The organism is Nitrospira sp. Nam80 (assembly GCF_965152575.1).
Genome location: NZ_OZ224216.1, coordinates 1374709 through 1432379 on the forward strand (window position 1 = coordinate 1374709; position 57671 = coordinate 1432379).

Consider the following 57671-nt stretch of genomic DNA (forward strand, 5'->3'; position numbering starts at 1 on the left):
CTTGCCGTCTTTCCTGTACAGTTCGATCGCTTCCTCAACGATTCTGCACAGCTCATCGAAGACTTCCCTTTCTTCACTTCCGTGGCAACCTCCGTATATCAGGCCTGGTGCACTACCGACATAACTCTGATCTTCTTCCGACCACTCGACAATCTTCACGTACTTAGCACTGTCTTTCATTTCTTCGCCTCCTCGATAGCGAGCTGCACAGCACGCAGCTGGTAGTGTTTGGCATCGTCACCTGGCCTACCAGAGATTGTCACAGGTTTAGCTACTTTCGGGTGAATGAAGTTTCTATTGCTGCCCTTGCCTCCACGGTTCACGAATCCAGCCCGTTCGAGCTCGGCAATGAGTTCTTTCACCTTGGGCGGCATTGAGCCGTCATCCTGTTACCTCTTCTCGCACAACGACTACGTTTGGGCGGCCTATCCATGCACCAAAGTACGGAGACGCAATGGGGTTACTGGCAGATAAGTCTACTTGCAAATTCGACATTCCTCAAGATTGTCTCCGCACGCCCGCTCAGCGTCCCTGGCTCATGCTTCAACCTTTTGTCTCTCGGCTGGAACGGATGTGTGGTGAGGTATGTGCCATAACGCCATCACGAACTGATTACCCTGAACTGCTCCACGTGCGACGGCATTGTGCCGCCTGCGAGGCAGCATCAGCGAGGCATTAGGTTGAATGCATTTGGCCGGGGTGATTGCTTGGGGTGTGCATCGTGGGGTATTGATCACTTTCCCTAGGATCTGGTGGGAGTTTTGCCGCCGATCGCCGGAGGGAGTGGGACCCACCTTGCCGACGCGCGCGGCTCTTGTTCTCTTGTGGCAAGTGCGAAGCCTGTACTGTTTGAGATCGCTGCGATCGAGTTTACAGGCTTCGAGCGCCCAAGGCTTAGTTGGGTGCTCACGAAGGTGTCTTCGCGGCAAACACTCCCGGCGACCCTCACCTCCATTTCTGGCGAAAGCGAAGCAATCAGCCCGTTCAATTTCTAAGCGGAAGGATAGGGAATAAGAAAAAAGACCGGGGGCAAGCGAGTTGGGACGCCGACATTGCTGAAGGAGCGGGGCACCCGCTGAGGTTTTGTCGTGCAGGAAAACCGGAACTGACCACGGAACTGTGGTCGTTCGCGACCACAGCCACGGGAATTCCGGAAGCTTCCGCACGGCAAGACCCAGAATGGTCGCTCCGAGAAGTGCGGAGGCGTCCGGCTCGACTTGCCCCCAGGTGCTGAGGGGCAAGATTTATTCATTGGACTCAAGGGACAGGATACTAACCGGTGGCAGTGCCGGTAGCGTTTCAGACGTTCGCTTCAATGCTGGACGGCGTCTTGTTCAGCACGGTGGCGGCGGCTTGGGACAGGGCGGCGTCATGCTCATGATCGTGCGAGTAGATCCTGAACTGCACGAGGCGGGTGGGCAGCAAATCAAGAAATTCTTCCAGCGGCTCGGCGGAGATGCCTTTGGTGCCGGGATCGTACACATAAAGCGGAATACCCCGCGTATCCTTCGGGTCCGGCCGTGGATCGAGCGGCGCCATATCGACGCGGAACGGAACTTTCTGCAGGCGCGCCGGGAGCTCCTTCAAAATCAACTTCTGAAACTGCTCGTGGCTGGGAAAATCGAGGCCGCGCTCTTTTCCTTTTTCCTTCAAGACCGTACTGTAGGCCATCTTCCATTTGACATCCCGGCAGAGTATCCGTTTCCACTCTCCGTAAAGCCGCCGCTTGGCTGCCTGAGCGGCTTTCTTCCAACCGCGAACCTCCTCCAGTAACGACCAATCGGTAAGCCCCAGATAATCCTCCATCTTCTTTCGCGGATCACCGGGAAAAATCAGCTTCATCGTTTCGCCGAAAATATCTCGAAGATGAATATCGATGGCCCGGGTCGTCCGGTGATAGTAGACGTTCGAGTAGAGATACATGCGGGTGTTGAGGAACATGTGGAGCGCCGGCAGCCCGGTCTTATGAATGGTGAATCCCTTCTCGGTGATGATGCTGTAATGGATCAGCCGCGTCAGATCCACAGGACCGACCGCGACGCCGCACATATAGGAGTCACGCAGGACATAATCCAAATTATCCGCGGTATAGCTTCCGGACAGGACCGGTTGCAGAGCATTCACCCAGAAGGGGACCCGCGAGTTGTCCTTGCTTTTCTCTTTGAGAATCACGTGCGCGATGAGATTCGGACTGAGCTCTTCCCCGCTGTCGAAAGGGCCGGAAGGGCTGCGCCGAATTTTCTTAATGGCGGGTCCCAAGAAATCCCGGATGATCACTTGACCCAATCGCTCATGCGTCAGGCCGAACGAGTGCAGAAAATTATCGTCAAAGAAATGACAAAACGGGCCGTGGCCGATGTCATGCACCAATGCGGTCACGCGTAAAAATTCTTCGACGAAATTCGCCGACGGCACCTCGGGGAGAGCTTGCTTCAAAAACGGATAGAGGTGGCGTGCGAACCGCCCGGCGACGTGCATGGTCCCGAGCGAATGGACGAATCTGGTGTGTTCCGCAGAAGGATACACCCATCGGGCGCTTTGCAATTGATAAATGTAACGCAGTCGCTGAACCCACGGAGAATCGATGAGGTCCTTTTCAGTCTGCTCGGTACCGTCTGAAGTCGTATAGGGAACCGTGAAAGAGAGATATTGGTGAATCGGATCGGCGATTAAGGCCGAGCCATCGTACGGTGATGGAGCTTGCGAACGGTTCGACTTCATGGTGAGAGCAACTAAAACATATCTTAGCCCACTTGGTCCGAGGGCGGCAACGGGAGGGTCGAGTCTGCTGCATGAGGCCGTCGATATTTCGTGATCAAATAATAGGCCAGTGGATAGGCGACGAGGGCGCCGAGAATACTGAGAACCGTGCCTCCGACAAAGAAAGGCAGCGCATACGGCATGACCTGATGGTAGATTCCGGCAAAACTTAGATCCTCCCAGTTAAAGGTGGGGAGGTCCGTGTCGCCGACGATCAGCGCGCCGGTCCAGAAGGTTGCGCCGAGGATCGGCACAAGCGTCCAGGGATTGTTGATGAAGGCGCCGGCGAAGAGCGCGATGAAATTCAGACCGAAGGCCCAGGTGCAAAAGGCGACCATGACCGTGTGGAGACCGTAGGTAGGGGAAAAAGCGATGAAGATGCCGACCGCGAACGCCAATGCGGTTCGATGCGGCGATTCCCGCAGGTGGAGAATTTGGCGAAACAGAGACTGGACATCGGACAAGGACGTCACAAGGCCCTCGCGACGCTACGATGTGGGGCGGAAATGCTCGTAGCTGACGGGGGCCAGCGGTTCGAGCGATCCGTTTACCGTTCTCATGCGGAGACCGAATGATGCCGGCTTCATCTGTCCGATGCAGGTGCAGCGATATCCCAGTCGTGCCGCTTCACGTTCCATCCGCGACCTATTCCGCGAATTCACTGTAAACAGCAATTCATAATCCTCGCCTCCGGCCAGGGCGAGATCGGCAGGGGCAAGTCCCCGCACATGGGCGAACCTCAAACAGGGAGAGGAAATCGGCAGCGCCGCGCAGTCCACCTCCGCCCCGACGCGGCTTTCGTCACAGAGGTGCCGTAAATCTCCCGCCAGGCCGTCGGACAAGTCGATGGCGGCCGTAGCGAGCCGTTTCGTCGCCAACCATCGCCCTTCCTCGATGCGCGCCGACGGCTTGTGATGGCGGCGAAGCAAAAAGCGGTCGCCGGCGGACTGGGCAGGGTCGGCCTTCTTGACGTGCGATTTCCTTTCTTGCAGGAGCATCAGACCGGCGCGGGAGTCGCCGACTGTTCCGGTCACGTATAAGAAATCGCCCGGATGAGCCCCGTTCCGCTGTAGCGCGCGTGCCGCCTCAACAGCGCCGGTGAGGGTAATGCTGATAAAGAGATCATGGCGGGATGCCGAGGTGTCGCCGCCGATCAAGTGCACGTTGAAGGGCCGGCAGGCTTGCATGAGACCACGATAGAGCCGTCGGATCGCGGCAAAGTTTATATGCTGGGGAACGGCGATGGCTACGAGCAGGTAGCGCGGCCGTCCACCCATGGAGGCGATATCGCTTAAGTTGGCGATCGCCGACCGGTATCCGATATCTTCAAGCGAGGTTGTGGCTAGGTCGAAATGAATTCCTTCGGTAAGCAAATCGGTGGTCAGCAACAACCGATCTCGGCTCGATGTCTTGACGATCGCCGCGTCTTCTCCGATGCCTCTGATCAGCCCGGCGTCCTTGGAAGCGAATCGAACCCGAAGCGATTCGATCAGGGCAAATTCTCCCTGCCGCTCCCTCCGTCGGGACACCCCGCCTCCCGGCATGCTAGTGGGATAAATGCGATAATTGAGGTGAAACTGTCGGAAGAGATGCGCCTCGCCGAGGCGGACTTGCGGCGCGTTTGGACCTGTTGGGCCGCGACGCCTTATCCCGAACATGCCGCGACGGGGACTTTTTGGAATTTGCGGGAGATTTGCGACGGAGCGCGGTTCGGATGACATCGTCCATCGTATCCACGAAGGCCAATTCGATCCCCTTCAGGATATGTTTCGGAATTTCTTCGAGGTCTTTCTTATTCCGCTTCGGCAGCACGACCATGGATAATTTGGCCCGCTTGGCCGCGAGGATTTTCTCCTTCAGCCCTCCGATGGGAAGGACGCGGCCACGCAGAGTAATTTCACCGGTCATGGCAAGATCGCGGCGCGTGGGAATCTGCGACAACGCCGAGGCGATCGCAGTGGCCATGGTAATGCCCGCGGACGGGCCGTCTTTGGGAATGGCCCCGGCCGGCACGTGAATGTGGATATCGTTCTTGGCAAAAATATCCGGGTTGATGCCCAAGGTTTTTTCACGCGATCGGACGTAGCTCAGCGCCGCCTGCGCCGATTCTTTCATGACATCGCCCAGGTGGCCCGTCAGGGTCAACTGTCCTTTGCCCTTCATGGCCGTGGCCTCGATGTACAACACGTCCCCGCCGGTTTCCGTCCAGGCGAGCCCGGTGGCGACGCCGACCTCGTCATGCTCCAACTCCGCTTCGGGAAGGAATTTGGGAACTCCCAGATACTTGGGCAAGTTTTCCGTGTCGATCACGTGGCACTGAGTCTTGCCCTCCGCGACTTTTTTCGCCACCTTCCGCATGATATTGGCGATTTCGCGCTCCAGATTCCGGACGCCTGCTTCTCTGGTGTAGTGCGCGATCACTTGCCGAAGCGCGCCTTCGACGACCCGCACGTGCTTGTCCGAAATGCCGTGCTCGGTCATCTGCCGCGGAATGAGATAGGTCTGCGCGATGCCCAGTTTTTCCTCTTCGGTATACCCGGGTATCTCGATGACCTCCATGCGATCGCGCAACGCGGGCAAAATCGGATCGATGAGGTTGGCCGTGGTGATGAACATCACTTCGGTGAGATCGAAGGGCACGCCAAGGTAATGGTCGGTGAAGGCGTTGTTCTGCTCCGGGTCGAGCACCTCCAGAAGAGCTGCGGATGGATCCCCGCGAAAATCCATGCCGACCTTATCGACTTCGTCCAGCATGAAGACCGGATTGTTAGTTCCCGCTTGCTTCATGCCTTGAATGATGCGTCCGGGCAGGGCGCCGACATAGGTCCGTCGATGGCCTCTGATTTCGGCCTCGTCCCGTACGCCGCCCAAACTGATTCGTACAAATTCGCGGCCGAGCGCCCGGGCGATCGACTTGCCGAGGGAGGTCTTGCCGACGCCGGGAGGACCCACAAAGCAGAGGATCGGCCCCTTCATCTTCTCTTTCAACTTGCGGACGGCGAGATATTCGATGATGCGTTCCTTGACCTTTTCCAAGTCATAGTGGTCCTCGTTCAGGACCTTCATCGCGGCCTTCAAATCGAGATTGTCCTTGGATTTTTTACTCCAGGGCAGCTCGACCATCCACTCCAGATAGGTACGGACTGTGGCGGATTCGGCGGTGTCCGGATGCATTTTTTCGAGACGCTTGAGCTGCTTCTCTGTTTCCTTGAGCACCTTCTCCGGCATTTTTGAATCTTTGATGCGCTTGCGAAATTCCGCGACCTCTTCCGCTCGCTCGTCCAATTCGCCGAGTTCCTTCTGAATCGCCTTCAATTGCTCGCGGAGAAAATATTCGCGCTGGGTCTTGTCCATCTCGCCCTTCGCCTGGGCTTGGATTTTCTGCTGCATGGACAAGACTTCGATTTCCTTAGCGAGGATTTCGCTGACATGCTTCAATCGCTGGATCGGATCGACGACTTCGAGCACCGCTTGCGTAACATCGACTTTCAAGCCCAGGTTGGACGCGACCATGTCCGCGAGGCGGCCGGGATCTTCCAGATTTTCAATGACGACCATGACATCGGGAATCAGCACTTTTCCCAAACTCACGATCTTCTCAATCTGTTCTTTGACCGTACGCATGACGGCTTCCGTTTCGAGGGACGCGCCGGTGGGTTTGGATTCGGTCAGCTTTTCGATCCGGACGGAATAGTAGGGATCGCTTTGAATGTAGTCCTTGATCTTCCCTTTCGTCAGCCCTTGAACCAGGATCTTGATCCGCTCGTCGGGCAGTTTCAGCATCCGCATGATGATGCCGACCGTGCCCACGGCATGGATGTCTTCCGGTTTGGGATTTTCCACGTCCAATGACTTTTGCGTCGCCAGGAAGATCATGCGGTTGCCGGCCAATGCCGCTTCGATCGCTTTGATGGACATGTCTCGCCCGACAAACAAGGGCAGAACCATGTATGGAAAGACCACGATGTCCCGGACCGGCAACATGGGAAGCTGGTCGGGGGGGTCAATGTTCTGCGTGGCTTGGAAATCCTGCTCGGATGATTCTGCCATGAGCTTCCTATTGATCGTGAGGGTGGAGCGGCTTACCCACCGGCGTCAAAAGCGGTGGGTCCCTTGCCCGTATGCGGGCACATCATGCTTTGCTCGCGGCACGTTCTCGAAGGGGAGACGGGCGGCCGTTCGGATTGCGCCGCGCCGACGCCGAACCGGGACGAAGGCGTTGTTGAAGGAAATCTCCGAACGAAGGTCCGAGCGACGGATTCTTCAAGGCGAATTCCACCGTGGCGATAAGGAATCCCAGTTTGTCGCCGGCATCATGTCGCTGGCCCTGAACTTCGTGGGCGAACATCGGAGCATGTTTGACGAGTTGGCGCAACGCGTCGGTCAATTGAATTTCACCGTTTTTGCCGGGCTGCGTTTTTCGTAGAATGGGAAAAATCTCAGGCGGCAGCACATAGCGACCGATCACGGCCAGGTTGGACGGAGCATCCGCAGGCGCAGGTTTCTCGACAAGGTCGTTTACCCGGTGGAGGCCCCCTCCCATGCGCCGCGCGGAGATAATGCCGTATCGGCTCACTTCCTGATGCGGGACTTCCTGGATACCGAGGACCGCGCCTCGCCGCTTCTTGTAAATGTGAATGAGTTGGGCGAGTCCGGGCACCGGCGCATCGATAATCTCATCGCCGAGAATGACCGCGAACGGTTCATTGCCGATGAGATGCTGCGCGCAGAGAACGGCATGCCCCAGGCCCAGCGCCTCCGATTGCCGCACATAGCAAAAGTTGGCGAGGTTGGAAATGTGCCGGATTTGATTCAGGACCTGCGCCTTCCCACTGCCTTTGAGATTCTCCTCGAGTTCCAGCGAACGGTCGAAATGATCTTCGATGGCGCGTTTGCCGCGACCAGTGATGACGATGATGTCTTCGATGCCGGAGGCGACCGCTTCTTCGACCACATATTGGATCAGCGGTTTGTCCACGAGGGGCAGCATCTCCTTGGGGGACGCTTTGGTGGCGGGCAGAAAACGAGTGCCGAGTCCGGCCGCCGGAATGATGGCCTTGCGCACGTCGAGCCGAGTCATACCGGCGATACTATGTGATGAGATATATGAAGTCAAGATTGACCGGCGCTTTCGCCGCGGCCCACGAGGATGAGGGCGCGCCTCAAAAATTCTTTACATTGATCCATGTGCTCAATATAATCCGAGAGTTTTAGAATCCCTGCTGGCCGTCAGTAAATCTCTTGATGATGTTGCATTCGACATGGCACTTCGGTGATTTCAGTCCCGAAAGTCGGTGACCTGCCCTGTTCCGCCAGACACGTCGTGCGACCGAAGACGCACTGTTCTTCACTGTTCCGATTGAGCGGGCCATTGAAAACCACGTTGTCGGCGCTTGAAGACCGTTCAATGGACTCTTTGGGGACCAACATCTCCAGGAGATGTGGATGGACGGCGTTCCGAGAGGCCGCGGCGGCTTAATTAGACGTCTCTGGAAGGGTAAGCCGCAACCTGGCCTGGGATGCCGCCGTAACTTTGGAGGACAACATCGCGCCGGTGATGCGGCCATGTCTTGCGCGTGGAGGCGCTGATTGATCTCGCGCCGGGGTAGAGACTGTAGTGATCGGGCTCGTACGACTTGACCGCTCAAGTCCGCGATGAGGGCAGCCAAACGTTCATGAATAATGCGGGCTAGAGTGATCGATGGGAGAGGCAGGCACTGGGTTCGGGCCCTGGCTCTTGGGCTAGCCGTCGTGTCCGCGATGCTGGTTCCGTTTAGTGCCGCCGCGCAGGTGTCCGGACCGCGCGTCAAAGCGGTTGAAATCAGAGGAAACAAACATATCGAATTGGATGCCATCCAAGGGCGCGTGACGCTGAAGGCCGGCGACCCCTATACGGCGGAGGCGCTGCGGACCCAAATCAAGGTTCTGTATGATACGGGCTTTTTCGAGGACGTGCAGGTGGAAACGGAGCCGACGGCGGGCGGCGTCGCGGTGGTGTTCATCGTGCGAGAAAAGCCCTTTATCACCGAGATTGTCTTTGACGGCAATGAAAGCCTGAGCGACGACAAACTCAAGGAAAAGATCACCATTAAAAGCCAGTCTTTCTTGGATCAACAGCAAGCCAAGGAAAGCGCCGATAAGATTCGGCTCGCGTACCAGGAAGACGGTTATTACAACTGCGAGGTCATTCCCGTCATTCAGACCGTCGAAGAAGACCGCAAACGGCTGACGTTTTTCATCAAGGAGGGCGACAAGGCGCGCATCCAATCGGTGACCTATGAAGGGATGCGGGCGCTCACGAAAGACGAAGCCTTCAAAGTGACGGCGACACGCGAATGGATCCCCTGGTACGGCCTGATCACTCAATTCAAGCTGCCGTCCCTGCTGTCGGACGCCGGTATTCTCAAGCGCGAAGAGGTGGTGAACGATATCGAGCGTATCCGGGAGCTCTATCTTAATAAAGGTTACATGAATGTCCAGATCAGCCAGCCGGAGATCGAGCTGAGCGAGGATAAGAAATGGTTTATGGTCCACTACTCGGTGGTAGAGGGCGAGCCGTTCACGGTCGCCGAAGTCGGTTTCCGTGGCAACACGGTCTTCGAGGATAGCGAGTTACGGGAAGGCCTGGGTATCAGGCCGGGGGAAATCTTCCAGCGGGCGAAGATCCGAAGCGAAATCACGAGGATCACCGATCTCTATGGCGCGCGCGGCTATGCGTTCGCGGACGTCGTTCCGAATGTCAACTCCGACAATGACCGCAAGACGGCCACGATCATTCTCAACGTCAAGGAAGGCGAGATGATGCGGATCCGGGAGATCCACATCAATGGCAACGACAAGACCCGCGACAACGTCATCCGGCGGGAACTCCGGGTCGACGAGCAGGATGTGATCGATACGACCGCACTGAAACGAAGCTTCCAGCGGCTGAATAATTTGAACTTTTTCGAGACGGTCGAAATTTTGCCGCAGCAGGTGGAGCCGGACAAAGTGGATCTCAACGTCAAGGTTAAGGAAAAGCCGACCGGGCAGTTCAGCATCGGCGGCGGATTCAGCACACTCGACAAGTTGGTTGCGATCGCCGACATCACGGAAGGCAATCTCGGCGGTCGAGGGTGGCTGGGTCGCGTCCGGGGACAACTGGGGCAGCAGCGCACGCTGGGTCTGATTACATTCCGCAATCCCTACGTCAACGATTCCTATAACTCTCTGCAGTTGGACGTCTACCGGACGATGACGAACTTCATCTCCTATTTTGAGTCCAAATCCGGCGCGAGCGTGGCATGGAGCCGCTGGTTGTCGGAATATGTCAATGCCAGCGTAAGTTTGTTCGGAGAACAGCTCAATTATAAGAATCCCACATCCGATGCGCCCGAAATCATTCTCACGCAGTTGGGCAACCAGTCCTCCACCGGTTTCAGGACCTCGGTGTTCCGGGACACGCGGGACTACTATCTTGATCCGCGAACGGGATGGCGGGTGAGTGCCGGGTTCGATTACGGAACACCGACGTTGGGGGGCACGAATCATTTCTACAAATACTATCTCGACGTGATCAAGTATACGCCGCTGATTTACGATACCCGATTTTCGATCCACGCGCGCTACGGGGTCGCGGAAGGCATCGGCGACAAACCGATCCCGCTCACCGAGCGGTTTTTCGTCGGCGGCATCAATACGATGCGCGGATTTGTCTTCGGCCGCGCGGGGCCGGTCACGCCCAGCGGATCGCTCCTCGGCGCCGCGAAGCAGCTGATCATCAACAATGATTTTATTTTCACGATCTCGTCGGAAGCGAAGCTGAACGGCGTGATCTTTTTCGACTATGGAAAAGGATTCAACGATAATGAGTCGGTGGATTTCAATCTGCGGGCGACCGCTGGCCTTGAAGCGCGGTGGATTTCTCCGTTCGGGCCGTTGCGTGCCGCCTATGGCATCAATCTGGACCCCAATCCGAACGAACGCAAAGGGGTATTCGAGTTCACGATCGGCTCATTGTTCTAGCCGAATAGCGCCGGTGCAACAGTCGAAACCGATGAACCATGGCGGCTCTGCAGCCGGCATGGCCGCTTGTGGAGGGATATGAAAGCATTGCTGGTGTGGGGGGCCGCGATGGTCCTGCTGGTCGTCACAGCGGGCGGATGTAAATCGGGTGATCCGGCGGGGCCGCCGGTAACCCGTGTCGGGGTGGTGGATCCCCAGCGGATCCTCAATGAAACTAATGCCGGGAAAAAGGCGCGCGAGACCTTGGCGTCCTTTACGAAGAACCGCCAGGCGCTCATTGAGCTGGAGGAAAAAGAGTTGCGCCGGTTGGAAGAGGATTTCGTGAAGCAAGGCAGTGTATTGAGCCCGACCGCGAAGCGCGAGCGGGAGGAGCAATTCCGGCGCCGCATGGCCGAGTATCAGCAGAAAGTCAACGAGTTGAACCGCGAGGTGCAGGACAAGCAGAAGGATGTGCTCGACGGATTTCGGGACAAGATCGAGGCGGTTTCGTCGAAGGTCGCCAAGCGGCTGGGCCTGCATCTGATCATGGACCGCGGCCGCGGCGGTCCGACCATCTACTTCGAGGACTCCATCGATTTGTCCGCGCAGGTCATCGAAGAATTCAACAAGGACTATCCATGATCGCCTGCCGACGATCCGAAGGGCCGGGCGGGCGTGAGGCAAGGGAGGACCTATGAGACGCGTCATTCTAGCAGCGGTCGCCATGGCCGCGACGCTGGTTCAAGAGGCTGCTGCGGCGGAGCCGTTCAAGGTGGCGATCATCGACCAGCAAGCGGTGATCGAGCGCAGCGCTTCGGGCAAGCGGGCGCTGGAGGAGATGAAGAGCTATTCGACCACGCGCCAGCGGATCGTCGAGGCCGACGATGCGGAGCTCAAAGAATTGGAGAAAAGCGGTCAGGACACCAACCTGTCCGAAGAGGCCAGGAAAGACAAACAAGAACAGTTTCGCACGAAGCTCGAAGCCTACCAGCGTCGAATCCAAGAGTTCAATCGCGAGGTGCAGGAAAAGCAGCGCGGCATGATTGGCGAATATTCGAAGAAAATTCGGGACGCGGCGTTGGTCGTCGCGCAAAGAGAAGGGTATACAGCGGTCATCGACAAAGGAAGCGAGGGCGCCGTGAAGATCGTGCTGTATTACCATCCGTCGGTCGATCTGACGGACAAGGTCATCAAGGAATTGGACCGGCAGAACAAGTGATCGGATCATACGTTTAACCAGGAGGCAGGGTTGATGTCGGGGATGGATGTGGAACAGATTCAGGCCTTATTGCCCCATCGGTATCCGTTTCTGCTCGTGGATCAAATCCGTGAGCTGGAACCGGATCGCCGGATCGTGGGGATTAAGAATGTCACGATCAATGAGCCGTTTTTTCAGGGACATTTCCCGGGGCGTCCCGTCATGCCGGGCGTGCTGATTATTGAGGCCATGGCTCAGGTGGGCGGGGTCCTGGCGTTCAAGTCGCTGGGGCATGTCGCCCGTCCGGTCGTCTATCTCACCGGTGTCGATCAGGCCAAGTTTCGAAAACCGGTCGTGCCGGGGAACCAACTGCGTTTCGAGGTCGATGTCGTTAAGAAGCGGCCGCCGTTCTGGAAAATGAAGGCACAGGCGTTCGTCGCCGACGACCTTGTCTGCGAAGCGGAAGTGACGGCGATGGTCACGGAAGAAAAAACGGCGGACGGTAAATGATCGGAGGTCCTGAGTGAAGATTCATCCGACAGCGGTGGTACATCCCAAGGCCGAATTGGCGGACGACGTCGAGGTTGGTCCCTATGCAGTGATAGGCGAACATGTCCGTGTGGGCAAGCACACGAGGCTGCTGTCTCACGTCTGTGTGGAGGGATGGACGGAAATCGGCGATGACTGTGAGCTGCATCCCTTTGTTTCGGTTGGGGGGCCGCCTCAGCATTTGCAGTATCAAGGAGAGCCGACGAAGGTGATCATCGGCCACCACAATATCCTGCGGGAATATGTGACCGTCAATCGCGCCACGATGCAGGGCGGCGGGAAGACGACGATCGGCGACCACAACTTTCTCATGGCCTACGTCCATGTGGCGCATGATTGCCATCTGGGGAATCATTTGATCTTGGCGAATGCCGCCAGTCTCGCGGGACACATCACAATCGGCGATCATGCGATCATCGGCGGCCTGTCGGGGATTCATCAATACGTCCGGATCGGTCCCTATTCGATGGTCGGCGGCTGTTGCGCCCTTGGGCAGGACCTGCCGCCGTTCATGCGGGCGGCGGGCGGCTATCGCGCGCGCATGTACGGTCTGAATTCCATCGGTCTGCGGCGCCACGGCTTTTCGGCCGAGCGGATTACGGTGCTCAAGCACGCGTACGACCTGCTCTTTCGATCCGGTCATCGCGTGGCCGAGGCCGTTAAGCTCGCCAAGGAATCATTCAAGGATAATCCCGACGTCTTGCAAGTGACGACGTTTATGGAAGGGACGAAGCGCGGTATTTGCCACTCGGTCGGAAAGGACCAGGAGCATGAGGATGAGTAGGAGGCCTGGCCGGCATGGACAATAACGGCTCGCGCCCTCCCGCCGGATCACGGATCGGTCTCATTGCCGGAAACGGCCGCTTTCCGATCATCTTCGCCGACAATGCGCGACGGCTTGGCTATTCCGTCAGCGCCGTGGCTCACGAAGGAGAGACAGAACGAGAGTTGGGCGATCATGTGGAACGCATCCATTGGATCAAAATCGGCCAGTTCAACAAGCTGATTAGAGCGTTAAAGGATGACGGGGTGCGGGAAGCGGTCATGCTGGGCGGCATCAAGAAAACGCACGTGTTCACCACGGTGCGACCGGATTTTCGCGCGCTGGCGTTGGCGGCGCGCCTCATTCGTTACAAGGACGACCAGATCCTGCGCGAGATCGCCGCCGAATTGGAAGGTGAGGGAATCGTCATCAGGGAATCAACGTTCGGCTTGCAAGGGGTCCTGGTGGAAGAGGGAACGCTGACCAAACGGGAGCCGACCAAGAAGGAATGGGACGACATCCGGTACGGGTGGGAGGTGGCCCAGCACATCGGCTCTCTCGATATCGGGCAATGCGTCGTGGTGAAGGATACCGTGGTGGTGGCGGTCGAAGCCGTCGAGGGAACGGACGGCGCGATCAAGCGCGGCGGTGAACTTGCGCAGCAGGGAGCGGTCGTCGTCAAACGATGCAAGCCGCAGCAGGATTTGCGGTTCGATTTGCCGGCTGTGGGACCGAGAACCATCGAGGTCATGAATTCCGTCAAAGCCTGCGCGCTCGCCCTAGAAGCCGGCCGCAGCGTCTTATTGGACCGGGAAGAGACCATTCAGAAGGCCGATCGGGCCGGAATCGCCATTGTGGGAATGACGCGGGTATGAGCGCCAAGCCTGCGCGAACGAATTGCCATAGCAGCCGACGGGTCGGCGCATGAAACGGATCCGAGCAGGAGTGATCGGAGTCGGCCATTTGGGCCAGCATCATGCGCGTCACTACGCCACCCTCCCGGGGTCCCTGTTGATCGGCGTCGTGGATAGCGATCTCAGCCGCGCCAAATTAATCGCGGATCGGCACGGTGTCCGAGCCCATCCGCAAGTCAGCACTCTCCTGGAAGAGGTCGAGGCGGTCAGCATTGCCGCTCCCACGTCGGCCCATTTTCCGCTGGCGAAGAGCTGTCTTCAGGCGGGCAAGCATGTGCTGGTAGAAAAGCCCGTGACGGTCACCCCGGATGAGGCGCGGGAGTTGATCGACGTGGCGAAGAAGCAAGGCTGTCTATTGCAGGTCGGGCACAGCGAGCGGTTCAATCCGATCATGCAACTCATGCGGCAGTATATCGATCGACCGGCCTTTATCGAATGTCACCGGTTGAGTTCGTTCGGCGAGCGGGGAACGGATGTCGATGTGGTGCTGGACCTCATGATTCACGATCTGGACCTCGTCTTATCTTTTGCGCCGGGTCCGTTGGAAGAAGTGCGGGCAGCCGGTGTGCCCGTACTCTCCCGGAATATCGATATCGCGAACGCGCGCCTCGTCTTCGGTGGCGGCTGTGTGGCCAACCTCACGTCGAGCCGGGTCTCGATGACCAAGATGCGGCGCCTGCGGGTCTTTCAGCGCGATCGCTACGTGTCCATGGATTTCCAGACGCGGCAGGGGATGATCAGCCGGCGCTTGCAGCAGACGGGAGAGCGACCGACCATCGAGGTGGAGCACTTTCGAGGGACTGAAGAGGAGCCGCTCAAGCTGGAGGTGGAGTCGTTCCTTCAGGCTATCGCGACCGGATCGCAGCCGGTCGTGGGAGGCGAAGCAGGGCTCGCCGTGCTTGAATTGGCCTACCAGGTTCTTGAGGCGATCGGGCAATTTCTGGAACGCCATACGGCGGGGGGCGACGAGGGAGATCCGGTTGGTTCGACCATTCTTCCCCATTGAACCGGTCCGGCCGGATCGGCTGTCTTTCTTGTAAGCTGGCGCGCATGCCGCGAATTCTCATCATCACCGGGGAGGCATCGGGCGATCTGCATGGGGCCAATCTCGCGCGTGCCTTGAAGCAAGTGGATCCGTCGTTATCGATTGTCGGCATCGGGGGCGCCCGTATGAAGGCTGCGGGGATCGATATGATCCCGGACGTGGCCCAGCTCGACATCATCGGCCTTATCGGCCCGGCTGCCGTTAAAACGATGATCCGGCGCATCAGAAGCATTCGCCGGGTCATCCGCGCCGAGCCCTGGGATTTGGTGGTCTTGATCGATAATCCCGGCCTGAATTTTCACTTCGCGCGTGTCGCGAAAGCCGCGGGCCGGCGCGTGCTCTACTATATCGCGCCTCAGATCTGGGCCTGGCGACCGCGCCGTATCCGCTGGGTCCAACGCCGGGTGGACCATGTCGTCGTGATCCTCCCGTTCGAAGCGGACCTCTATCATCACGCCGGAGTGCGTTGCACCTTCGTCGGTCATCCATTGCTTGACGAGGTGGCTCCTTCGTATGATCGGACGGAGCTTCGCAAGCGCTTCGGTCTTGAGGAGAGCCGGCCTGTCATCGGGTTATTGCCCGGAAGCCGGCAAGGAGAGATCCGATCGCTGTTGCCCGTCATGTTGGATACGGCGGCGCGTTTGTCGGCCCGTGAGCCCATGCAGTTCATCCTGGCCCAGGCGCCTTCGGTTTCCGACGCGCTGCTTAAGGAATGTCTGGCGCAGAGCCGGGTGCCGGTCCAAGTGATCCATGGCGAGGCCAGCGAGGTGATGGCCGCCTCGGATCTGTTGTTCGTGGCATCCGGGACCGCAACGTTGCAAGCGGCGGTCGTCGGCACGCCGATGATTTTGCTCTACGCGACGACGTGGCTGACCTATCGCATCGCCAAATTCTTGATTCGGGTCGACTGCATCGGCCTGGTGAACTTGGTGGCGGGCCGGAAGATCGTCCCCGAACTGATCCAACAGGAGGCGACCGCCGACCGGCTGTACCGGGAAGCCGAACGCTTGTTGCAGGATCACGAGGCCTATGATCAGATGAGAACGGCCTTGCGGGCGGTCCGTGAGAAGCTCGGTCAGCCGGAAGCGTCCCGGCGGGCCGCTGAAGTGGTCGCAGCGGAGTGTCGTCGATGAATCACTATATGCGGCTCATTCGCTATTTGAAGCCGTACCGGATTCGCCTGGTCGCAGCGTTCGTCTGCGCGCTCCTGGTGGCCGGATTGTCCGGCGCCTATGCCTGGCTGGTGCGGCCGGTGCTCGACGGCCTCTTCATCAGCAAGGACGAGCGGCTCCTTGTCGTTCTGCCCCTTGCCATCTTGGCGGTGGCCGTTCTCAAGGGCGTCTTCAATTACGGCCAGAATTACCTGATGAACTATATCGGCAACCAGGTCATCGCCGACATCAGGGAACAGCTGTTTCTGAAGCTCGTGCATTTGCCGATCCGCTACCACGATACCAATAGTTCCGGCCGTCTGGTATCCCGCGTGATCAACGATGTTTCGTTGATGGCAAATGCCGTCGCGGGCGTACTGAAGGATCTGTTCCAACAGGGCCTGACGTTTCTCGCCATGATGGGAGTGATTTTCTATCAAAATTGGAAATTGGCGATCGTCTCCGTCATCGTCGTGCCGATTTCCGTGACGGTCATGGTGCGCATGGGCCGAAAGTTGCGTGGATTGGCGACGCGCGGCCAGGAGCGCATGGGGGATATGGCGTCCACCTTGCAGGAAGCCTTGGCCGGCATTCGGATGGTCAAGTCCTTCGGCCGGGAAGAAGAGGAAGCGCGCCGCTTCACGACCAGCAACAAAGCCTTCGTGCACACGACCATGAAAGCCATCCAAGTGTCTTCGCTGGGTTCGTCTCACATGGAAGTGATCGGCGTCCTGGGCGTGGCGGGGATCATCTGGTACGGCGGATATTTGGTTATCCATGATGAGATGACGCCCGGCGCGTTTTTCTCCTTCCTGGCCGCCATGTTTATGGCCTATTCTCCGATCCGCCGTCTGTCCGGCGCGAATAACACCGTCCAACAAGCTTTGGCTGCGGCCGAACGGGTATTCGGCGTGCTCGATATGGAGACGGAACAGGAAGCGAACCAAGGCCGCGTGGACATCCCGGCCATCGCCAAATCGCTGGAGTTTCGTGATGTTTCATTCCGGTATGACGGCCATACGTTATCGGCTCTCAACGGGGTGGCCCTGACCATTCGAGCGGGGGAAATCGTCGCCTTTGTCGGAAGCAGCGGGAGCGGGAAGACCACGCTCGTCAGCCTGCTTCCCCGATTCTATGAACCGACGCAAGGCGGTATTCTGATCGACGGAGTGAACCTCCGCGACTGCACGTTGCGATCGCTGCGCGCTCAAATCGGCATTGTCTCACAGGAAGTGGTGTTGTTCGATGACACGGTCCGGAATAATATCGCGTATGGGAGGAGCGGTGCTTCGGACGATGATGTAGCCCGGGCTGCAGCCTTGGCCTATGCCCATGAATTCATCATCCGGCTTCCGGACGGGTATAATACGTTGATCGGCGAACGAGGGCTGAAATTGTCCGGCGGAGAACGCCAGCGATTGGCCATCGCCCGGGCGATTCTGCGTGACCCTCCGATTCTCATTCTGGATGAAGCCACCTCGGCGCTGGACACGGAATCGGAGCGCGTGGTCCAAATGGCGCTGGCGAACCTGATGCGCAACCGTACGACCCTGGTCATCGCGCACCGCCTGTCGACGATTCAAAACGCCGACCGCATCGTGGTGCTCGACCGCGGGCGCGTCATGGAGATCGGCTCCCACGATGAATTGCTGCGCCACGGCGGCATCTACAAGCGGCTTTATTCCATGCAATTTGCCGACGCCACATAAGAAAAGTAGGATGTGATGATTGGTGATTTCGTGAAATGGAGATTGTGAAAAGAATGATTTCGTGATTTGGTGAAGTACGATTTGGCGATTTCGTAAAGTAGAAACTTCACCAATCACCAGATCACCAAGTCTTACGTTGTTGGTCCATGTTGAAGCCGCTGGTTTCCAAAGCCAAACTGACCTGTGTTCCGCCCGTTGGCTATGGCGTGATCCGCCTGCTTGCCTGCACCATCGGCATCCGGGTCGAAGGGGCGCACCTCGTGGATTCATTACTGGCTCAAGGCAAGCGGATGATCATCGCCTTCTGGCATTCGCAGCAGCTCATGATGCCGCTCGCCTATCGAGGCTCCGAGGCCCATGTTCTTATCAGCCGGCATGGCGACGGAGAACTCATTCACCGGATCATCGCCCGGTTCGGCTTGCGGGCGGTCCGGGGATCGAGCACCAGGGGAGGGACGGAAGCGCTCAGAGAACTGATCCGGCTCGGCCGATCCGGGGTAGACCTTGTCATTACACCGGATGGACCAAAGGGACCTCGCCAAGTAGCGAAGCTCGGCGTCGTGCAACTGGCCAAGGTCACCCAACTTCCGATCATCCCGCTCGCCTTCGGCTGCTCAAAAAAAAAGTCTTTGCGAGTTGGGACCGATTCATCATGCCCTATCCCTTCTCGCGCGGCGTCTTCCTGTGGGGCGATCCCATCCTCGTGCCGCCCGATGCCACCGCATCCGAGTTGGAGTGGAAGCGGGCTGAATTGGAGGAGACGCTCAATCGCATGACGCTCCAGGCGGATCATGCCGTGTTGCGGACTTCCACGTGATCTGGTACGCCCTGTATAATGTCCTGCTTCTGCTGGCCTCCCCCGTCATTCTGGTCATTTTACTCGCTAAGCGGCGTTGTCGACGCGGGCTGCCGGCACGATTCGGATTACGCTTGTCTCGTCCCGGCGGGAATGACTCCAGCGAGCCGGTGATTTGGATCCATGCCGTGTCATTGGGCGAAGTGGTTGCGGCTGCCCCGCTCGCGTGCGCCTTGCATGAGCGTTTTCCCGCGTATCGAATCATCGTTTCCACTGTCACGGAGACGGGCCGGGAGGCGGTCGAGCAGCGTCTGGCCGGGGTGGCGGAACATCGCTATGCGCCGCTCGATTTTCCCTGGGTCGTCGCGCGGGTCGTGGACTGCTGGCGGCCTCGGCTGTATCTATTCGTCGAAACGGAGCTGTGGCCGAACCTGCTTCGGCTGTTGGAGCGCCGCCGGATTCCCACCATCCTCGTGAACGGGCGGCTTTCAACTCGGTCATATGAGCGGCAACGGACTGCTTTGGTACGTCCCTTGTACCGGCGGATGCTGCGGTCTCTTTCCTGTTGTCTGATGCAGTCGGAGCGGGATGCCCAGCGTGTGATCGATCTCGGCGCCGATCCGGCCAGAGTCCGGCGCACGGGTAATATCAAGTTTGATCAACCGGTTTTGCAGAACCCGCCGGCCGGTTCCGTTCTCTCCCGCGCCTCGCTGGCCGTAGCCGAGCATGAGCGACTGTTCATCGCCGGGAGCACGCATGCCGGAGAAGAAGAACAGCTATTGGCTTGTTATCAGCAGGTGAGCCGCGAGGTCCCTTCCCTGGTGTTGGTTCTCGCTCCCAGGCATATCGAACGGGCCGCGCAAGTGGAAGCCCTGGTTCGAGCCGCCGGCTTGCCGGTCTTGCGGCGGAGCATGATTACGAGCCTGGAGGCCGTGCCCCGAAGTGGGCCGCGAGTCATCATCCTGGACAGCCGGGGCGAACTGGCGTGGTTCTACAAAGAGGCGGAGGCGGCGTTCGTCGGAGGAACGCTGGTGCCGGTCGGCGGGCACAATCTACTGGAGCCTGCCGTATGGGGAAAACCGGTCTTCTTCGGACCCTATACCGATCATTGCGCGGAGGTTGCCGATCTCTTGATTGCAGCCGAAGGAGGGCTGAGAGTCGAGAGCGGCGATGATTTGGCCCGCCTACTGGCCGCGGTGCTGAGCGACGAATCTCGGTTGGCACGGGTAGGACAGGCAGCCCGTCAGGTCGTGCAAGAGAATCAAGGGGCGCTCCAGCGAAGCCTTGATCAGATCAGCGCCTTTCTACCGGCCTCCGATTCCGCGCCAGACGCACCGGTCGGCGGGCTGGTGTTCACGCTTTCGAGCCGTAGGTCATGATTGCCGGGAGCGACCGCGCGGCGTTCGTTCAATCACTTCGATGGCTGGGCTGGCCGTATGGGTGGGCGGCGCGCGTGCGTGGCTGGTTGTATCGCCGGGGCTGGTTCCCAGTGTACAGACTCCCGCGGCCCGTGATAAGCATCGGCAACCTGACCGTTGGAGGGACCGGAAAAACACCGGTCGTGATCTATGTGGTGGAATGGCTATCGGCAAGAGGCAAACGGGTGGCCGTCCTCAGCCGGGGATATCGTCGGCGCTCCACGCAGCGGCATCTGTTGGTGTCGGACGGCGAGCGGGTGCTTGCCGATGCCGACCAATCCGGCGACGAACCGTATCTGATTGCGCAACGTTGCCCGCAAGCCGTTGTCGCGGTCGGTCCGGATCGATACCGCCTCGGCCGATGGGTGCTTGAACAAGGTCCCGTCGATTGTTTTGTGTTGGACGATGGGTTTCAACATTTGCACCTGCATCGCGACCTTGATTTGCTCTTGCTGGATACCACGGATCTCGCCGGAATTCAGGCTCTATTGCCGGTGGGGCGGCTCCGGGAGCCTTTGTCCGCGGCGTCCCGCGCCTCCGCCCTACTCTTGACGCGGGCGGACGAGGAGTCCCAGGTCGGTGCGGTATGGGAAACGATCAGCGGAGCCTGCGGCCGGCTGCCCGAACCGATCAGAGTTCTCTTCAAGGCCGGCGATCTGATTCACGTACCGACGGGCGAGCGCCGGAGCGCGGCGCGCTTCTCGGGGAAGCGCGCCGTCCTTTTCAGCGGAATCGGGAATGCCGCGGCTTTTCACGATCTGGTCGCCGGCCTCGGCATTGCGGTGGTCGATGCCGTCGTGTTGTCGGATCATGCGCGGTATGATCATGCCATGCTCGACGATATTCGTGAGCGGGCCAAGCGGACGGGAGCCGATTTCTTGATCACAACGGAAAAGGATGCCGGAAAGATCACGAGATTTTTGACGCCTGGAGATTCTTGTTGGGCCTTGCGTCTGTATACCGATATTCCGGCCGGCCGGGAACGCTTGGAGCAATTAATGATTTCCGCCACCGCGGGATGTGAAACGGAGGCCTGTGCATAAGGATCGAATCAGGCGCATCGTGATCCGAGGAGCCAACTGGATCGGCGATGCGGTGATGACCGAGCCGGCCATCACCGCCGTGCGGCGTCTCTTTCCCGGTTCCGACATCACCCTGCTGGTGAAGCCGGCCATCGCCGAGCTCTTCGCCCATCACCCCGCCGTTGATCGGATATTGGTGTACGATGATCGGGGGCGCCACGCCGGACTGTCGGGCAAATGGATATTGGCTCGTGTCTTGCGCCGCCATCGCTTTGATCTCGCGATCCTGCTTCAGAATGCGTTCGAGGCGGCTCTGCTGGCCTTGCTGGCCGGCATCCCGCGCCGATACGGGTATGCGACGGACGGTCGCACGCTGTTGCTGACCGACCCGGTCGCGGTAGCGCCACGGGAAGGATCTCGCCACCAAGTTCATTATTACTGGGACCTGATGAAGCCGTTTGGAGCGGAAGGCCTCCCGCCGGCGCCCAAGCTCGTGGTGACGCGGCAGGAGGAACTCGCCGTTGCCGCTCGTCTGGCCGATGCCGGTATCGCGCCGTCCGATGTGTTGATCGGAGTCAATCCCGGCTCGACCTACGGCGGCGCTAAACGTTGGATTCCGGATCGGTATGCCGACGTGGTGAATCGGCTCAGTGAACGGTATGGAGATCGCGGCCAGACCCGTATCGCGGCGGCTATTCTCGGGGCGAAGGGGGAAGAGTCACTCGGACAGTCCATCGCCGAGCGCATCCGGGCGAAATCGGTGGTGTGTTCCGGACAGACGACAGTGCGTGAATTGATGGCGCTCGCCAAACGATGCCAGCTTTTTCTCACCAACGATACGGGGCCGATGCATATTGCGGCCGCGTTCGAGGTGCCCACCGTGGCGGTATTCGGGCCGACCGATTGGCGGACCACCGCCCCCTTTGGGGGGCAGTTCAGGCTCGTGAGGAAGGATGTCGCTTGCGCTCCTTGCTTGTTGCGCGAATGTCCGATCGACCATCGGTGCATGACAGGTGTGACAGTAGAGGAGGTCTATCATGCGGCATGCGATCAGGTAGTGCGGGATGAGTCTGCGCCCGCCGGCGAAAAGATTCAGGACTCGCCTGATTCCGAACGATCCGAGCCCGGCCGCCCGCTCGCGGGCTTTACCGTATTTCTGGATCGGGACGGCACACTGAATGAAGATTCCGGATTCGTCAAAGCGCCTGATGAATTGAGACTGCTGCCCGGCGTTCCCGAGGCGCTGGCCCGGTTGCAGCAAGCCGGGGCGTGCCTGATTGTGCTGACGAATCAATCCGGCGTGGGACGCGGATTCTTCTCCTTACGGGATCTGGAATCGATCCATGCCAGACTTCGGGAACTGCTGGCTCGCACGCAGGTGAAGCTGGATGCGATCTATGTTTGCCCGCATCATCCGAGCGAGGATTGTCCATGCCGGAAACCGAAGCGCGGTATGGTAGACCGAGCCGTGGCCGAACGCCGGATTGATCTGTCGCGATCCTATCTGATCGGTGACCAGGCGCGTGACATCGAGCTGGCCCATCTCGCGGGAATCCCGGGTCTGTTCGTCACATCCGGCCCGGCCGGCAGCCAACCATTGCTGGAATTGGAGTCGAAGGGAATTCAACCCTGCCGGACGGTTGCGTCGCTGGCGGAAGCGGCGGAATGGATTCTTGAAGACGCGATTGATGCAGGACGGGCCTCATCTGTATTGCAGGCGACGCCGCGAGACCACTAGCCAATGGCCTCCCATCCCTACATCCGCCGAATCCTGCTGATCAAGCCCAGCTCGCTTGGAGATATCGTCCATGCCCTGCCGACTCTGGCGGCATTGCGGAACCACTTTCCCTGGGCTTCCGTCACCTGGGCGGTCAAGCGACAGTGGGCCGGATTGGTCGAACGGGTTGAAGGAGTGGATCAGATTGTGACGCTCGATGGCGGCCTCCATGGCTGGCTAGCGCAAGTGCCGGCGATTCGCGCCCGGCGGTTTGATCTGGTGATCGATCTACAGGGTCTGTTCCGCAGTGCCATCCTGGCTTGGCTGAGCGGTTGTCCCAAGCGTGTGGGGTTTGCGACCGGCCGCGAAGGCAGTCCGTTGTTCTATACGGAACGGGTTTCCGTGCCGACCGTCCCCATGCATGCGGTGGATCGGTATCTTCTCGTGGCGGAGGCGCTCGGCGCTTCCATGACGACGCCACCGAATTTCCGCTTCCGGGAGGGAGAACAGGATGCGGAACGGCTGCGAGAGCTGCTTCTGCGGCAAGGGCTCGCTCCGGATCGGCCCTGGGTGGCCATGAACGTTTCAGCTCGCTGGGTCACGAAACGGTGGCCGGCCGAACATTTTGCTCGAACGGCCGACTTGTTGACGCGGGAAGGATTCGGACCGGTCGTGTTTATCGGTGGGCCATCCGAGAGACAGGATTCGGCGCATGTTCAATCGATCATGCAGACACACGCGGTTGATTTGACCGGGGAGACTGAGGTAGGACTGCTTCCCGCATTACTCCGGCAGGCCGTCGCGCTGGTCACCAATGATTCCGGACCAATGCATATTGCCGCGGCGGTCGGAACACCGGTGGTGGCGCTCTTCGGCCCGACTGACCCGGTCCGAACCGGCCCGTACGGGATGGGGCATGCGGTCTTGACTCATGATCTCGCGTGCAGGCCCTGCATGAAGCGGCGGTGTCATTACACTGTTCCTATGGCGTGCCTGTCCGGCGTGACACCCGAGCAGGTAATCCAGGCTGTTCGGGATCGCGTGAAGCAACATTTGACTCCGTCAACCACGTGAATATTTTCATTGCAGAATCGAGCACAACGGTCGGAGGGCAGGAACTTGCCGTCCTGCTCCACGCCGAGCGGTTGCTAAAGCGGGGACACCGCCTGCGGTTGATTTTGGAACCGGGCAGTCCCATTCGTCGGATGGCGGTGGAGCGATCATTGCCGGTCGAGCCGGTGGGCATGCAGCGATGGCAGTATCCGCTTGCCATCAACCGGTTCCGCCGGCTGTTGGACCGGGACCGGCCGGCCATTCTCCATGTGAACAGTTCCCGCGACAGTTGGATCGGCAGCCTGGCGGCGAAGCTCGTTCAGCCTCGTCCCAAAGTCATCCGGACGCGGCATATCTCCGCCCCGCTGAACAACAGCGCGGTCACGCGGCTCTTGTACCGCCGGCTCCTGGACATGGTGATCGTGACCGGCGGCGAGCGGACGAGACGGGATCTGATTGAACGGGATGGCTTGGAGGCGGACCGGGTCGTCGCGTTCCCGATCGGCCTGGATGTCGAGTACTTTTCACCGGCCGAACCGGATCGCGATCTTCGTATGGAGTTGGGTCTGCCGCGCGATCACCTGCTGGTGGGCCTCATTTCCTACCTGCGCGATTACAAGGGACACTTTTACTTTGTCGAGGCGGCGGCGCATGTGCTCAAACAGCGTCAGGATGTGACGTTTCTCATCGTCGGCGAAGGGCCGGAAGAGCCGGTGATTCGAGCGCAGATCGAGCGGCTCGGATTGACCCGGGAGGTGCTGCTGCTCGGATTCCGCGATGATCTCTTGAACGTCTTCCGGTCGTTGAATGTGTTTGCGATTCCCACGATCGAAGGGGACACGATTCCTCAAGTTCTGATGCAGGCGTTGGCCCTGGGCCTGCCGGTCGTCTCCACCACGACCGGTTCGATCCCGGATGTCCTGCGTGATCAGGATTCGGGCTTCATCGTGCCCCCGCGGAATGCGGATGCGCTGGCCGCCCGCATCGGCCGGCTCTTGGACGATCCCGCTCTTCGCGCGCGCATGGGACAGCGGGGACGCGCGACGGTCGTGGCATCCTATTCGATCGACCGCATGGTGGACGAACTGGAACGGGTCTACGAGCGGGTGGCCGGCACATGAACGAGAGACCAACAGGCGCCGGTTCATCGCTGCGGCAGCAACTCTTGTTCTGGTGGATCCTGTTCGTGGTGTTTCAATCGGCCGAGCGGCTGTTCTTGTTGAAAGATGCGGCGGAACAGGAAGCGCCGTCCTTCGCGCTCTTGACACAGACGTTCCTCGTCGGATTGCGCGGCGATTTTATCGTGGCCACCATCGCGTTGGCCTTGGCGGCGCTTGCGGGAGGCATCTGCTCGCTTGGGTGGAAATGGCGCGCGGCGTGGCAAAGAGAGCGGTTGCCGTTTCATGCAGCTTACCAGCGCGGCCTGCGGGCCGGCGGTCTGGCGCTTTCCGCTGTCCTGCTCGTCCTGCTCTTCACCGACATGGGGTATTACGGGTTCAATCAACAGCATCTGGACTTCGTTTTTCTCGAATACATCGGTGATCTCCTGAGCCACGCGCCCGATACGGAGGAGACCAACCGGCAAGCCGCGCAACAGACGGACGCCGAACTGGGAGATTGGCGGAAATGGGGCGGGCGCGTCGTACAGTTTATCCTGCTGCAAGCGCTTGTGGTCGGCGCCTGGTGGTGGCTCTTTACCAAGGGCGTGGTGCCGGCATTAAGCCGGTGGAGGCTTACTTCATCCTTGCGCGCCAACGCCACGTTCGGCTTGTGCCTCGTGGCGGGCGCAACGGGGTTTCACCATCAAGGACCGTACGGCATTCGCATTGCCAACATCGACAGCACGGTCTATTACACGCTGGCGCAGAATCCGGTGCTGTTCGCCTCGGAAGCGCTCCGAATCTCGCTCGTGTCGCGCGACGGAACGACGAAGGTCAGCGACGCGAACGTGCTTCCGCCGGACGACGCCCTCCGGACGGCGCGAGCGCTGATCGGACCGGGGGCGCAATTTCCCGACGCACGGTTTCCTTTGGTCAAGCACGCGCCGGTCGCGTCGCAGGCGATCCGGCTGGATCGGCCCGCCAATGTTCTTGTGATCTTTATCGAAGGCCTCGATCGCCGCTTTCTCGGCCGCACGTACGGTGACACGCCGGGCACGCCGTTCCTGGATCGTCTGAAGAACGAGAGCATCTATTTCGAGAACTTTTTCTCGAACGGGGTGCAAACCTCGAGGGGCCTCTTCGCCACGTTATGCTCCTATTACCCCCGCCACGGCGCGGCGGCCATGAAAACGCGCTATGCCCACGACTACGCGTGCCTTCCCTCCCTGCTGCAGCGCCAGGGGTACCGGACCGAAATGGTTATCGGCCAGCACCGGGATCTCAACCGGCTGCAAACGTTCATGGCGCGCAACGGCCTGCAGCGGCTGGTGTCGGAAAGCGACTTCCCGGCCGATGCGGAACGGATCGGCTTGGGAATGTCGGACGGCGCGCTGTTCTCGCTCCTGAAGGAGCGGGTGGAGAAACTCCAGGCCTCTCCGCAACCGTTCATGCTGGCGACCTTGACCCTGGCGACCCATCATCCTTTCGGCGCGCCGCCTGATCATCCGGACGTGCGGGCGCTGCTCCAGCTTTCCGATAAGTATATCGGCGCTCTGCGATACACCGACCTGCATTTCGAACGGGTGTTCACGGAACTGCGGCAGGCCGGCCTGCTGCGCAATACCGCGGTTTTTATCCTCGGCGATCATGGGCGGCATGAGAGCGTGGGAGATACTGAGTTTGAAAAACAAGTCGGTCATTTCGCATCGCCCCTGCTGGTGTGGATGGATGAATCCTTGCGGAGTGCGGCGCGGTATAAACCCCGGACGGTGTCGGCCGTCGCCAGTCAGGTCGATCTCATGCCCACGATCCTGAGCCTCAACGGAGCGGTTCCGCGGGCGATTCCCTCACTCGGTCGAGACTTGACCTGCCTGTTCGCGCACGATTGCCTTCAGGATAATTTTGCCTACTTGACGAGCATGTACGATGACGCCATCGGGTTGGCCACCTCCAACGGCCTGTTGCTGTATTCATTGCGCACGGAACGGTTGACGGATGCCGATTTGTCCTTCCGGGTCAGGGCCGACGGAGTGGAGCCGGCCGATCCGTCGTACGCGCGGGCCTTTCATGATCTGATGGCGCTCTATCAAACATCCAACGCGGTGCTGGATCAAAATCGCATCTGGTCCTGGAGGGAGTATGGCCATCGCTTATAGGCGACCGACCGCTTAGCCCGCATTATTCATGATGGTTCGTCGCGAAATCGCGGAGTCGCCAAGCGAGACGGGCGAGCACAGCCACGAGGAGCCGAGGCGTACTTGAAGCGTGCGCCGAAGAATGTCGGAAGCCCATGAAAGTCGCGTTCATCGTCGAACATCTCGATCCGAATCGCGGAGGTCTGGAGCAGTCGGCGGTGGACTTCCTCACCGAACTGGCGGAACTCGGACCGGAAATCCACGTGGTGACGCAGAACGGAGAATGGGATCATCCCGGCATTCAGGTGCACAGGCTCGGCGTGACGGGATGGACATACGAAGCGCAATATCGCGAGTTTGTCGGCCGGGCGCAGCGGTTTCTTGCGGGCCGATCCTGGGATGTCGTACATGCCGTGCGGCCTTGTCTGTCCTGCGATGTGTACCAACCGCGCGGCGGGATCGTGAAGGCGGGGCAAGCACGGACGGTAGCTGCCAGGCGGAGCGGTGTTGCCCGGCTCATCCGGAAGGCGGCGTTGCTGTTCGATGCAAAGGGACGGCTGCTGGCCTCTCTTGAACATCGGCTCTTGACCAAACCCGAGCCCCCGATCGTCGTGGTACCCAGCGAATATGTGCGCCGGCAGGTGGAAGAACGGTATCGGCTGCCGGATGAATGCCTGAAGCGCGTATTCAACGGCGTCCGGGTTACACGATTGGGACGCGGGGAGCGGGAACGCGTTCGCCGGCGGGTGCGGGACGAAATCGGTTTTCCGGCTGATGCCTTGGTGGCAATTTTTGTCGGCCACAATTTTAGGCGGAAGGGTTTGGCTCGCATGATGGAATCGTTGACGAGGCCGGCCGCGCGTGACTGGCATCTGCTGGTCGTGGGACGAGGCGCCACCGGGTATTATGAGCGCTACGCCGAGCAGATCCGGATCACAGATCGAGTACGATTTTTGGGAAGCCGAGCCGATGCCCAGACCCTCTACTGCGTGGCCGACGTCTGTGTCCTGCCTACCTATAACGATCCTTGCTCCCGCACCATTCTGGAGGCGCTTTCCTTAGGGCTTCCTTGCATAACCACTGCTTATGACGGATCTTCCGAATGCATCACAGACGGTGACCACGGCTTTGTAATCGACTCGCCCGACTCCGTCGATGCGTTGGCCAACGCGCTCGAGAAATTGCGCGACGGGTCCACCCGCCGGCGTATGGCCGAGCAGACCATCGAGCTGCGTCCGTTTCTCTCGATGCGCCGCCACGCGATGGAAATACTCTCCCTGTACCGCAAAATAGCGGATGATCGATCCCTACCGGTCCGAGGCATCCCGGTAAACAGAGGGTGTCCGCCTGCCTCTTCGGCGTGATCCGCTTATGGCGGCCGTCCTCTAGTCCCGGCAGTATGGCTCTGGAAGGGGGGAGACCGGTTGTTCTTGAGACGACCATCGCGTTCCACTTTCCCGCCGGCAGGCGAATGGATACGCCGGCGCTACGGCCGGTGGATTTGGATCATACGGTCTTCCGCTGCCGGTCCGAGCCTCGATTGCATCTTGAAAGACCCGGATGGGACACTGGCTGCACGAGCCGATATCATCAAAATGAACGATTCTACCGTCGTGGCGCATGTCGCCGGATATGTCATGAAGCGGTGGACTTCTGATGGAGTCGGCGGGTATCTCAAAGAGTGTCTTCGAGGAACGCGAGCTGAACGGGCGGCTGTCCGTGCTGTCCAATTGCTGGAGGCGGGGATACCGACCGCCGAACCCTTGGCCTGGGGCGCTACCGGAGGATGGACAACCGGGTCCTGCAGCTGTCTGATCATGGAAGAGCTTTCCGGGGTGACCGATCTCGGGCAGTGGAAGGGCGGGCGTCTGACGGTTCTCGGCCGGTTCGGCCGTTTGATCGGCGACCTGCATGGGCAGGGCTTTACGCATCGGGATCTTAAGCCGACCAATCTCCTCGTGGGCTCCGACGGAAGCCCGTACCTGATTGATCTGGACGGTCTCCGGCGGTCGGGGTCGGTCTCACACGCCCATGCCGTTGCGGATCTCGTCAAACTGGCACGTCGCATGGTGGAATTGTCCACTCTTTCACCGAGGGAGGCGGCGGAGTTTGTGGCCCGCTACGCCTCGGCGCGAGGAATCTTGCCGCGGCGGACCTGGTGGAAAATCCTGAGGGCCGAGGCGTCTCTTCATGAAGAATTTTGTCAACCTCCTCGCAGGAGACGGTAAGAAGCCAATACGCACCGGTTGAACGGCCGTTGTGACTGGTCCGGTGCCTTGACAATCGTGAAGCCGACCTGATAACCCGCATCATTCATGAAACGGTTCTACGGCGGCCTGTGCGCAAGCCGGGAATCTATGGATCCGCCTCCGCGGCTTCTTGTTATAGACTGTGTCAATGTGCTCGGCCGGTGAGGTATTTCAAGCCGGCCTTCATAAATGCGAATGCGACACGGTGTGAAGAGTGAGCCGGGGAATGAGGGAGAAGGACGTATCCAGATGAGCAAGGGTTCGGTGTCCGTAGTCGTTATCGCCTACAATGACGAGCCGAATATGGAGGCCTGTCTTGAATCCGTCACATGGGCAGATGAGATCATCGTCGTCGATTCGTTCAGCACGGATGCCACGGCAGCCATCAGCAAGCGATTCACCGACAAAGTGTTCCAGCATGCTTTTCACGGGTTCGGCCGCCTCCGCAACGAGGCAATCGCGCACGCGGCGCATGAGTGGGTATTCAGTCTGGATTCGGATGAGCGGGCCACTCCGCAATTACGGGATGAGGTCAGGCGAACAGTGGAAGGCGAGGCGCCGGCCGACGCCTATTTTGTGCCGCGCAAAAATTATTTTCTGGGGCGATGGATCAAACATTGCGGATGGTATCCCGATTATCGCCAGCCGCAGCTCTTTCGAAAGAGCCGCTTCCGATACCGGGAGGAACTGGTTCACGAAAGTTTCGACGTGAACGGGCGCATCGATTATCTATCCAGCCCCGCGCTTCAATATCCGTTCAGGGATATCGACCATTACCTGTCGAAACAGGACCGCTACTCCGATTTGATGGCGCGGCGCATGTTGGAGCAGGGCCGCCGGTTCTCGCCGCACCAACTCGTGACCCATCCGTGTTTTACGTTTTTCAAGATGTATGTCGGACGAAAAGGGTGCTTGGATGGAATCCCCGGCTTGATCCTCTCGGGACTCTATGCCTATTACACTTTCATCAAGTATGCGCGTTTCTGGGAGCTGAGGGCATCGACCGGCCCGCTGCTCCAATCTTCGACCGGTGCTTCCGGCGAGGCTTGACGCCGGCTCCTTCTTCCGGTGTGACGTTCCATGTCCATTGCCGCAGTCATCATCACGAAGAATGAAGAGCGGAACATCGCGGAGTGCCTGCACTCGGTGAGCTGGGCCGATGAACGAATCGTGGTGGACGCCGAGAGCATGGACCGCACAGCCGACATCGCTAAAGCGGCGTCGGCAAGCGTATATGTTCGTCCCTGGCCGGGCTATGGGCCGCAGAAGAATTTCGGGATCGACCAGGCGCGCGCCGAATGGATTCTAATCGTGGATGCGGATGAACGGGTGACCGAGCCGCTTCGGGTCGAGATTGCGGCTCTCCTGCGCCGGAATCAGGATCCCGCGATAACGGGATATGAAATTCCCCGTCGCAATTATTTCTATGGCAAATGGATTCAAGGCGGCGGCTTGTATCCGGACTATCAACTCCGGTTGTTCCGAAAGACGGCGGGCCGGTACGATGATGTCCTGCTCCATGAAAATTTTCGTCTGTCGGGGCGCACGGGTCGCTTAAAGGGGCCACTCGATCATTACAGCATGCCGACCGTCGGTCACCATGTCCGAAAAATGATGCGGTATACCAGCCTGGGGGCGCAGGAAAAACTGAAGAGCGTCTCGAAGATCGGAGCCTGGACGATCGCGACCCATCATCTCGGGACGGTGCTGAAGACCTTGATCGTCCGTCGCGGCTATCGGGATGGCCTGTACGGCGTCATCGTCGCGATGTTCGCCGGACTGCATACCTTCGTGAAGTATGCCAAGGCCTGGGAGATGCTGAACGTGAAGCGTGATTCTCGCTGACTATGCGCATTGGAATCGACGCGTCCTCCGTGATCGGCGATCGAGGCGGGATCGGGTGGCACACGTATCATTTGCTCGACGCGTTGCTGCGTCGCGAGGATGACACGGAGTATATTGGCTATGTGAGGCCCGGCGCTCCGATCAAAGAACGGCCGGACGAATGGGCCGACCGAGCAAGACTACGGTGGATGGAATCGGCCCGGTGGTCGATGGCGTGGCGGGGAAAAAAGGACGGGTTGGATCTCTACCACGGTACGAATTTTAAGATGCATACGAGCGGGAAGCACGGAGGCATCGTGACGATTCACGATCTCTGGTTGGAACGGCATCCGGAGTACTCCAAAAAGCTGTTCGGCCAACGGGCGTCCTCACGTCGCGCCCGCGCCACCGCCTATCGAGCTCGGACGGTCGTGACGGTGTCCCGATTTTCGGCTCAGGAGATCACGAACCTGTATGGAGTGCCGCCGGACCGGATCGCGGTGATCTACAACGGTGTGACGGAAGCATTCGCCCCGGTCAAGAATGAGGAGGCCATGGCTCGCCTGCGCCGCCTGCTCGTCATTCCCGAAGCCGGCTTCATCCTGTTTGTCGGCGGCGCCGATCCTCGAAAAAATCATGAGACGTTTTTGCAGAGTGTCAGCCGCTGTCTGCCGGCCTTGCACGGCCGGGCGGTGGTACTCGTCGGTGATGCCGTCCATCCGTTCGGGGATTATCGCCGGACCGCCGGCCGGCTCGGTCTCGAATCGCTTGTTCGTTGCCCGGGGCGTATGAGCCGGGAAGACCTTCGCATCCTCTATTCGTACGCCGATCTGTTTGTGTTTCCCTCGTTGTACGAAGGATTCGGGATGCCGGTGCTGGAAGCCATGGCCTGTGGAGTTCCGGTCATCACCTCCTCGACCTCGGCCCTGCCGGAGGTGGCCGGTGAGGCAGCGGTCCTGGTCAACCCGGAAGACGTCGACGCATTGAGCCTCGCTATCGCCGCGGTTCTGGATGATCGGGAAAAGCGCGAACGAATGAAGGCGTTGGGCTTCGCTCGGGCGCGGGCGTTTACTTGGCGGGATGCGGCCGCTCAAACCCATGCGCTCTACCGCCGATTGTGCGCCTAAGGAGGGTTGATCTTATCGTATGGCGAAGCTTCGAATCCTTCACGTCACCAATCAACTGCAGTTGGGTGGCACCGAGAAGACCCTCCAGATCTTCTGCCGATATCTCGACAAGTCACGATTCGATGTCTTTGTTTGCGGGCGCCTACACGGAGGCGTTCGTGCGGATGAATTAGCAAGACTCGGCATTCCGGTCGTGATCCAACCGGCCGATCTAACGCATTTGGTCCGGGAGTACCGCATCGATATTTGCCATGTGCACCGGGCCGGGACTTATGAACCGGGAACGCTTCCCGAAAAACGCCATGGCTACCCGCGGATCGTTGAAACCAATGTTTTCCATGACTTCGATGACCGGGAAGGGGATCGGATCGATTGCCATTGTTTTGTTTCGGACTCGTCGAAGGCGGCCTATCTCAAGCGCTATGGAAAGCGAAACGGCGCCCGTTATGAGGCCCTGTACAACCCGGTTGATTTTTCCGAATTCGACGGGGGTCCCAAGCCATTTACGTCCACGATCGGGCGTTGCAGCCGCGCGGACGACCAGAAGTGGCACGACGTCTGCGTCAACAGCCTGCCGCGCATTTTTCGCAAGGTGCCCCAAGTGCGCTGTCTCTTGCAGGGCGCCACCGATCGGGTGCGGCAGAAATTGGCGATGCTGGGGATGGATGGGCGAGTGGAATTGGTGGAACCGTCCCTGCACGTGGGCGACTTGTATCGCAGGCTTGACGTCTTTATCCATGGGTCCCGCATCGGTGAGACGTTCGGCTGCGTCATCGCCGAAGCGATGGCCAACGCCATTCCGGTGGTGACGCTGAGTACGCCGCAACGGAAAAAGGCCAATGCGCAGGCAGAACTGGTGGAGCACAATGTGACTGGCTTTGTCTGCCGGTGGCAATGGCAATATGCGGGCGCCGTCATTGAACTGTTACGGAATCATGAACTACGGGCCCGATTCGGCCGGAGAAGCTACGAAAAAGCGCGGGCGCAGTTCGAGGCGTCGGCATTGACGAAGAGATTGGAACAGCTGTATTTCGACGTGATGGACTCGAAATAATGAAGAATGAGGAATGAGGAATTGAAATGAGGAATTATCTCCGGCTCGTATGAACTTTACGAACATTCTTGTCATCAAGCTCCGCCACATCGGCGATGTGCTGCTGGCCACGCCGGTCTTCCGCACGCTCCGCGAGGCCTTCCCCAAGGCCAGGCTCACGGCGCTCGTGAACCGAGGGACCGAGGCGGTGTTGAGGCATCATCCCGATATTCACGAAATCTTGACGGCAGAGAAAGGGTCGATGGCGGCGCAATTGCGGTTCCTCTTGAATCTTCGCCGGAACCGGTATGATTGTGTGATTGATTTGACGGATGGGGATCGTTCCGCCTTCATGAGCTGGGCCACCGGCGCGCGGACGAGAATCGGATTCAATGCGGAGCACCGGTGGCGGGGCTTGCTCTATACGCACGTGGCCAAACCCTCGCCTGATGATGCGCATCGCATCGAATATGATTTGACGACCGTTCGGCCGTTAGGACTGAGTCCGGCCACATTCCGCCCGGCTCTCTATGTGTCTCCGGATGACGACATGGCGGCGAAGAGAGCCATGGAGGAGTTGATCGGCGGCGACAACGGTACATCGAAAGTGATCATCATTCAGCCGGGCGCCCGTTATCCATTGAAGGTTTGGCCGCCGGAGCGGTTTGCCGAACTCGCGGATCGTCTCTCTGAAACATTGCCCTGCCGGATTTTGCTCGGCGGCGATGCCAAAGAGCGGGCTGTAGCCGAAGCGGTTCGAGAGCGAACGCAATGCCGGCCTATGGTGGTGGCAGGACGATTCTCATTGCTGGAATTCGGTGCGCTCGCAAAGCAATGCGACCTCTTCATCGGCAATGACGGAGGGGCCATGCATGTGGCGGCCGCGGTCGGGACACCGGTGGTAGCGTTGTTCGGGCCGACCTATCCGCAACGATGGGGTCCGCGCGGCGCGCCCAGTGTGATTCTCTACAAAGGCCTCGATTGCCGGGCCTGCTACCACCCCGTCTGCATCAGGAGCGAAGAAGACAACTGCATGCGGCTGATTTCCGTCGGTGAGGTCTTTGACGCCTGCATGAGGCTGCTCAAGGAAAGTGTGAAGTGTAGAGTGTGAAATGAGGATGTGGAGCATTCGATGAAGACCGATTCGTCACCGGTTGATTTCGAAGAAGTGAGGACTTCGCCAAATCGCCCAATCAGCATTGCCACTTTTGCGAAATACGAGCGACGGATTACACACGACGGGAAACTTGCGTGAAGGTCTTATACCTTACCGACCCGGGCCCCGACTATTTGGCCGATCAAATCTATGATGGACTCTGTGCGGTATTGGGATGGGACAGCGTTGTGGACTTCCCCCGTAAAACCGTCTATCACGAGCCGGGTGAACGAGCGCCTGCGGGGAATCCGGGGTATCATCTCACCACTGGTGACGTGGCGTCCATGATCCGTGAGCGCCGCGTCGATCTCACGATCGTTTCTTCGCCGCGGCGAGCGGCGCTGGAGGCCTATCATTCGTTGGCCCGACAAGTCGATTGTCCACCGGTTGTATTGCTCGATGGTGAAGATGACGGTCAGATTCGCGCCGATGCGGCCAATTCCATTGGAGCGGGCCTGTATTTCAAGCGCGAGTACAGAACCACAGCCAAGTCAGTGAATGGCGACTGGCTGAGCGAGAGACGGCCGCAAGGCGACAGCCGGTTGGACGGGAGGATTTATCCTCTGCCGTTTTCAGTCACGGCGGCTGGGTTGTCTTCCATGACGCCGGAGAAGAGAGACATCGATATCTCATTTGTCGGGCGGGCATCCCATCGGAAGCGGGTGAGAGCGGTCAATCTATTGCGCCGGACGAAAGGCATTCGATTTGAAGGAGGCGTGTATCTGGATGCCTCGGACCGTCGATCGAAACTGGCAGCGTCCTGGCTCGGCGTCGCGACCGCGAAACTACTGGGTGATCCACGAGCATCGGCCTCGGCGCAAGCGGGAAAATTGCGACCTGAACAGTACCGCTCGCTCCTGCAACGTTCCAAGATGGCTTTGTCATTACGCGGCGGCGGTTTTGATACGGTTCGATATTGGGAGATCGTGGCGTCGAAGGCGCTCCTGATTTCCGAGCCGCCCGACATTGTCATTCCGCATAATTTCGAACATGGCCGCCATGCAATGTTTTGCCGGCACGACTTGCGGGATCTCCCGTCCATTGTGCGTCGGCTTCGTGACGACGAGGGGGCCAGGCTAGAAATGGTGGAGGCCGGGTATCGACATCTGCTCGAGTTCCACACGTCGGAACGGCGGGCTGCCTACTTGTTGGAGCTTTGCCGGAGGATGCTGTAGGGATGAAATCCATCAGCCTCGTCATCGCCCTCTACAACCAAGTGGACTACACGCGCCGCTGTATCGAATCGATTGTGGCCTGCACGCCGCATCCTTACGAATTGATTCTGATCGATAACGCGTCCGTCGACGGCACGGCCGACTACGTGCGCGGCCTGCCGGCAACGCTTATTACGAACCAAACCAATCTCGGCTGCGCCAAGGCCTGGAACCAGGGAATCAGAGCGAGCCGCGGAGAGGCGATCGGTATTTTGAACAATGATATCGTGGTGACGCCCGGATGGCTTGAAAACCTACTCGACTTCATGGAGCGGGGCGCCCACGGAATCGTCTGTCCGTCCGCGTGCGAAGGCCCGCTCGATTATGATCTGCACGCGTATGCCGAAGCATTTGCCGCGGCGTGCGCGCAGGCGGTGCGCCGCGAACTCTATGCGCCCTGCATGGTGATCGACCGCGCGGTATTCGATCGCGTCGGACTCTTCGACGAAGGATTCTCATACGGAGGATGCGAGGATACCGACTTCCGGTGGCGGGCGGAACAGGCCGGGTTTTCCGTGGCGATGACCGGGTCGGTGCTGATCCACCATTTCTCCATGGTGACGCAGAATCATATCAAGCGCATCGAAACGAACCAATACTGGAATCATAATATGGCGCATTTTCAGCGGAAATGGGGCAGGACCATACGAGGAAACTGGTTCGAGCGCCGCTGGACGGATTTGAAGAACAAATGGACCGCACGATACGAGCGGTACCGATTCGGCCATACCCTGGTCGAAAAGCGCGCGCAATAGGGAAAGGCGCATATGCATCGAGGCTGTCTCGGTCGAGCGGCGCGGCGATGCCTCCCCACTGCCTCAATTGTGACACCGTGGCGTCGTTGTGAAAATCATCATTGCCGCCTGGCACCTTAAAAATCCCACTGTCGGACTCGGTCGTTATTGCCGGGAACTCGTGGAGGGGATTGCCCGAGTCGATCCTTCCAACCAATACGACATTCTGATGCCGGACTCGGGGCACCGGTTTCCGCATCGGGGAAATGTTCGGTACCGGCTCATCCGCTTTCCCTTCTTCAGACGGCGGTTCTGGGAGCAGATGGCGCCGCTGTTCACCGGCCCCTATGACCTCCTGCATTTTCCCTACGATTCCTGCGTGGCCTGGAAGCGCGGCAAGTTCGTGGCGACGATTCATGACGCCAAGCCGTTGCTGTTCCCGGAACTGCGCCCGAAGCGGAATCTGAGCGCAAGGATCGAACGCGGGTTGGTCGGTGATCCCCGGGCGAAGCTCGATCATGTGGTGACTATTTCGAACTCATCGCGGCACGACCTGATCCGGCACCTCGGACTGGCGGAGAATCGGGTTACCGCGGTGCCGCTCGGCATTGACAGTGAGCGGTTTCGTCCTAATCGAGGGGTTCAGCCGAGTCATGTAAAACGGTACGTGATGTCATTGGCCGGATCGGATCCGACGAAGAACATCGTCACCCTTGTCAAAGCGTTTGCCGCCGTTCCCGAGCGACTCAGGCAAACGTATGATTTGGTTTTGATCGGGGATGTGTCCAAGCGGCCGGACGTGCGGGATGCGATCGAACAGGCAGGGATCGCCTCGCAGGCGAAGCTGATCGGCGTGGTGTCCGACGAAGCACTGATCGGCTGGTACCAAGGAGCGGGCGTTTTTGCCTTTCCGTCCTTGTACGAGGGGTTCGGCCTGCCAGTCTTGGAAGCGATGGCCTGCGGTGTTCCGGTGCTGTGCTCGAATAGTTCGTCATTGCCTGAGGTCGCCGGAGATGCGGCGATTCTGGCCGATCCCAGGAACGTGGAGCAATGGTCGGTTGAGTTGGCTCGCCTGCTTGATGACACGAGATTGCGCGAAGACCTGAGCGAACGGGGGCGGGCCAGGGCCCTCACATTTTCCTGGGATCGCACCGCAACGGAGACGGTGGCGCTCTATGAGCGGGTCGGGTCATCCGTATCACCGTCCCGGGCCTGATTCACACATCAATGCACTGCCGAATAGATGATTTCTTGACAGTCGATACCCCCTATGGTGAGATCGCATCTGACTGCAGCTGGATACGGAGCCCTTGTCAGTTGAGTCATCTATGACGCAAGAGACCTGTGACTTCCTCATTGCCGGTGCCGGCGTGATCGGCGTGGCCATCGCCCGGGAATTGCGCCGCCGGCATCGAGCGAAGGTGCTCGTGATCGACAAAGAGCCGAAAGCCGGCCTGCATGCAAGCGGCCGGAACAGCGGTGTGCTTCACGCAGGAGTCTATTACAAAGCCGGCACGCTGAAAGCCATGTTGTGCGTCGAAGGCAACCGGCGGCTCCGCGCCTATTGCCGGGACAAATCCATCCCCCTGAACGACTATGGAAAGGTGATCGTCGCCCGTACCGCCGCCGAATTGGAGCCGTTGAGAGAATTGCACCAGCGGGCGCAGGCCAATGGGGTCCGTGTGAGTTTGATCGATTGCGCCTCGCTCCACGATGTGGAGCCCTGCGCTAAAACGGTGGAACAGGCTCTCTATGTGAAAGATACGGCGGTCGTGAATCCCCAGCTGGTCATGGAGGCGATGGTCGATGATGCCAAGCAAGAAGGAGTGGCCTTTCAATTTTCCTGTTCCTGGCAGGGCACTGGGGGACGCGGATCTGTCCTGACGTCTCAGGGGCCAATCGAATGCGGTCATTTCGTGAACTGCGCCGGCTTGTTCGCCGATCGCATCGCCCATGCGTACGGAGTCGGATCCCATTACCGGATTCTACCCTTCCGCGGGCATTTCTATCGATTGAGCCCTGAGTCGAAACTGAAAGTGCGGGGCAATATCTATCCGGTGCCGGATCTCCGCAATCCGTTTCTCGGGGTGCATTTCACGCGAAGACCGGACGGGGACGTGACGATCGGGCCGTCGGCGTTGCCGTTGCTCGGGCGAGAACAATACCGGGGACTTGCCGGGGCGACCGTCCAGGATAGTCTCACGATGCTGCTGTATTTGTCGCGCCTCTTCGGGCGGAATCGGGATCATTTCCGGGCGATTGCCTGGAAGGAATTGACGAAGGCCACCAGAAACGGCTTCTTTCATGAGGCCGAAGCGCTCGGTGTCGGCTTCGTCAAGGCGGATCTGCTGCCGGGCAAAGAGCCGGGAATCAGGGCACAATTGATCGATACCCGCACCGCGGATCTCCTGAATGACTTCATCATCGAACCGGGACCCCGTTCGACTCATGTGCTCAATGCCGTCTCTCCGGCATTCACCTCGTCGCTTCCATTTGCCGAACATGTGGTCGGGGAGATGAAGCTCGATTAGCAGACAATTCGGTCCTCACTGGGGCTCACTTGCGCTGCGATTGTCGCCACCTCCCACGCCTCGGACACAATATTTCTCCACGGAACAGGCTGAGTTCTTCAGATCGATGCCCGACAGCGTCCACCTATGTGCGGCATAGCCGGTATTCTAAGACTCTGCGGCGGTGAGCTCCGTTCCATCGCCGGGGACATGGTCCGGCGCATCGGGTATCGCGGACCCGATGACAACGGTGTCTGGTGCGATGAGGCGGCCGGTGTTGCATTGGGTCATGTGAGACTCTCAATTCTTGATCCGTCAGCGGCCGGCCACCAGCCGATGGTGTCCCACAGCGGCCGGTATGTCATCACCTACAACGGCGAGATCTATAATTGTCACGATCTTCGCGGCGATCTCGAACGATCAGGCTATGGATTTCGGGGGCATTCCGACACGGAAGTGCTGCTTGCGGCAATCGAATGCTGGAGCATTGAGACAGCGTTGACGCGCCTGAACGGCATGTTTGCCTTCGCAGTCTGGGATCGCCGGGAGCGCGCGTTGACTCTGGCGCGGGATCGACTCGGTGAAAAGCCGCTGTATTATGGCTGGGCGGGCGGCGCGCTGATATTTGGCTCGGAGTTGAAGGCCTTCTACGGCTGTCCCTGGTTCAACGGGGAGATCGATCGCGGCGCGCTCTCGTTGCTTTTGCGTCACAACTGTATTCCGGCGCCCTATTCGATTTACCGAGAGATCGCGAAACTCCCGCCGGCGTCGTACCTCACAATCCGAGGCGACCAGGTCGCGTCCCGGCGGTTTCCGCAACCTCTCACCTATTGGTCCCTCAAACAGTGCGCGGGGGGGAAATCCGACCTCGTAACATCAGAATCCGATGCGGTGGAACAACTCGATACGTTGCTTCGTGACGCAGTCGGCCTCCGGATGGCGGCCGACGTGCCGCTCGGCGCATTTCTATCCGGCGGCATCGATTCCTCGACGGTCGTCGCGTTGATGCAAGCGCAAAGCGGGCGGCCGGTCCGGACCTTCTCCATCGGATTTCATGAGGCCGAATACAATGAGGCGACATATGCGAAGGCGGTCGCGCGACACCTGGGAACCGATCATACGGAGCTCTATGTGACCGCGGCGGATGCGTTGGCCGTCATCCCGCGCCTGCCGATTCTGTACGATGAACCCTTCGCCGATCCATCTCAGATCCCGACGATTCTTCTATCGCAACTCGCCCGCCGGCATGTGACCGTCGCGTTGTCCGGAGACGGAGGTGATGAATTGTTCGGTGGATATAACCGGTATTTCTGGGGCAAGACTCTTCAGCGGAGAATCGGATGGTTGCCGGACTCGATGCGGCCCTTCATTGTCCGCTTCATCCGGTCCTTGTCGCCCTCGACATGGCGGCGTGGCTTGCGCGCCTGCGCCTGGAACGGTCACGCGGTTAAGGAATTGGTAGACAAACTTTACAAGCTGGCGGACATGCTGGATGCGCGGGATCTGGATGACTTATATCTCGGATTTGTGTCCCATTGGAAGCAGCCGGACGCTGTCGTCATTGACGGAAAAGAGCCTCGCACCACCCTGACCGATCGATCGGGATGGCCGATACTCAAGGACTTTACGACGCGGATGATGTATCTCGACTCGGTGAGCTATCTGCCGGATGATTTATTGGTCAAGGTCGATCGCGCCAGCATGGCGGTCGGCCTCGAAGCGCGCATTCCGCTTCTTGACCATCGTCTCGTTGAATTCGCGTGGAGGCTTCCCTTGTCGCTCAAGATTCGACGTACGAACGAGGGGAAATGGATTCTACGGCGGCTTTTGGCTCGGTATGTGCCCGGCCGGCTCTTTGACCGGCCCAAAATGGGCTTCGGGGTTCCATTGGATGCCTGGCTTCGAGGCCCGCTGAAGGAATGGGCGGAAGCGCTTCTCAACGAGGACCGTCTCCGCCGCGAAGGATATTTCCATCCCGAGCCGATCAGACGCATATTGGTCGAGCACCTCACGGGGCAGACGAACTGGCACTATCATTTATGGGATGTGCTGATGTTTCAGGCCTGGCGTGAAGCGGAAGCAACTACGCGCGTACGCCCGACAAATTGATGTGGAGTGAGGCATTTCAGTGGTCGGGTGTTGAGTTTTCTTTGCCCTTCTGCTACAGGATGATGGCGGCCGGAGGAGGGGTCTTGGGATGGCCGCTGTGGCCGGCTCGAAGGCCGTCCGGTGGACAACACTTCCATGAGATCCTTGCAACCAATGCTTCGCGGGCACGTATTGTTCCATGCCATCCAACCGATTGACTCCGCTTTCGAGTCCTCCGCCGAAACGATTCGGGAAGATCCCGCTTTATCGTCCTTCCTCAAGGGGAAATGCGTCCTGGTCACCGGCGCCGGAGGCTCCATCGGTGCGGAGCTGTGCCGCCAAGTTGCCGCTCAAGGCGCGGAGCGATTAATTCTATTCGAGCGTTACGAAAACAGCGTGTATCTCCTGCATCTTGAGCTTCAGCGCTGTTTTCCGTCGGTCAATCTGGTGCCGGTCATCGGGGATATCACCCAGGTAGAACGGGTCGCGGCTCTGTTCCGGACAGTGAGCCCCGACATCGTGTTTCACGCGGCGGCGCACAAACATGTGCCGTTGATGGAGCAGTTTCCCGGTGAAGCGGTGCGGAATAACGTGGTGGGGACCAGAATCGTGGCCGAGGCCGCATTGATCTCCGGCGCGACACACTTCGTGCTGCTCTCCACCGACAAGGCGGTCAATCCGTCCAGTGTCATGGGTGCGACGAAACGTGTGGCGGAGCTGATCATTCAAAGTATGAACGGGCTTGGCTCCACCCGCTTTTCCGCCGTCCGGTTCGGGAATGTCCTGGGCAGCAATGGCAGCGTAGTCCCGCTCTTTGCAGATCAGATTCGGAAAGGCGGGCCGGTAACCGTTACGCACCCGGATATCCGCCGCTATTTCATGACGATTCCGCAAGCCGTGCAACTCGTCTTGCAAGCCAGCATGATGGGAACGGGCGGCGAAGTCTTCGTGCTGGACATGGGAGAACAAATTCTCATTGTCGATCTGGCCCGCCACATGATCGAACTTGCCGGCCTGGTGCCGGATAAAGACGTCAAGATCGAATTCATCGGGCTCCGGCCCGGCGACAAACTCTCGGAAGAACTGTTCGAAGAGACGGAACGGGTCGAAGGGACCGCGCATCCGAAGGTCAAACGTGCGGTGAACCGCTTGTCGCGGCTTCCCCGCTTCGGCGACGACCTCTTCAAGGAATTGGAGGGACTGCTGAGCGAGGGGGAAGACGACCGCATGATCGCCGTCTTGCAGAAATGCGTGCCGACATTTCACCCAACAACATGCCAAATCTCGTGCGGCTAATTCCCACCGAGCAATTGTCGATGTCCATGCATCCCGTTTCGTTTTCCATGTCGGCTGTATGGCCGCGTGGCGGCTTGTGGCCTGTTCCTAAGTCCCCGTGCGATCGAATGATCCATATGGCGGCAGCGAGGAGGAATTGATGAAAGGCGTGGTCCTTGCCGGCGGATTAGGCACCAGGCTGTTGCCTCTGACCAAAGTGACCAACAAGCATTTGCTGCCCGTGTATGACAAGCCGATGATTTATTATCCGATTCAAACCTTGGTCAACGCCGGCATCACCGATATTATGCTGGTCACCGGTGGAAACAGCGCCGGAGATTTCTTGAAATTGCTGGGAAATGGGAAGGACTTTCAGTTACGATCCCTTAACTACACCTATCAGCAGGGCGAGGGCGGCATTGCGGATGCGCTGCGTCTGGCCGAACATTTCGCCGACGATGAGCCGATCTGTGTGGTGCTCGGTGATAATTTGATTCAGGGGAATATCGCGAAAGCCGCCGCGGCGTTCCGTGCTCAGCATAAGGGCGCCAAGATTTTGCTCAAGGAAGTCAAGGATCCGGAGCGATTCGGTGTCCCGGTTCTTCAAGGTGCCCGCGTGATCGGCATCGAAGAGAAACCGGCCGTGCCCCGGTCGCCCTATGCGGTGACGGGCATTTATTTCTATGATGCCAAGGTCTTCGAGATCATCAAGACTTTAAAGCCCTCAGGGCGCGGCGAATTAGAGATCACCGACGTCAATAACGTCTACATCGAGGCCGGATCATTGACTTGGGACGTGCTTGACGGCTGGTGGACGGATGCAGGAACCATTGACTCGCTGTTTCAAGCCAATCGGTTGGTGGCGGAGACCGGCGCCAATCTTATGGAGTGGTAATGCGCATCCTGGTGACCGGAGGAGCGGGCTTCATCGGTTCCCATCTTGTCCGCCGGCTTCTCCGTGACGAGGCGAGTATGGTCGTGAATTTGGACGCGCTCCGTTATTCCGGTAATCCCGACAATCTGGCCGATGTTCAGGGGAACTCGCGGTATCGCTTTGTCCAGGGCGATATCTGCCATGCGCCGACTGTGCGCTCCGTATTGGCGACTCATCGAATTGACGGCATCATCAATTGCGCGGCGGAAACCCATGTCGACCGATCGATCCTTGATCCCGGCACCTTTGCCAGCACCGATGTAGTCGGAACCGGGGTGTTGCTTGAGGAAGCGCGGTCGGCCGGCGTTCAACGGTTCCTTCAAGTCAGCACGGACGAGGTCTACGGCAGCATCGAGCAGGGAAGCAGCAGGGAAGATGATCGGCTGGCGCCGAGAAGCCCCTATTCGGCCAGCAAAGCCGGCGGCGATTTGCTGGCGTTGAGTTACTGGACCACGTTTGGATTCCCCGTGATGGTCACCAGAGGCAGCAATACCTACGGATCACACCAATATCCCGAAAAGTTTATTCCGCTCTTCATCACGAACGCCATCGACGATGAGCCCCTGCCGTTGTATGGGGACGGGCGCAACTGCCGTGACTGGCTCTCAGTCTCGGATCACAGCGCCGGCATTGAGCATGTCTTCCTTCATGGGACGCCGGGCATGGTGTACAACCTTGGGGGCGGCAATGAGCGGGAGAATCTCACCGTTGCCGAATTGATCCTCGGGTTTCTCGGCAAGCCACGCTCCCTGATTCGCTTCGTGCAGGATCGGCCCGGACATGATCGCCGGTATGCCGTCGATTGCAGCAGGGCCGGCGCGTTGGGCTGGAAGCCGGAGGTTCCGTTCGATGAAGGATTGCGCCGGGCGGTGGAGTGGTATCGGACGAATGAGCCCTGGTGGCGCAAGATCAAATCCGGCGAGTTTCGCAACTATTATCGGCAGCAGTATATGAAACGTCTCCAAGAAGGCACGGCGTGCGCGTCGTCATAACGGGCGCAGGGGGGCAGTTGGGGTCCGAGCTGCGGCGAGTGCTCGCCGCTCAGGAACTGGTTCTGCTCGATCTACCCGCATTCGATCTGACGCAGCCTTCCTGCGGCCGGCGAATTGTCGAGGCGGCTCCGGATGTGGTCATCCATGCGGGCGCCTACACGGATGTCGACGGCGCGGAACGAGAACCGGCCCGGGCTATGGCGATCAATGCCGACGGTACGGCTCGGGTGGCTCAGGCGGCGGAACAGGCACGGGCCCGACTGCTCTACATCTCGACGGATTATGTGTTTGACGGGCGGAAGAGCACTCCCTATGAAGAAACGGATCGTCCTTCTCCCATCAATCAGTACGGCCGATCCAAACTGGCCGGCGAGCAATCCGTGCTGGCGGGCTGCAAAAACGCGTTAATCATTCGGACAGCCTGGCTGTACGGCAGCGGGGGAAAGAATTTCGTGAAGACCATTTTGGCGTTGGCGGAGGAACGGCCGGTGCTTCGGATTGTGGCCGATCAACGAGGCTGTCCGACTCGAGCGGAAGATTTGGCCGGTGCGATGGCAGTCCTCGTTGAAAGCCAGATCCAAGGCATTCTGCACATCACCAATGAAGGGGCATGCAGCTGGTATGAATTTGCGCGCGAGATCGTCAAGCTGTCCGGCAAACAGGCGGCGGTCGAACCAATTACGACGGATCAGGCTGGCCGGCTTGCCGCAAGGCCTGCCTACTCGGTGCTGTCCGCTGAACAGAGGCGCCGCCATGGCATCACCATGCCGCACTGGAAAGAGGCCCTGAGCGGGTATATCAGCCAAGCAGCAGCCTCGACGCTCGTGGCAGGAACATAACCGCGCGTGCCGCCCCGCCTCCTGCTGCCGGCAAAATTTCCGGGAATCCACTCCATGACGCAAGAATTCGAAGCTGGTCACGGCTCGGTCGTGATCGCCCGATCGTTTGACGGTTTCTGGAAGCTCCAGGGGGCGGGCTTCGTCGTGATGGGAGGGTTGAGTTTTTTCCCGGCCTTCTATCACTGGCAGGAGTACGGCTTCTTTACGCTGCTCATCTTGGCGGTCGGGACGACCGTTCTCGGCATGCGACGGTCTCCCTGGGTTCGCACGCCGCTTGACCTGCCGCTGGCCTGCTTTCTTGGCTGGGTCTTGTGTACGGTGCCCTTCGCGACCGATGTCGGCTATAGTCTGGCGGAGTGGCGAAAGATCGCGGCTCACGTGCTCGTGTTCTACTGGGGGCTTTTGGTGTTCCGCGAGCAGGGGCGGGAACCTCTTGCGGGCCGGGTGTTATGTGCCGTGGCCGTCGGCAGCGCGCTCTTGTCGTTCTATGCTCTGTCCGACTTTTTTGCACGAGGAGGAAATTGGCGTGACCGCTATGTGCGGGCGCTTGCACCGGGCTCCGACTACAATTGGCTCAGCACCTACATGGTCCTCTCCATCCCCGTCCTGATCGGCTTGGTGGTGACGGAACAGCGATGGGTCATGCGCCTTGGAACGGGTACAGCCCTGTTGGTATCGACCATGGCTCAGATCGCTTCCTACGGAAGAGCCGGATGGCTCGGGCACGCGGCGCAAGCGTTGGCGGTCGGACTCTTGTCCAACCGGCGCCGGCATGCGTTGCTGGTGGTGGCGCTCCTGAGCGCTATCGGCGCCGGTCTCTTGCTCCTATCACAAGCCGGGCTTCATCAGGATACCGTCGATCGATGGACGTTCTTCTCGCGCCTCTCCGTATGGAAGCTGGGCCTTCAGGACGTCGGCGAGCACCCGCTCGTGGGCATCGGATATGGGAATGATACCTTTGTCAAGCGCCATCCCGAATATGCCCCCGAAGTTCAGGATCAATATCGAGAGCGGGATCGCGTGCCGCCTTCCATGCACAGCGCGTTGCTGATGGTCACGGTGGGGAGCGGAATTCCGGCGATGATCTGTTTTGTCTGGATCTTTGTTCGCCTCACCCGCCTTTTGCTGTCGCGGATCCAGGCGGTCATCGGGGTGCCGGCTGCGCTTGTGGGGCTGACCGTCGGGCTTGCGGTCATCGGATTCGGAGTTCGAAATTTGTTCGACTACATGTTTATGGGAAGCCTCTCCCATCTGTTCTGGATCCTGGTCGTGACCGGCATTGCGCTGCGCCATCCGGATCTGATTCAGGATCCTCGGTGAGGAAAGAGAGCCGAGCCTGTTCATGAAAGCGTTGATCACCGGTATTACGGGGCAGGATGGGTCATATTTGGCAGAATTTCTCCTGGCGAAGGGTTATGACGTCTACGGCATTATCCGCCGGTCCAGCTCATTCAACACCGGTCGAATCGACGGAATCTACCAAGACCCGCACACGGCTGATGCGCGCTTGCATCTGGTCTATGGAGATTTGAACGATGCGAGCTCGATGAACAGGATTTTGCGGACCATCCAGCCGGATGAAATCTACAACTTGGGCGCGCAAAGCCATGTGCGGGTCAGCTTTGATATTCCGGAGTATACGGCCGAAATCACCGGGCTGGGGACGGTCAGACTGCTGGAGGCCATTCGAGAGTCGGGCTTGAGGCCGAAGTTCTACCAAGCGTCGTCCAGCGAAATGTTTGGGAAGGTTCAGGAAGTTCCGCAGCGGGAGACGACGCCCTTTTACCCGCGCAGCCCGTATGGCGCGGCGAAGCTCTACGCCTATTGGATCACGGTGAATTACCGCGAAGCCTATCATCTCTTTGCGTGCAATGGTCTGCTGTTCAATCATGAGTCGCCGCGCCGCGGAGAGACGTTCGTGACGAGGAAGATCACGAAAGCCGCCGCCCGTATCAAGCTTGGCTTGCAGCGGGAATTGTTCTTGGGCAACCTGGAGGCGAGGCGCGATTGGGGATTTGCCGGCGATTATGTGGAAGCCATGTGGTTGATGTTGCAACAGGATCAGCCCGACGATTATGTTGTGGCGACCGGCGAGATGCATACGGTGCGGGAATTTCTCGACGTGGCCTTCGGCCGCCTCGATTTGGATTGGCGCCGGTATGTGAAGATCGATCCGCGCTATTATCGTCCGACCGAGGTCGATCTGTTGATCGGCGATGCGACCAAAGCCAAACAGCGGCTGGGCTGGACTCCGAAAATCGGGTTTCGAGATTTGGCGATCATGATGGTCGACGCGGATCTAGAATTAGAACGTGTGAAGCTTGAAGGAACGGGATCGCAAGGATAATCGATGAAAAAAGACTCCCGAATTTATGTGGCAGGTCATCGAGGCATGGTCGGCGCTGCGCTGGTGCGCGCGCTGCATGCCAAGGAATATGAGCACATCATCGTACGGCCGAAGAGCGAGTTGGATTTACGGGACCCCCGGCAAGTCGCCGACTTCTTCGAAGACCAGCAGCCTGAGTATGTCTTCTTGGCGGCGGCCAAGGTCGGAGGGATTCTGGCGAACCATTCCTATCCGGCCGACTTCTTGTACGACAATCTCGCGATCCAAACCAATGTCATTCACCAGGCGAAAGTGACCGGCATACAGAAATTAGTCTTCCTAGGCTCATCGTGCATTTATCCGCGTGACTGCCCGCAGCCGATCAAGGAGGAATATCTTCTCACCGGACCACTGGAGCCGACGAACGAATGGTACGCGATTGCAAAAATTGCCGGGATCAAGATGTGTCAGGCCTATCGGCGTCAGTATGGGTGCGACTTCATCGCGGCGATGCCCACGAATCTCTACGGGCCTCATGACAATTTCGATTTGGAAACGTCTCATGTCCTGCCGGCGTTGATGCGAAAGTTCCATGAGGCCAAAGAGACGGGAGAGCCGCCGGTCCTCTGGGGTTCCGGACGGCCTCGCCGGGAATTCCTCCATGTGAATGACTGCGCGGAAGCCTGCCTGTTCCTCGCGGAGAATTATTCCGGTGACATGATCATTAACGTGGGGACTGGGACGGATATCCCGATCGCCGATCTAGCGCAATTGATCGCGCAGGTGGTGGGATATGAGGGTGGCATTCACTGGGATGCAGGCAAGCCGGACGGCACGCCGAGAAAGCTGCTGGATTGCTCCCGCTTGGCGGCGCTGGGATGGAAATCCACCATCGATTTGGCACAAGGACTGGCGGACACCTACGCCTGGTACCGGCAACAGAGTGCCGTAACGGCCACGACATCGAAAGGGGAAATCCGGTCGGACCGGAGGCACCCCGTACGCTAGCCGTCTTGCTCCTGCTCCTGCACGACCTCTTTCTTCCAGTCGTTCCCGCGAGAGCGGATCCACATCATTCAATGAGGAACACCGCGTGTGCGGCATTAACGGAACGTTAGTGTTTGAGCATTCCGGCTTCCGCGTCACGGAACCGTATTTGGCGCGGATGCGAGACACCATGGCGCATCGCGGCCCGGATGGGGCGGGCCTGTGGCTGTCCAAGGACCGCCGTGTCGGACTGGGCCACCGGCGACTCTCCATCATTGATCTCTCGCCGACCGCAGCCCAGCCTATGTCCAACGAAAATGAAACTCTCTGGATCTCATTCAACGGCGAGATTTACAACCACGTGGATGTCAGGCGGGAGTTGGACGCCTTCGGAATCCACCGCTGGAAAACTGACCATTCCGACACGGAAGTGATTCTTCACGCGTTCGAGCAATGGGGCATCGGCTGCCTGGACAAATTGCGCGGCATGTTTGCCATTGGGCTCTGGGATGCGAGGCGGCGCGAGTTGTGGCTGGTGCGTGATCGGATCGGCGTCAAGCCGCTGTATTATAGCGTCCAGAACGGGCGGCTGGTGTTTGCATCCGAAATCAAGGCGATCCTGGAGGATCCGGACCAGAAGCGCGTGCTCTCGGAGGAAGCCCTCTACCATTACCTGTCGTTTCTTACCGTGCCGGCGCCCGATACGATGTTTGAGGGCATCAAAAAATTGCCGCCCGGCACCTGGCTGCGCGTAGGTGCGGACGGCCGGATGGAGGAACGACGCTATTGGGATGTGCTGGACCACACCGCCCCGCTCAGGGTTGAATCCGATGAGGCGATCTCCGCTACAGTGCTGGATGTTCTTCGAACCTCCGTGCGTCTCCGCAAAGTGAGTGACGTGCCGGTCGGGGTCTTCCTCTCGGGCGGGATCGATTCGAGCACGAATGCGGCGCTGTTTTCTCAGGACGAGATCCGGCCTGTGAGCACCTTCACGATCGGCTATGCCGGCCACTATGAGACGTACAAGAACGAGCTGGACTATGCGCGGCTGATGGCGCGCGCCGTCGGGGCCGACCATCATGAACAGTTGTTGACCTTGGATGATCTGCTGGAATTCGTTCCATCGATGGTGCGGTTGCAGGATGAGCCGATCGCCGATCCCGTCTGTGTCCCCTTGTACTATGTCTCTCGATTGGCGCGGGAGCACGGCGTCATCGTCTGCCAGGTCGGCGAAGGAGCGGATGAGCTGTTCTGGGGGTATCCGGGCTGGAAAAGCTTTTGGAAGCTGGAACGGTGGAACCGGTTTCCGATTCCCCGCGCGCTCAAACGCCTGGGGCTCGGTCTCCTGACACTGAGCGGGAGGGGAGAAAGCTTCTGGTATGAACGGCTGCGCCGGGGTACAGAAGGTCAACCGGTGTTCTGGGGAGGGGCGGAAGCCTTCCCGGAAGCCCATAAACGAACGCTTTTGTCAGCGCGGCTCAAGCGCCGGTTCTCCGGCTATTCATCATGGGAAGTCCTGCGCCCGTACCGGCGCCGGTTTGAACAACAGAGCTGGGATCAGCGGCCGGTGCAATGGATGACGTATCTGGACCTCAATCTCCGGTTGCCGGAGTTGTTATTGATGCGGGTGGACAAGATGAGCATGGGGGCGAGTCTGGAAGCTCGTGTGCCCTTTCTGGATCATGAGCTGGTTCAGCTGGCTATGAGTATTCCCGAGGAAGTGAAGACCCGCCACGGCGTACTGAAGACCGTGCTGAAGCGAGCGGTCCGAGGCACGATCCCCGATAGTCTGATCGACAGGTCAAAACAAGGGTTCGGCGTGCCGGTTCAGGAATGGATGGGAGATCGGCTGGGCCCTGCCATGGTCTCGGCGCTCGACGAGTTCTGTGAGCAGACCGATATGCTGGACAAACAGCAGGCAAGGCGGGTGGTGAATGGACATGACCAGCGCGGATGGTATCTATTCAATCTGGCCCTCTGGTGGAAAGCATACTTCCGATAACGGGCCGTCCTTCGTTATGTCGGCCGGCTTGAGCAAAATCCTACGACTTGACCCCGCTTCCATACCTCGACTAGCGTTCCAACAATGATGCACGAATCACCGGTGACCTATTGGGACATGATCCGGGTCCGGCTGCGGACCGTGGGACCCGCCCGCGTGGCCCTGATTGGGATGGGGAAACTGATGGGTCCGCTCGCGCATCAATGGCGCCGTATCCAGGACGCCCGTCGCCCTGTGCGGATTGGAGATCGCGATTTGGCTCAGGCCCTACGCGTAGAAGAGCGAGAACTGCCCGCCCGAGTGGCCGAGATCCGGCGCGCCTTGGGACGGCGGTTGCCGACGGGGCCGAGCGACGCGCCGGTATTGAAAGATTTGTATCACCGGCTGGCGCCGGATGAGTTGCAAAGCTGCCTATGCACTGCGGATCGCCTGTGTGAGCATGTGTTTGACCTGCTGGGATCCGGCCCTCGTCATGTGGGCGAACGCATCGACTGGCATCGCGATTTCAAGAGCGGATTTCGGTGGGATCCCGATGCGCACTATCTCGAAATAGTTCATAGAGGCGCGTCCGGTGTCGATATTAAAGTTCCGTGGGAACTCTCGCGGTGCCAGCATGTGCCGGTTTTGGCTCAAGCCTACCTGCTGAGCGGGAAGCCGCGCTATGCGCAGGAAGTCGCGAGCCAAATTGCCGACTGGATTGATCGGAACCCGACGGGCCGCGGAGTAAACTGGGCGTGCCCGATGGAGGTGGCCATCCGTGCGGTGAATTGGCTCTGGGCCATTGCCCTGATCGCCGAGTCTCCCGATGTGACCGGCCGATGGCTGACCAGCGTGCTGGCTTCGCTGATCAGCCACGGGCGCCATCTCATGGGTAATTTGGAGCGGCGCAGCGACGGCATCACCACCAATCATTATCTCGCCGATGTGGTGGGACTGCTCTATCTCGGCTTGTGTCTTCCGGAATGCCGCGACAGTGCGGCGTGGCGGACTTTCGCCGTTCGGGAACTCGAACGAGAGATGGAGCGGCAGGTGCTGTCCGATGGAGTGCACTATGAGTCGAGCATTCCGTATCACCGGCTGGTCAGTGAGATGTTTCTGTCCTCAGCGCTGCTTTGTCGCCATCACGATATTCGCCTGGCCGATTCATTTCACCGCAAGCTCCGATTGATGTGCGACTTTGTCTCAGCCTATACCAAGCCCAACGGCTTGGCCCCTCAAGTCGGGGACGGAGATAACGGCCGATTACATGTCTTGACCGGATATGGAACCGTGGATCCCCGGGATCATCGCCATCTCCTGGCTGCGGGAGCGGTACTCTATGACCATGACGAATGGTGGGGGCACGCCGGCCCCCGGAGAGTCGAGGCGCTCTGGCTTGGCCGGCAGGGCCGGGATCGGTTTTCACGAGCGCCGGATAAAGAGGCCCCCTCGAAAACAAGCGCGGCGTTTCCTTCGGGCGGGTTTTACATCATCCGGGATCGCGACGACTATGTGTTGTTCAACTGCAGTCCGGTCGGGACCAGGGGCATCGGGACGCACAAACATAACGATATCCTGTCTCTGGAACTGCATTTGGACGGGCAAGATATGGTTGTAGATTCCGGCTCGTTTCTCTATACTGCTGATCCGCGGATGTACGACCTCTTCCGTTGTACCGCCCATCATTCAACTGTCACGATTGACGGAAGGGAACAGAATCGGTTTATTCCCGGGAAATTCTTTTGTCTGCATCAGGACGGGTCACCGCTTGTTCTGGAGTGGGAACACGGAGATACGCTGGACCGCGTGTCGGCTGAATTCGACGGATATCGACGCCTCTCCGATCCCCTCCGCCATCGCCGCGACGTACTGGTTCACCGGCCGGGTTTTTCCGTCCAGGTCATTGACCATTTTTCAGGCCGTAGCGGACCTTCGACGCCGCATACCATCGAATGGACATGGACCTGTGCGCCGGGCTGCCGGGTGGAAGCCGCACGGAACGGCTGGGAGATTATTTCTGCAGGCCGGCGAATGCATATGACGGTTCCAGTCTGTAAACCGGACGGAGCGGTGCTGGGCATTGAAGCGACGGTGGAGCAGGGGCTGGTCGCTCCGTCGTATGGGACGGTACACGAAGCTATGTGGTTGCGATGGCGGTGGAGCGGCATACCTCCTTCAGCCGCGATGTTCACGATTACGAAGGCAGGCTGATGGTCCTGACAGGACGGAACCTGGATATCATGGTCCAAACATGAAGGCCTTAACGATTTGGTTGACCGGCTTGCCTTGCTCGGGAAAAACCACTCTGGCCACGCTTCTGGCGCAATCACTCTGCGAGCGGGGATTATCCCGTCTGGAGGTGTTGGACGGCGATGTGGTGCGTACCCATCTGTCCAAAGGGCTGGGATTCTCACGTGTGGATCGGGATACCAATATTTTGCGGATCGGATGGGTATGCCAAGTACTGGCCCGGCATGGCGTCACCACGGTTGTGGCGGCTGTTTCCCCCTATCGCGAGAGCCGAAATCAAGTCCGTGCCATGATCGAGAAAATCGGCGGAGCCGGCGCATTCCTGGAAGTCTGGGTGCGCTGTTCCATCGACGAGTGCATCCGGCGCGATATCAAGGGCATGTATGCCAAGGCGCTGCGGGGCGAAATCCAGCAGTTCACAGGCGTCTCCGATCCGTATGAAGAGCCGATCGCGCCCGATCTGGTGGTGGAAACCGGTTCCCGTTCCCCTTCGCAGTCGGTTCGGTTGATCCTCGAAGCGTTGGATAAGACCGGCTAGCCGGAGCGAGGTCTGCTGCGGCCGGTAAAGAGAGTGCGACGGGTGGATAAGAGTTTTCTCTGGTTTCTTGTTCCGACGCTGCTCCAGACCATCCTAGGCGTCAGCGTCATGGTACCGATTACGACGTATTACCTCGATCCGGCCGATCTCGGAGTCTTTGCCATTTTGACCACCTGTGCAATGCCGGTCACACCGCTCTCATCAGTGGGGGACAGTTGGGTTTTATCGACCCATTGGCATCACGCGACGTTGTCCGGGCGCCGTGAGTTATTGTTCAATCTGGTCGCCGCCAATATTGTCCTCAAACTGGCTTGGATTGCGGTGTTCTGGACGTCGGCGCCGCTGGTCTTGCCTCAGCTGGTTCGCGACTATCACGCGGAGTATCAGCTGTATTTCGGATTCGCACTCCTGGGGTTGCTGGCCGGCACGCTATGGCCCACGGTGAGCTCGCTCATGGTCATTGAACGGGCTCCCGTCAGCCATGCGATGAATGAATCCTTGCAGTGGTTGACTGCGGCTTGTACTACCGTGGTCGGTCTGTCCGTCATGAAGCTCGGCGTGCTGGCCGTCTTTCTGTCGCCGATTGCCGGCGGCATCGTCTCCACGGTTCATGGGTTGTGGTACGTTGCACCCAAACTCTCGGTTCAGCCCAGTCTGCGCTGGCTTGGAGAGGTCGTGAAAAGCGGGATGCCGGCAATACCATTCAGTCTCATGGACGTGATCGCAAACAGCGTGGATCGGATCGTCATCCAACGCTGGCTTGATTTGTCTGCGTTGGGTATTTACGCCCATTCACAAAGTTACCGCGGCATGTTTATCACCGTCACGAAAGCCTATTCCCGCACGATGACCCCGACGTTTCTGGAGCTCTTTGCCCCCGGTGCGACGCGCTCACACGGTCCCGTTGAAGAGAACGTATCCCTCTGGTACTTCAGTGTGACGGCCGGCGGGATTCTGATCACGCTGTTTGCGCCGGAGCTGATTCATCTATTGACGCATGGGAAATTTGATCAGGCGGCGAACCTGGTTCCTCTGTGGTTTCTCCTCGTGTTTGCTCATAGCATGGGTGTTCCCTTCACCCAATATCTCTTGACGGCTCGCCAATCATTTTTGATGTCATGGTCTTCGATTGTGGTCAGCGTGGCCACCATGTTGTTGGTTGCGGCCGGAACGTGGCAATTCGGAGTCATCGGGGCGACGGCAGCGGCGGTAATTGGCGTTTTCGCGCTCCATGCTACCCGCGCTATTTTGGCCCGGCGCCTTGGTTGTCGATATCATGTTGAGCCGGGCGTCTTCTGGGGAGTCGCCGTCGTGATGGCGCTGTATCTTCTGACACGATGGATAGAACTCCCGCTTTCGGCAAAGTTCGTCATTGGAGCGGCCGTCATTGCGATGGTGGGGGCTCGGTTGATGCGCAGAGTCTCGGTTCGGGATCTGCTCACGGCGCTGGCGCCCTCAAAGTAAGAAATGCTGAATGATGAATGCTGAAGTAGAAGGCGCCCACATGGATCTTGAGCTGCGGCCGGGTCCGGTAACCGGTATCGAATCGGATGACAAGACGATCTCATGCGTAAACGGTTGCTGATCACGGGCGGCGCCGGCTTTGTCGGCTCCAGCCTCGCGCTGCTCTTTCGCAGGTCCTACCCGGATTGGCGGATCGTCTCCTTCGACAATTTACGGAGAAGGGGATCGGAACTGAATCTCCATCGCTTGACGCAGGCGGGCATCGAGTTTTGCCATGGCGACATACGGAATCGGTCGGACTTGGACGGAATCGGCAAGGTTGATATCATTATCGAATGTTCCGCAGAACCATCCGCTCTGGCCGGTTTCGACGGCGATGCCTCGTACGTGATCGATACCAATCTGGTCGGGACGGTCAATTGTCTGGAACTGGCCAGGCGTCATGATGCAGAGGTGATGTTTCTCTCGACCAGCCGCGTGTATCCCTACGAATCGCTCAATTCAGTGCCGTATCGTGAACTCTCGACCAGGTTTGAGTGGGAGGGCAGTCATTTGGCGGGCATGAGCGACCATGGAGTAACCGAAGACTTTCCGCTGGAGGGTGCCCGGACTCTCTATGGCGCGACGAAACTTTGCGCCGAGTTGCTGATCCGCGAATATGTCGCCATGTATGGCCTGCGCGCGGTGGTGAATCGATGCGGGGTCCTGACGGGACCTTGGCAAATGGGAAAGGTCGATCAGGGTTTTGCCGTCCTCTGGGTCGCGCGCCATCATTTCGGTGGAGCGTTATCGTACTTTGGATTCGGCGGGCAGGGCAAGCAGGTGCGCGATCTGCTGCATGTCGAGGATTTATTCGAGCTGATTCAGCTGCAGGTTGCCAATATGCCGGCGCATAGCGGCCTCATTTACAATGTCGGAGGAGGCCGGGATTGCAGTGTATCGTTGATGGAATTGACGGGCCTGTGCCGGCAGGCGACTGGGAAGACGATTGCGGTCGGAACGGTGGAGGCCACCAGACCCGGTGATGTACGTATTTATGTTGCCGATTCATCCAGAGTACGGGCCGCGGCCGGATGGAAGCCGCGCTGGACGATTGAGCGTATCATTGAGAACATTGCTGCCTGGGTTCGGGATCATGAACAGCAGGTTGAGCCGATTCTGGGTGTTCCTAAATAGAAACCGAGCCGGCATGCGGAAATGCGGATACCGGCTGGACTCGGACAGCCAGCAACATAGCAACGGAACGGCAACGCAGTGTTAGTCGGATTCATCGTTCAAGGTCTGCCGGGGGCTGGGTATCACGGAGGAGCGCTCACCTGTTGGAGCGTGATCAGAGCCCTGGTGAAATCGGGCCACCGGGTCTGTGTTGTGAGTTTGTTCGACATCACGGAGGGAAATCCGTACCTCGCGTCTCGTGGCCGGCAGGAAGAGGCGCTTCGCCGGGAGGGCGTCGAGGTCGTGATCATCGAATATGAGATGAAGCGGCTGATCGGTTCCAGTGACGGATCCTTTGTTGGTAAAATCGGCCGCTGGGCAGGCCGCCTATATGATAAGTCGAAGGGCTTGGCATACATGATGCCGTGGGTCAAGCTCTCGGAGAGAGTGCGGGCCGCCTTCGCCGAACGGACCTGCGATGTCTTTTTGTGTTATCACTTTGATGCGCTGTCGGCGGTCGCCCCTCTTGGCCTGGGACCCTTGATGGCGGCGGTCGGCGATCTCTGGCATCTTCCCGGATACTTCCGGTGGCGGGACAGCCCCTTCACGCTCGGCAAATATCCGGTGCAGGGTCTCAAGATATTGCTCGATTCCATGGTTGCGCGACAGGCTATGACGACGTTGTTGAAGTCGACGCACAGAAGCGGTGCGTTCGCCGGCCACTATGCGGAGTGGCTGAAGGTCCATGGGAGTCCAGAGGCGTTGTACTTGAGGACACCGGTTCCGGATGCGGCCGGCGCACAATGGGAGACGTTGCGGAAGAAGGCGCACGAAGAGCGAAGAAATCGAAAACACCGCGTGCTGTTAATGGGAGACTTAGAGACGACGTCGACTTCATCGGGATTGCGGGCCGTTGCCGTAACCATTTTGCCGCGCTTGGTCTCGGAATTCGGAGAAGACGGGTTCGAGCTGCGGCTCGTGGGCGGCGGCACTCCGCCTCCGGATATCGCGGAACAGTTGCAGAAATCCTATGTGCGCTTGCTCGGGCGGGTGGTGCCGGCAGATCCGGAGTTTCTGTCCGCCGATGTGATGATTGTCCCGACCAATATTCCATTGGGGATCCGAGTTCGCATCATTACCGCGTGGGCATTCGGATGTCCCGTTGTTGCGCATCGAGCGAATGCTTCAGGGATCCCGGAGATGCGCGACGACGAGAATGCCCTAATGGCCGACACGGATGCGCAATTGGGCGAGGCGATTGTCAGAATCTTACGGGATACTGCGTTGCGGAGGCGACTTTCCCTCGGGGGCCGGGGAACGTACGAAAAATGCTTTTCCGAGTCGGTGGCAGGCCAAGCGATTGTTGATGAACTGGAACGGCTGGGCGGACCGGCTGCGGAACAAAGGCCGTGAGAACGAGGGCGACGGCACAGTGGACGCTTAAAGTTCCATTATGCGAGAACTGATGGTGATCTGGTGAAATCGGGACTGAACAATCACATTGGTGAGAAATTGGCCGCGTTGTTACCCGACGCTGCATGCGCGGCTTTTGCTAAAAGGCTCAGCGAGCGCAATCCTCAACTGCTATTGGAGGCGCTGGGGCCCAAGTTGAACCGGCGTCCCTCGCTGGACACCATGCCGTTCGACCTTCCTCCCGCCGAGGCCCTTCAATTCGAGGACTT

49 protein-coding genes (2 of these 49 only partly in view) are annotated in these 57671 nt (G+C 59.1%); 42 read left to right on the top strand and 7 right to left on the bottom strand.

Translation table 11 applies throughout. The annotated features are described in order from the left end of the window. From ACWGXE_RS06440 to galU, 7 genes are all read right to left on the bottom strand, one after another. Positions 1-180: the 5' portion of a hypothetical protein gene (locus ACWGXE_RS06440; RefSeq protein WP_447602264.1), read on the bottom strand. The gene continues 60 nt to the left of window position 1, outside the view; 180 of the gene's 240 nt are visible here — the first part of the coding sequence; it begins with the start codon at positions 178-180; the stop codon falls past the left edge of the window. Next, complete coding sequence (locus ACWGXE_RS06445; protein ID WP_447602266.1) at positions 177-374, bottom strand: type II toxin-antitoxin system HicA family toxin; 198 nt, start codon at positions 372-374, stop codon at positions 177-179. Before ACWGXE_RS06445 ends, ACWGXE_RS06440 begins: the two co-directional genes overlap by 4 nt. Positions 375-1299: 925 nt before the next feature. Further along, positions 1300-2721, bottom strand: a complete 1422-nt coding sequence (locus tag ACWGXE_RS06450) for an HD domain-containing protein (protein ID WP_447602268.1) — start codon at positions 2719-2721, stop codon at positions 1300-1302. Positions 2722-2744: 23 nt separating this feature from the next. Then, positions 2745-3233 (bottom strand): DUF2062 domain-containing protein, encoded by a 489-nt coding sequence (locus ACWGXE_RS06455; RefSeq protein WP_447602270.1) that lies wholly within the window; start codon positions 3231-3233, stop codon positions 2745-2747. A gap of 15 nt (positions 3234-3248) precedes the next feature. Next, the gene (gene thiL / locus ACWGXE_RS06460; RefSeq protein WP_447602272.1) at positions 3249-4289 is read right to left on the bottom strand and encodes a thiamine-phosphate kinase; all 1041 of its coding nucleotides are present in this window, start codon (positions 4287-4289) and stop codon (positions 3249-3251) included. Between the two features lie 16 nt (positions 4290-4305). Beyond that, the gene (lon, locus tag ACWGXE_RS06465) at positions 4306-6810 is read right to left on the bottom strand and encodes an endopeptidase La (protein ID WP_447602274.1); all 2505 of its coding nucleotides are present in this window, start codon (positions 6808-6810) and stop codon (positions 4306-4308) included. A gap of 82 nt (positions 6811-6892) precedes the next feature. Continuing rightward, positions 6893-7840: a UTP--glucose-1-phosphate uridylyltransferase GalU gene (gene galU / locus ACWGXE_RS06470; protein WP_447602275.1), complete on the bottom strand. Its 948-nt coding sequence runs from the start codon at positions 7838-7840 to the stop codon at positions 6893-6895. Between the two features lie 614 nt (positions 7841-8454). On the opposite strand from galU, the gene bamA reads away from it, so the two are divergent. The 42 genes from bamA to ACWGXE_RS06680 all read left to right on the top strand — a co-directional run. After that, the gene (gene bamA / locus ACWGXE_RS06475) at positions 8455-10764 is read left to right on the top strand and encodes an outer membrane protein assembly factor BamA (RefSeq protein WP_447602277.1); all 2310 of its coding nucleotides are present in this window, start codon (positions 8455-8457) and stop codon (positions 10762-10764) included. 78 nt (positions 10765-10842) lie between these two features. Then, the gene (locus ACWGXE_RS06480; RefSeq protein ID WP_447602279.1) at positions 10843-11385 is read left to right on the top strand and encodes an OmpH family outer membrane protein; all 543 of its coding nucleotides are present in this window, start codon (positions 10843-10845) and stop codon (positions 11383-11385) included. A 52-nt stretch (positions 11386-11437) separates the two neighbouring features. Next, positions 11438-11962: an OmpH family outer membrane protein gene (locus ACWGXE_RS06485; protein WP_447602281.1), complete on the top strand. Its 525-nt coding sequence runs from the start codon at positions 11438-11440 to the stop codon at positions 11960-11962. 33 nt (positions 11963-11995) lie between these two features. Then, positions 11996-12451, top strand: a complete 456-nt coding sequence (fabZ, locus tag ACWGXE_RS06490; protein ID WP_447602283.1) for a 3-hydroxyacyl-ACP dehydratase FabZ — start codon at positions 11996-11998, stop codon at positions 12449-12451. Positions 12452-12464: 13 nt separating this feature from the next. Continuing rightward, a complete protein-coding gene (gene lpxA / locus ACWGXE_RS06495; protein WP_447602285.1) occupies positions 12465-13274 on the top strand; it encodes an acyl-ACP--UDP-N-acetylglucosamine O-acyltransferase in 810 nt (269 codons plus the stop codon). A gap of 14 nt (positions 13275-13288) precedes the next feature. Next, positions 13289-14128 carry an LpxI family protein gene (locus ACWGXE_RS06500; RefSeq protein ID WP_447602287.1) on the top strand — a complete coding sequence of 280 codons (840 nt, stop codon included), beginning with the start codon at positions 13289-13291 and terminating at the stop codon, positions 14126-14128. A gap of 49 nt (positions 14129-14177) precedes the next feature. Beyond that, complete coding sequence (locus ACWGXE_RS06505; RefSeq protein ID WP_447602289.1) at positions 14178-15173, top strand: Gfo/Idh/MocA family protein; 996 nt, start codon at positions 14178-14180, stop codon at positions 15171-15173. A 44-nt stretch (positions 15174-15217) separates the two neighbouring features. Beyond that, positions 15218-16345 carry a lipid-A-disaccharide synthase gene (gene lpxB / locus ACWGXE_RS06510; protein WP_447602291.1) on the top strand — a complete coding sequence of 376 codons (1128 nt, stop codon included), beginning with the start codon at positions 15218-15220 and terminating at the stop codon, positions 16343-16345. Beyond that, positions 16342-18072: a lipid A export permease/ATP-binding protein MsbA gene (gene msbA, locus ACWGXE_RS06515; protein WP_447602292.1), complete on the top strand. Its 1731-nt coding sequence runs from the start codon at positions 16342-16344 to the stop codon at positions 18070-18072. The genes lpxB and msbA overlap by 4 nt, the downstream gene beginning before the upstream one ends. Positions 18073-18218: 146 nt before the next feature. Continuing rightward, entirely contained in the window at positions 18219-18848 is a 630-nt protein-coding gene (locus ACWGXE_RS06520; protein WP_447602294.1) for a lysophospholipid acyltransferase family protein, read from the top strand. Between the two features lie 37 nt (positions 18849-18885). Further along, positions 18886-20247 carry a 3-deoxy-D-manno-octulosonic acid transferase gene (locus ACWGXE_RS06525; RefSeq protein ID WP_447602296.1) on the top strand — a complete coding sequence of 454 codons (1362 nt, stop codon included), beginning with the start codon at positions 18886-18888 and terminating at the stop codon, positions 20245-20247. Next, positions 20244-21329 carry a tetraacyldisaccharide 4'-kinase gene (lpxK, locus tag ACWGXE_RS06530; RefSeq protein WP_447602298.1) on the top strand — a complete coding sequence of 362 codons (1086 nt, stop codon included), beginning with the start codon at positions 20244-20246 and terminating at the stop codon, positions 21327-21329. The genes ACWGXE_RS06525 and lpxK overlap by 4 nt, the downstream gene beginning before the upstream one ends. Continuing rightward, entirely contained in the window at positions 21322-23046 is a 1725-nt protein-coding gene (gene waaF, locus ACWGXE_RS06535; protein WP_447602300.1) for a lipopolysaccharide heptosyltransferase II, read from the top strand. The genes lpxK and waaF (ACWGXE_RS06535) overlap by 8 nt, the downstream gene beginning before the upstream one ends. 3 nt (positions 23047-23049) lie before the next feature. Beyond that, positions 23050-24099 carry a lipopolysaccharide heptosyltransferase II gene (gene waaF, locus ACWGXE_RS06540; protein WP_447602302.1) on the top strand — a complete coding sequence of 350 codons (1050 nt, stop codon included), beginning with the start codon at positions 23050-23052 and terminating at the stop codon, positions 24097-24099. Continuing rightward, positions 24096-25199, top strand: coding sequence for a glycosyltransferase family 4 protein (locus ACWGXE_RS06545; protein WP_447602303.1), 1104 nt, complete (start codon positions 24096-24098; stop codon positions 25197-25199). Before waaF (ACWGXE_RS06540) ends, ACWGXE_RS06545 begins: the two co-directional genes overlap by 4 nt. Then, complete coding sequence (locus ACWGXE_RS06550; RefSeq protein WP_447602305.1) at positions 25196-27334, top strand: LTA synthase family protein; 2139 nt, start codon at positions 25196-25198, stop codon at positions 27332-27334. Before ACWGXE_RS06545 ends, ACWGXE_RS06550 begins: the two co-directional genes overlap by 4 nt. Before the next feature lie 134 nt (positions 27335-27468). Next, entirely contained in the window at positions 27469-28677 is a 1209-nt protein-coding gene (locus tag ACWGXE_RS06555) for a glycosyltransferase family 4 protein (protein WP_447602306.1), read from the top strand. A gap of 66 nt (positions 28678-28743) precedes the next feature. Next, positions 28744-29541 (top strand): lipopolysaccharide kinase InaA family protein, encoded by a 798-nt coding sequence (locus ACWGXE_RS06560; protein ID WP_447602308.1) that lies wholly within the window; start codon positions 28744-28746, stop codon positions 29539-29541. 270 nt (positions 29542-29811) lie between these two features. Further along, on the top strand, positions 29812-30612 hold the full coding sequence (locus ACWGXE_RS06565; RefSeq protein WP_447602310.1) for a glycosyltransferase family 2 protein: 801 nt from the start codon (positions 29812-29814) through the stop codon (positions 30610-30612). A 30-nt stretch (positions 30613-30642) separates the two neighbouring features. Next, positions 30643-31407: a glycosyltransferase family 2 protein gene (locus tag ACWGXE_RS06570; RefSeq protein WP_447602312.1), complete on the top strand. Its 765-nt coding sequence runs from the start codon at positions 30643-30645 to the stop codon at positions 31405-31407. 2 nt (positions 31408-31409) lie between these two features. Next, on the top strand, positions 31410-32513 hold the full coding sequence (locus ACWGXE_RS06575; RefSeq protein WP_447602313.1) for a glycosyltransferase family 4 protein: 1104 nt from the start codon (positions 31410-31412) through the stop codon (positions 32511-32513). 19 nt (positions 32514-32532) lie between these two features. Next, positions 32533-33567 carry a glycosyltransferase family 4 protein gene (locus ACWGXE_RS06580; RefSeq protein ID WP_447602315.1) on the top strand — a complete coding sequence of 345 codons (1035 nt, stop codon included), beginning with the start codon at positions 32533-32535 and terminating at the stop codon, positions 33565-33567. Between the two features lie 49 nt (positions 33568-33616). Further along, positions 33617-34657, top strand: a complete 1041-nt coding sequence (gene rfaQ / locus ACWGXE_RS06585) for a putative lipopolysaccharide heptosyltransferase III (protein ID WP_447602317.1) — start codon at positions 33617-33619, stop codon at positions 34655-34657. Positions 34658-34797: 140 nt separating this feature from the next. Further along, positions 34798-35877 (top strand): glycosyltransferase family protein, encoded by a 1080-nt coding sequence (locus tag ACWGXE_RS06590; protein ID WP_447602319.1) that lies wholly within the window; start codon positions 34798-34800, stop codon positions 35875-35877. A 2-nt stretch (positions 35878-35879) separates the two neighbouring features. Further along, complete coding sequence (locus tag ACWGXE_RS06595; protein WP_447602321.1) at positions 35880-36671, top strand: glycosyltransferase family 2 protein; 792 nt, start codon at positions 35880-35882, stop codon at positions 36669-36671. Positions 36672-36759: 88 nt separating this feature from the next. Continuing rightward, positions 36760-37866, top strand: a complete 1107-nt coding sequence (locus ACWGXE_RS06600; RefSeq protein WP_447602323.1) for a glycosyltransferase family 4 protein — start codon at positions 36760-36762, stop codon at positions 37864-37866. A gap of 112 nt (positions 37867-37978) precedes the next feature. Next, positions 37979-39181 (top strand): L-2-hydroxyglutarate oxidase, encoded by a 1203-nt coding sequence (lhgO, locus tag ACWGXE_RS06605; RefSeq protein WP_447602325.1) that lies wholly within the window; start codon positions 37979-37981, stop codon positions 39179-39181. A 126-nt stretch (positions 39182-39307) separates the two neighbouring features. Continuing rightward, positions 39308-41269: an asparagine synthase (glutamine-hydrolyzing) gene (gene asnB / locus ACWGXE_RS06610; RefSeq protein WP_447602326.1), complete on the top strand. Its 1962-nt coding sequence runs from the start codon at positions 39308-39310 to the stop codon at positions 41267-41269. Between the two features lie 135 nt (positions 41270-41404). Continuing rightward, positions 41405-42544: a UDP-N-acetylglucosamine 4,6-dehydratase family protein gene (locus tag ACWGXE_RS06615; protein ID WP_447602328.1), complete on the top strand. Its 1140-nt coding sequence runs from the start codon at positions 41405-41407 to the stop codon at positions 42542-42544. A gap of 139 nt (positions 42545-42683) precedes the next feature. Continuing rightward, positions 42684-43418 carry a sugar phosphate nucleotidyltransferase gene (locus ACWGXE_RS06620; protein WP_447602330.1) on the top strand — a complete coding sequence of 245 codons (735 nt, stop codon included), beginning with the start codon at positions 42684-42686 and terminating at the stop codon, positions 43416-43418. Continuing rightward, positions 43418-44449, top strand: a complete 1032-nt coding sequence (rfbB, locus tag ACWGXE_RS06625; protein ID WP_447602331.1) for a dTDP-glucose 4,6-dehydratase — start codon at positions 43418-43420, stop codon at positions 44447-44449. Before ACWGXE_RS06620 ends, rfbB begins: the two co-directional genes overlap by 1 nt. Continuing rightward, on the top strand, positions 44434-45288 hold the full coding sequence (gene rfbD / locus ACWGXE_RS06630) for a dTDP-4-dehydrorhamnose reductase (RefSeq protein ID WP_447602333.1): 855 nt from the start codon (positions 44434-44436) through the stop codon (positions 45286-45288). The genes rfbB and rfbD overlap by 16 nt, the downstream gene beginning before the upstream one ends. A 54-nt stretch (positions 45289-45342) precedes the next feature. After that, positions 45343-46608 carry an O-antigen ligase family protein gene (locus ACWGXE_RS06635; protein ID WP_447602335.1) on the top strand — a complete coding sequence of 422 codons (1266 nt, stop codon included), beginning with the start codon at positions 45343-45345 and terminating at the stop codon, positions 46606-46608. Positions 46609-46630: 22 nt separating this feature from the next. Continuing rightward, entirely contained in the window at positions 46631-47635 is a 1005-nt protein-coding gene (gene gmd / locus ACWGXE_RS06640) for a GDP-mannose 4,6-dehydratase (protein WP_447602336.1), read from the top strand. A 3-nt stretch (positions 47636-47638) separates the two neighbouring features. Next, positions 47639-48622 carry a GDP-L-fucose synthase family protein gene (locus ACWGXE_RS06645; RefSeq protein WP_447602338.1) on the top strand — a complete coding sequence of 328 codons (984 nt, stop codon included), beginning with the start codon at positions 47639-47641 and terminating at the stop codon, positions 48620-48622. Positions 48623-48731: 109 nt separating this feature from the next. Beyond that, on the top strand, positions 48732-50603 hold the full coding sequence (asnB, locus tag ACWGXE_RS06650) for an asparagine synthase (glutamine-hydrolyzing) (protein ID WP_447603878.1): 1872 nt from the start codon (positions 48732-48734) through the stop codon (positions 50601-50603). An 84-nt stretch (positions 50604-50687) separates the two neighbouring features. After that, a complete protein-coding gene (locus ACWGXE_RS06655; protein WP_447602340.1) occupies positions 50688-52793 on the top strand; it encodes an alginate lyase family protein in 2106 nt (701 codons plus the stop codon). A 40-nt stretch (positions 52794-52833) separates the two neighbouring features. After that, positions 52834-53370: an adenylyl-sulfate kinase gene (gene cysC, locus ACWGXE_RS06660; protein ID WP_447602342.1), complete on the top strand. Its 537-nt coding sequence runs from the start codon at positions 52834-52836 to the stop codon at positions 53368-53370. A 42-nt stretch (positions 53371-53412) separates the two neighbouring features. Beyond that, the gene (locus ACWGXE_RS06665; RefSeq protein ID WP_447602344.1) at positions 53413-54834 is read left to right on the top strand and encodes a lipopolysaccharide biosynthesis protein; all 1422 of its coding nucleotides are present in this window, start codon (positions 53413-53415) and stop codon (positions 54832-54834) included. Positions 54835-54936: 102 nt separating this feature from the next. Further along, positions 54937-56010, top strand: a complete 1074-nt coding sequence (locus ACWGXE_RS06670; protein WP_447602345.1) for an NAD-dependent epimerase/dehydratase family protein — start codon at positions 54937-54939, stop codon at positions 56008-56010. A gap of 78 nt (positions 56011-56088) precedes the next feature. Further along, positions 56089-57402 carry a glycosyltransferase family 4 protein gene (locus ACWGXE_RS06675; RefSeq protein ID WP_447602347.1) on the top strand — a complete coding sequence of 438 codons (1314 nt, stop codon included), beginning with the start codon at positions 56089-56091 and terminating at the stop codon, positions 57400-57402. Between the two features lie 63 nt (positions 57403-57465). Further along, positions 57466-57671, top strand: the 5' portion of a protein-coding gene (locus tag ACWGXE_RS06680; protein WP_447602349.1) for a class I SAM-dependent methyltransferase. 577 nt of this gene lie beyond the right edge of the window; the window shows 206 of its 783 coding nt (coding positions 1-206); its start codon is at positions 57466-57468; its stop codon lies beyond the right edge, outside the window.

Excerpts from the sequence above, each read along its gene's own strand:
- ACWGXE_RS06445 (WP_447602266.1), bottom strand. The coding sequence starts at position 374 with ATGCCGCCCAAGGTGAAAGAACTCATTGCCGAGCTCGAACGGGCTGGA.
- ACWGXE_RS06450 (WP_447602268.1), bottom strand. The coding sequence starts at position 2,721 with ATGAAGTCGAACCGTTCGCAAGCTCCATCACCGTACGATGGCTCGGCC.
- lon (WP_447602274.1), bottom strand. The coding sequence starts at position 6,810 with ATGGCAGAATCATCCGAGCAGGATTTCCAAGCCACGCAGAACATTGAC.
- galU (WP_447602275.1), bottom strand. The coding sequence starts at position 7,840 with ATGACTCGGCTCGACGTGCGCAAGGCCATCATTCCGGCGGCCGGACTC.
- ACWGXE_RS06480 (WP_447602279.1), top strand. The coding sequence starts at position 10,843 with ATGAAAGCATTGCTGGTGTGGGGGGCCGCGATGGTCCTGCTGGTCGTC.
- ACWGXE_RS06485 (WP_447602281.1), top strand. The coding sequence starts at position 11,438 with ATGAGACGCGTCATTCTAGCAGCGGTCGCCATGGCCGCGACGCTGGTT.
- fabZ (WP_447602283.1), top strand. The coding sequence starts at position 11,996 with ATGTCGGGGATGGATGTGGAACAGATTCAGGCCTTATTGCCCCATCGG.
- ACWGXE_RS06500 (WP_447602287.1), top strand. The coding sequence starts at position 13,289 with ATGGACAATAACGGCTCGCGCCCTCCCGCCGGATCACGGATCGGTCTC.
- ACWGXE_RS06505 (WP_447602289.1), top strand. The coding sequence starts at position 14,178 with ATGAAACGGATCCGAGCAGGAGTGATCGGAGTCGGCCATTTGGGCCAG.
- lpxB (WP_447602291.1), top strand. The coding sequence starts at position 15,218 with ATGCCGCGAATTCTCATCATCACCGGGGAGGCATCGGGCGATCTGCAT.
- msbA (WP_447602292.1), top strand. The coding sequence starts at position 16,342 with ATGAATCACTATATGCGGCTCATTCGCTATTTGAAGCCGTACCGGATT.
- ACWGXE_RS06520 (WP_447602294.1), top strand. The coding sequence starts at position 18,219 with ATGTTGAAGCCGCTGGTTTCCAAAGCCAAACTGACCTGTGTTCCGCCC.
- lpxK (WP_447602298.1), top strand. The coding sequence starts at position 20,244 with ATGATTGCCGGGAGCGACCGCGCGGCGTTCGTTCAATCACTTCGATGG.
- waaF (WP_447602302.1), top strand. The coding sequence starts at position 23,050 with ATGGCCTCCCATCCCTACATCCGCCGAATCCTGCTGATCAAGCCCAGC.
- ACWGXE_RS06550 (WP_447602305.1), top strand. The coding sequence starts at position 25,196 with ATGAACGAGAGACCAACAGGCGCCGGTTCATCGCTGCGGCAGCAACTC.
- ACWGXE_RS06555 (WP_447602306.1), top strand. The coding sequence starts at position 27,469 with ATGAAAGTCGCGTTCATCGTCGAACATCTCGATCCGAATCGCGGAGGT.
- ACWGXE_RS06565 (WP_447602310.1), top strand. The coding sequence starts at position 29,812 with ATGAGCAAGGGTTCGGTGTCCGTAGTCGTTATCGCCTACAATGACGAG.
- ACWGXE_RS06570 (WP_447602312.1), top strand. The coding sequence starts at position 30,643 with ATGTCCATTGCCGCAGTCATCATCACGAAGAATGAAGAGCGGAACATC.
- ACWGXE_RS06575 (WP_447602313.1), top strand. The coding sequence starts at position 31,410 with ATGCGCATTGGAATCGACGCGTCCTCCGTGATCGGCGATCGAGGCGGG.
- ACWGXE_RS06580 (WP_447602315.1), top strand. The coding sequence starts at position 32,533 with ATGGCGAAGCTTCGAATCCTTCACGTCACCAATCAACTGCAGTTGGGT.
- rfaQ (WP_447602317.1), top strand. The coding sequence starts at position 33,617 with ATGAACTTTACGAACATTCTTGTCATCAAGCTCCGCCACATCGGCGAT.
- ACWGXE_RS06595 (WP_447602321.1), top strand. The coding sequence starts at position 35,880 with ATGAAATCCATCAGCCTCGTCATCGCCCTCTACAACCAAGTGGACTAC.
- lhgO (WP_447602325.1), top strand. The coding sequence starts at position 37,979 with ATGACGCAAGAGACCTGTGACTTCCTCATTGCCGGTGCCGGCGTGATC.
- asnB (WP_447602326.1), top strand. The coding sequence starts at position 39,308 with ATGTGCGGCATAGCCGGTATTCTAAGACTCTGCGGCGGTGAGCTCCGT.
- ACWGXE_RS06615 (WP_447602328.1), top strand. The coding sequence starts at position 41,405 with ATGAGATCCTTGCAACCAATGCTTCGCGGGCACGTATTGTTCCATGCC.
- ACWGXE_RS06620 (WP_447602330.1), top strand. The coding sequence starts at position 42,684 with ATGAAAGGCGTGGTCCTTGCCGGCGGATTAGGCACCAGGCTGTTGCCT.
- rfbB (WP_447602331.1), top strand. The coding sequence starts at position 43,418 with ATGCGCATCCTGGTGACCGGAGGAGCGGGCTTCATCGGTTCCCATCTT.
- ACWGXE_RS06635 (WP_447602335.1), top strand. The coding sequence starts at position 45,343 with ATGACGCAAGAATTCGAAGCTGGTCACGGCTCGGTCGTGATCGCCCGA.
- gmd (WP_447602336.1), top strand. The coding sequence starts at position 46,631 with ATGAAAGCGTTGATCACCGGTATTACGGGGCAGGATGGGTCATATTTG.
- ACWGXE_RS06645 (WP_447602338.1), top strand. The coding sequence starts at position 47,639 with ATGAAAAAAGACTCCCGAATTTATGTGGCAGGTCATCGAGGCATGGTC.
- ACWGXE_RS06655 (WP_447602340.1), top strand. The coding sequence starts at position 50,688 with ATGATGCACGAATCACCGGTGACCTATTGGGACATGATCCGGGTCCGG.
- cysC (WP_447602342.1), top strand. The coding sequence starts at position 52,834 with ATGAAGGCCTTAACGATTTGGTTGACCGGCTTGCCTTGCTCGGGAAAA.
- ACWGXE_RS06670 (WP_447602345.1), top strand. The coding sequence starts at position 54,937 with ATGCGTAAACGGTTGCTGATCACGGGCGGCGCCGGCTTTGTCGGCTCC.